Origin of the sequence: Sedimentitalea xiamensis, from assembly GCF_030164465.1 — a bacterium.
Classification (GTDB): domain Bacteria; phylum Pseudomonadota; class Alphaproteobacteria; order Rhodobacterales; family Rhodobacteraceae; genus Sedimentitalea; species Sedimentitalea xiamensis.
Genome location: NZ_JASNJE010000028.1, coordinates 1 through 57,671, shown reverse-complemented (window position 1 = coordinate 57,671; position 57,671 = coordinate 1). Strand labels below are relative to the sequence as shown.

The following is a 57,671-nucleotide window of genomic DNA, read 5'->3' as shown; positions in this document are numbered from 1 at the left end:
GGAAATCGCGTGGGTCTTGTCGCCGAAGACGGCGGGGCGGAGCGTGCGAGCATCGAATTGGATCATGACGTCACCCGGATCGCGGTTTCAGGCGACGAGGCGCTGTTGGCTTGTTGGGGAGCGGGACAAGTCAGCATCATCCGCGCCGTCGACATGGAGTGTCAGGCGCAGATTGCCTGCGAAGGCGAGGTGCTCGGACTCGAATGGTCGCCATGCCAGCGCTGGCTGGTGTCGGGCTGCGCCGACAATGCGGCGTTGCTGGTTGATGTGGCTGCGGGCACGTCCGACCGGATCGTCGATTTCCCGGCACCGGTTCTGTCCGCTCAGTTCAGCGACAAGGCCAATGCCGTCATTGCTTCCGGCGCGTTTCGTGTCGTGGGCTGGTCCTTGCCGGACCTGCCGTTCGGCGACCATTCAGGTGCGCCGATCGAGACTGGCAAGCCCGGGCTGACGATTGTCGAACGGGTAGCGGTGCATCCGAAACGCGATCTCTGCGCGGTCAGCTACGGCACCGGTCTCGTGATGCTGTGCCGCATCGGACATCCGCATGAAATGCTGGTGCGCGAAGGCACGGGCGCCGCGGTCAATGCGTTGGCCTGGTCCGATGACGGCGCGCATCTGGCGATTGGCGGGAAGGATGGCAGCTTGTCGATCGCCACCTTCCCCAAGAACATGTTCAAATAAACGACCCAGGGAGAGAGACCGATGACACAAGCGTTGTCAGCCGAGGAACAAAGCAAGGACCGGTATTTTCAGCAGCTCGCCAAAGTTGCCGAGGAGATGGTTGCAGAACACGGCAAGGATTTTGCCGCGGGGGCACTGGTTCTGGCCGCACGCTGGGTGGCCGAAAACCGGCTCGGCCAGGCCGAGAACCTGAAACACTAGTGGTGTTTGGCCGCCCTTGGCGTACTGGCGGGCGGCGCGGATAGGCTCTGAATCTGATTGACGATAATTCCGCTCAGCGGACCGGCCAGCGCGGCAAGCGGGCAGGTCGAGGATACGGTATTTGCCACAGTTTCCAGGGCGCCTTTCAGGTCGGGTTCCAGCAATTGCGCAAAGGCACAAAGCTCATGAATGCGAAAGGTTGCAAAATGCAGGCTGTCCCCATTCACCAGCACCGCACCCTGCTGACGCTGCGGCACCTGGGTGTTGAGCGCATTGCTGTGGACCGCCGCACCCAGCGTGGTCAGCACCGATTTGCGCCACTTGGCGTAATCGGTATCGGCGGAATGGTCGATGCCGACGGCATAGAGCCTTTCGGAAATCGCGCGGAAGGCGCGGCCCCCGGCAATGTGGCGGCGCCAGAAATCGCTGGCCTCCTCGGCGCTGCGGCAGGCGGCGAAGCGTTCTGCGAGCTTGCGGCGGATCAGGATCACCAGCACCATGTCCACGTCTTCGGACAGCGACCGGGCGATCTGCATCGCGGGCATCGGCAGGTCGGTCAGCGCCAGAACGCGCAAGGCCGCGAGCTGTTCGGTCAACCGCGCGGAGAGCGCCGCCAACCCGTACCATTGCGCCGGGGCCAGACCTTCTGTCTGGTGCTGGCGTCCAATGGCAGCGGCCTCGTGCAACGCCCGGATCCAGAGCACGGCCTGATCGTAGAGAAACACCAGATCGACATCGGTGCTGGCGGGCGCTGCCTCGACCCGCGGTACGGCGCGAAATCCCGGCAGGCTGCGCAGGCCGAGGCGCCAGCAGTGGTCGAAATCCAGACCGGCCGCCGACCAGAGCTGCCGCACCCGCGCCAGAAGCTGCGGCGACACGCCAGGATAGGACAGTTCCGGCGCGGCGCCGTCGAGCGGGATAATGCCACCAATGGGGGGATGCGGACTCATCTTGCTGCTGTTCAATGGCTTCTTTGCTTCAGGATAGCGCGTCGCTTGGGGTTGAAGCCAGTGTTTTGTCAGTTGTCCGGATGGAGGGTGACATCATGGTTCTAGGCACATATCTGCGTGCGAAACACAGCCAGGTGTTCCGGCTGGGACAGGTTGTAAACCTGCTGCAGATGTCTTCAGCCGAGCTTGACGAACATCTGAGCGAACAGGCGAACGACAACCCGATGCTTGTCCTGCGGCAGCGCCGGGCCGTCGGAACAAGTACCACCGATGTGTTGGAAATGACTGCGGTGGAACAGGCGACCGGCCTTTACGACCACGTTTTCCGTGAATTGACCGGCCTGATCGGACAGGGCGGGTTGATGGAAAAAGTCATCATGGCGCTGATTGGAGAGCTGGAACCTTCGGGCTGGCTGGGACGCGGTCCGGATGCGATCGCGGACTCTCTCGGCCTAAGTGTCACACTTGTAGAGACTGCCTTGCAGGTGGTTCAGAAACGTGTCGATCCGGCAGGGCTGTTCGCCCGCGGTCTGCAGGAGTGTTTGCAACTGCAACTGGAAGACCGAGACGCGATGACCGGAGAGATGGCGTTGGTGCTGGATCATCTTCAGGTGCTGGAAAGCGGTGGTCCGGCTGCGCTGGTCCGGGCGACCGGCGTGACGTATGACACGGTGCAGGAGTGTCTCGCCGTGCTGCGGCGGCTCGACCCGAAACCGGGCAGCGCCTTTGCGTCGGATCCCACCCTCACGCGCGAGCCGGATGTTCGTATAACGCTGTCGGACAATGGGTGCGAAATCGAATTCCTGTCGACGAGGCAGGACATTATCGAGATCCCACGGATTCCGCGCGGTGGCCGGTCACACGAGACCACGGAGGCGATGGCCAAGGCCCGGTCGCTGAAACATGCGTTCGAAATACGCCAGTCCGCGCTGAAACAGGTGGTGGGCGCAATCGTAAAGCGCCAGGGCGCCTATTTCCGTTTCGGAGATCGGGCCCTGGCCCCGATGACCCTGTCCGAGATTGCGCAGGAGACAGGGTTTCACCTCAGCACCGTCAGCCGGGTTCTGAACGGGCTGCTGATCGAGGGGCCGAATGGCATTGTCCTGACGCGCAACCTGTTCACCGGCACGGCCTCTGCCCAGGCGACCCAGTCCAAGCGACAGGTCCAGGCACGCATTCGGACGCTGCTGGCCAAGGAAGACCCGAAAACGCCGCTGTCCGATCGGCGGCTAACGGCTATCCTGCAATCCGAGGGGATTGCGGTGTCACGCCGCGTCGTGTCGAATTACCGGCAGGAAATCGGCATCTACGCCGCCGCAAAGCGCCGTCTGCGGGCCTGAGGCCGACGGTGCCGTCGGCAGCGGCGTAACACCGCAGAGGCGGTTCATCTGCTGCGGCTGTGGACCTGCCTGTCTCCAGCAATGCTGCAGCGCAGAATTTTCAAGTTTTTACAGAGCTTTGCGCTGACAGGCGCGGTGTTTTCGGGATGCGCGATCCGGGAGGTGTAACGCGTGCGTTTCAGCAGGTGTAACGAAGCGTAAATCCCCTGGGAGAACGGTTGTAACGATATGCGACAATCTGACCGTTTGCCTTTCGCGGCAACAAACGACGGCCAACCAACCAAAAAATAATTGCTGAAAATTTATACGTTAAATCAGCTCGTTAAGAAAATATTTCACGCCACTTCGGATGTCTCACGCATTCTGGAACCAGCCTTGCCGGAAGTTGGCCACAAGACGCAAGCGGCCAGGCAGGCCGCTCAAAGAACGAAGGACAGGGAGTGGGACTAGGAGCCGCCGAATAGCTGCGGGCATGTCCATCTTCTCAACCTTTGCCGAGAACCGGCGCCTCCAGGGGCGTCAAACCGAAACGGCAAAAGCCGCCAACCGGGCGCCGGGCGACCGGCCCCAGAGCTTTAAGGAGGCTCATGGCATGACTTTGACGCTCAATAAGATCACGTCTCAACGTGGTATCTCGGTAGGGGAGGCCACCAAGAAGATTTCTGATCTTGGATGGAATCCGTCCTACGTTCAGGAAGCCGCAACCTTCCCGACCGACTACAAGATCACCAAGGCACCGCGCGACCCGATGAAACAGGTCCTGCGCTCCTACTTCCCGATGGAAGAGGAAAAGGACAACCGGGTCTACGGCGCGCTCGACGCCGCCCTGCGCGGCGACATGTTCCGCAACGTGGAACCGCGCTGGATCGAGTGGATGAAGCTCTTCCTGGCGATCATCCCCTTCCCCGAGATCTCGGCTGCACGTTCGATGGCCATGGTGGCCCGTCTGTCGCCGGGCGAGGATCTGCGCACCGGCTTCACCATGCAGATGGTCGATGAATTCCGCCACTCCACGATTCAGATGAACCTGAAAAAGTGGTACATGGAAAACTACATCGACCCGGCCGGCTTCGACATCACCGAGGAAGCCTTCGGCAAGTGCTATGCCACCACCATCGGCCGCCAGTTCGGCGAAGGGTTCATCACCGGCGACACCATGACCGCCGCGTGCATGTACCTGACCGTGGTGGCCGAGACTGCTTTTACCAACACGCTCTTCGTGGCCATGCCCTCGGAAGCGGCGCGCAACGGCGACTATGCGCTGCCGACTGTATTCCTGTCGGTGCAGTCGGATGAAAGCCGCCACATCGGCAACGGTCACTCGCTCCTGATGGCAGCGCTGAAAGAGCCGGAGAACCACCTGCTTCTGGAACGCGATCTGCGCTATGCCTTCTGGCAGAACCACGCCATCGTCGATGCCGCCATCGGCACGTTCATCGAATACGGCACCACCAACCGCGACAAGGAAAAGGAATCCTACGCGGAGATGTGGCACCGCTGGATCTTCGAGGATTACTACCGGACCTACATGCTGCCGCTCGAAAAATACGGCGTGAAGATCCACCACGACGATGTCCAGGAAGCCTGGAAGCGGATCACCGAAAAGAACTACGTTCACAAGGTGGCACAGTTCTTCGCCGTCGGTTGGCCGGTCAATTTCTGGCGCATCGAAGCCCAGACCGACAAGGACTTCGAGTGGTTCGAGCACAAGTATCCGGGCTGGTATGCCGAATTCGGCGAGTTCTGGAAGTGGTACGCGAAGCTCAGCAAGCCGGGCGAGACCGTTATCACCTTCAACCAGGACACAGGCTATGTCTATCCGCACCGCTGCTGGTCCTGTCTCGTGCCCTGCCTCATCCGCGAGGACATGGTGGTCGACGAGATCGACGGCCAGCTGCACACCTTTGCACATGAGCTGGATCGCTGGACTGCGGTCGAGGCCTTCTCGGACGAATACCAGGGCCGGCCGACACCGGCGATGGGCAAGTTCTCGGGCAAGCGTGAATGGGAAAGCGTCTATGACGGCTGGGATCTGGCAGATGCGATCAAGGATCTGAACTTCGTCCGCGAAGACGGCGAAACCCTGACCGCTCAGCCGCACCTGCGCTTTGACAACAAGGACATGTGGAAGTTGGAGCATGTTCGCGGACACACCCTGCGCTCGCCGCTGAACATGCTGCGCGCCATGGAGCCCGCGGAACGTGAGAAGCACATCGCCGAGTACCAGGCGGGCTTCACGATCAATCCCTGCAACTGACGACACCGGCGGGGGCCGTGTCCGGCCCCCGCATCCCCGGCGCGACAACGATCCGCGCCACCCAAAGGGAGGAAGAGATGACAGACACGTACAACGTGCGATTGGAACCGGTCGGCGTGGAATTCGAGGTCGAGGACGGCGAATACATCCTCGACGCTGCGTTCCGCCAGGGCATCGCCCTGCCGCATGGCTGCAAGGAAGGCCAGTGTTCGGCCTGCAAATGCGTCCAGCTCGACGGCGAGACCGAGATGGAAAACTATTCGACCTTCGCGTTGAACGACATGGAAAAGGACGGTGGGCATATTCTGATGTGCCGGTCCCTGGCGCTCAGCGACCTTGAGATCGAGCTCTTGAACTACGATGAGGAGCTTTTGTCCAAGTCCATTCCGGTCAAGCAGTTTTCCGGAAAGATCGTCGATTTCCAGAAACTGACCCACGACATTCGCGGTGTCCAGATCGAACTGGATGCGCCGTTGAAATTCTGGGCGGGTCAATATGTCGACATCACGGTCAAAACAGAAAAAGGGGAGGAGATTACACGCTCGTTCTCCATGGCAAATCCGCCGAGCGAAACCCAAAAACTCGGCTTCATCATCAAGAAATACCCCGACGGTCGGTTCAGTAACGAACTCGACGACGGAGGCATCAAGGCCGGAGCGGAAGTCAGCATCGAAGGGCCTTACGGAATGTGCTTCCGGCGCGAAGAGCGGCGAGGACCTGTGATCCTCGTCGGCGCGGGCTCGGGCATGTCGCCGGTCTGGTCCATCCTCAACGATCAGATTTCCAGCGGCGAGGATCGCCCGATCTACTTCTACTACGGCGCCCGCACCCAGGACGACCTGTTCAAACTCGACGAGATCAGCGCCATTACCGAAGCGCATTCCAACGTCGAATTCATCCCGGTTCTCAGTCACGAGGACGAAGGCAACGGATGGGGCGGCGCGCGCGGTTTCGTGCACGAATATGTCGACACGCATCTGAAGGAACTCGGGATCGACGGCGAAGGCGACGTCTATGCCTGCGGCCCGCCGCCGATGATTGACGCGCTGACCCCGGTGCTCTTCATGCACGATTTCGATACCGACCGCATCTTCTACGACAAGTTCACGCCCACTTCCGGTTCTTCAGGCCACTGATGACCTGAACGCTAGTGACGTGAACCAAACCCAAGGGAGGCAATCATGCCAGCAACATCCAGCTCAGTAGGATCCGGTGCCGCCGGTGCCGCGGAATTCGTCGGCTCCAAGAGCCGTAAATACAACTATTTCGAACCGCGTGGCAAACGGGCGACCCATTACGAGGACGTCACCGTCGACGTTCAGCCCGATCCCGAACGCTATCTGATCCAGAACTGGATCATCGAATTCGAAGGCGGCAAGGGCGGCGGCGCCTATCAGAAGGACAACACCGCGGCGTTGTCGTCGAACTGGCACGCGTTCCGCGCACCCGACCAGGAATGGGAGCGGACCCACTACCAGCGCCAGTCGAAGATCGAGACCATGGTGCAGAACGTGATTTCGAACGCCCGCAAGGCCGGTGCGCACAAGGTGTTCGACAAGAACTGGCAGACCATTCTTCAGAAACATCTGGGCGCGTGGAAACACGCGGAATTCGGCCTCGGCACCTCGCTCATGCAGGCGCAGCGCTACGGCTATACCCAGATGATCAACAACGCGACGCTCACCAACTCGTCCTACAAGATGCGCCTGACCCAGGACATCACGCTCTACCTCGCCGAGATCGGCATGGACATCGACGGCTGGGACGACACGCTGGGCAAGAAGATGTGGCTGGAAGACCCGATCTGGCAGCCCTGCCGCGAGGCAGTCGAAACGATCATGGGGTCGGAAGACTACCTCGAACAGTATTTCGCCATCAACATCGTCTTTGAGCCGCTGGTCGGCGAACTGATCCGCTCGGGCTTCTTCATGCAGGCGGCGGCGGCCAACAATGACTTCATCACGCCGCCGGTGATTTCCGCCGCCGAAGCCGACTACGAACGTAACCTCGCGAACACCGTCGATCTGATCTACCTGCTCGCGCATGACGAAGAGCACGGTGAGCACAACCGCGCGCTCTTCAAGAGCTGGCTCGCCAAGCACGGCGACCTGGCGGAAAAGGCCGCCGCCGCGCTTCAGCCGATCTGGTCGCAGCCGCATTCCAAGCCGGTCTCGTTCGAGGATGTCAAAGCCGTGTCCAAAGAGCGCCTCGGCCGGATCGTCGGCGAGCTGGGCCTGTCGTAACTCTCTGAAAAGGAACTGAAACCATGTCTAGCACAGCGCGCAATGCGTCCAACCAGAACATCTTCAAGTCGATGAAGGATATCACCTTCGACCAGACGGTGTCGCACCAGTGCGGAGTCACCATGAACGACAGCGTAGAGGCCCGCGCCATCGCCGAGTTCATGGAGGAGAACGACCCCAAGGTTACGATCACCCACAACCCGGCGACCATCCGGATCGACGGCGAGGGCAAGCTGATCTTCAAGATGAGCGAGATCACCGAATATCTCGGCCGCGAGATGACCGCCGAGACCTTCGAGGTCAACACCTCCACCCACTATGGCCGCATGGTGCGGGTCGACGACGACACCGTGATCCTCTTCGGCGACATGAACGAAGTCATGGAATTCATCTGATCCATCCAGGACCGCTCCGGGGCCGCAGCACCCCGCTGGCCCCGGAGCCACAGACAAACACTCAGCCAACGCACGGGAGGATACTATGTACAAGACCAAGGACGGAAAAGAAATCTTCGTACTCGACGGCCATACCCATTTCTGGGACGGAAGCCCCGAGAACCAGTCGAATGTGCACGGCAAGCAGTTCATCGACTGTTTCTACGCCTACCACACCAATCTGAGCCCCGAAGAGGAACTTTGGGAAAAGTCGAAGTTCGAAAAGTATTCCGAGGACGACATCTATCGGGACCTGTTTGTCGACGGCCCCAACGACATGGCGATCATCCAGACCACCGTGCTGCGCGATTTCTACAAGAACGGCTTCGGCAACCTGGAACGCGCCAACGAGATGGCCAGGCGGCACCCCGAGCGGTTCATCGTCAATGGCTCCTTCGATCCGCGCGATGGTGAAAAGGCGCTGGAATACATCCATTTCATGAAGGAAACCTACGACATTCAGGGCGTGAAGATGTACACGGCCGAATGGAACGGCGACAGCAAGGGCTGGGCGCTGAACGACCCTGCGGCCTACAAGTGTTTTGAACTCTGCGACAAACTGGGCATCAGGAACATCCACGTTCACAAGGGTCCGACGATCATCCCGCTGTCGAAGGACGCGTTCTCCGTGGGCGACGTGGATTATGCCGCCACCGATTTTCAGAACCTGAATTGGATCGTGGAACATTGCGGGTTGCCGCGGCTCGACGATTTCTGCTGGATCGCGACACAGGAAACCAACGTCTATGCCGGGCTGGCGGTGGCGATGCCCTTCATCCATTCCCGCCCGCGTTATTTCGGCGAGGTCATGGCCGAGCTGCTGTGGTGGGTCGGCGAGGACAAGATCCTGTTCGGGTCGGACTATGCCATCTGGACCCCCCGTTGGCTGGTCGAGAAATTCATGGACTACCAGATCCCTGATGACATCTCGGCCGAACGCGGCGGCGTGCAGCTGACCGACGAGGTGAAGGAGAAGATCCTCGGTCTGAACGCGGCGAAGCTCTATGACATCGACGTGGGCGCCAAGATGGCCGAGCTCGCCGGCGCCCCGGTGCGGATCGCGGCGGAGTAGGGAGATGCTGGTTGCCAATCTCAAAGCAGAGCTGGAGACCGAAGTCTGGCAAAGTCTCGATGCCGTGACCGATCCGGAACTTGATGAGCCCGTGACCGACATGGGCTTCATCGAGCGGATCGAGGTGACGGACGCCAAGACGGTGAAGATCGAGTTTCGTCTGCCCACCTACTGGTGCTCGCCCAACTTCGCGTTCCTGATGGCCTTTGGCATTCGCCGGGAAGTGACATCGCTTCCCTGGGTGGTCGAGGCCGAGGTGCGGTTGAACGATCATTGCTTTGGCGAAAAGGTCAACGAGGGCGTGAACAGCGGGCGCGCGTATCACGACATCTTCGCGGAATACTGCGATGGGGCCAAGCTGGACGAGGTGATCGGAACCTTCCTCGCCAAGGCGTATGACCGACGGCAGGAAACCGTGCTGCTGGGCCTTCAGGCACAGGGGCAAAGGCCGGCCGGGATCGTCGCGATGACGCTGGCCGAACTGCGGGAGGTGGTTTTCACCGGCGAAGAGGAGTTGCGGCAATTGCCGCGCTACATGGACCTGCTGGCGGTACAGGGTCTTGCGACCGATCCAGACGACCTCGCTTTCCCGACATGGGAGGGCCAGGAGATCGATGCCCGTGACCTCGAGGAACATCTCGCCAAGCTGCGCAGCACCCGGATCAACATGGAGTTCAACGGCGCATTGTGCCGGGGACTCGCCAAAACGCGCTACAAGGAGGTCGAGATCGGACCGGAAGGACCGATGCTGATCGACTTCATCGCAGGACGTGTGCCGCCTCGGGAAAAGGCTGTCGCGACCGGATAAGTAGCTGAAAAACTGAAACATGAAAGGAAGGCGCCCAGGTATCAGCTTGCGGCGAAGGAGGAAGATATGGCTAAACTCATGGTACACGGCAAGACCGCCCGCAACTGTCTGGCCCGCGGGGTCGCGCGGTTGGCGGCGGCGGTGGAACCGACCCTCGGGCCCAAGGGGCTGAATGCGATGGTGGACCGCCCGGTGGGCACGCCGCTGGTCACCCGCGACGGAGTCAGCATCGCGTCCGAAATCGAGTTGAACGACCGTTTCGAAAACATGGGCGCGCAGGTGGTGCGCGAGGTCTCGATGCAGACCAACGACGTGGCTGGCGACGGCACAACCACCGCTATCGTGCTGGCCAACGCGCTTATCCAGCGCGGCGTGGACCTGACCGACAACGGGGTCAAGCCAGTGGATCTTTGCAAGGGGATCGACCTGGCGGTGGCGCGGGTGGTCGACGCGATCGATGCCTCCTCACTCGATTGCGACGACCACCCGGAATACCTCGAAGCCGTGGCGCGGGTCTCATCGACCGACCCCAAACTGGGTGAACTGGTGGCCGAAGCCTATCGCCGCGTCGGCCGCGAAGGAGTGATTTCCGCCGATTTCGGGGTGACCATCGAAACCACGATGGACGTGGTCGAGGGCATGTCTTTTGAACGCGGTTACATTTCACACCACATGGTTACCGACCGCGAGCATATGGAAGCGGTATTGCGCAATCCGCTGATCCTGATGACCGACCAGAAGATCCTGAAACCCGAGACGCTGGACAACGCCATTTCGCTGGCCGATGCCGAGAACCGCCCGCTCTTGATCATCGCGGAAGAGATCGCGCCGGAGGTGGTGGTCAAGTTGCTGGAGAACGGAGGCGCGGGGAAATACCTGATCGTGCATCCGCCGGAATACGGGCACTGGCGCACCGCGATGATGGACGATCTGGCGATCCTGACCGGTGGCGAGGTGCTGGCCCGCGACTTGGGCAAGAAGATCGAGAACGTCACTCTGGCCCAGCTGGGAGGGGCGGAATTGGTTCGCTCGCACGCTTCGGGGACCTCGGTGCTGCGCGGCGAAGGTGATCCCGACGCGATCACCGCCCGCCGGAACCAGGTGCAGCGCCAACATGACATGGCCCCGCCGAACATCGAGAAGGACAAGCTGCGCGAACGCCTGTCGAAACTCACCGGGGGCAGCGCGATCATCTATGCCGGGGGTTTCACCCCGGTTGAGCAGAAGCGCACGATCCAGCTGATCGAGGATGCGCTCTGTGCGGTCAAGGCCGCGGCCGAAGACGGCGTGGTCGCCGGTGGCGGCACGGCGCTGGCGCAGATTTCCGACTGTCTCGATACGCTCGACGCCTTGGGCGACGTGGCCAAGGGGATCCAGCTGGTGCGGTCAATCCTGACCGAACCCGTTCGCCGCATCGCCCGCAATGCCGGGGCCGACGTGGCCGCCGTGGCGCAGGCCGTGGCCGAGGGCACGGCGGGTTACGGCTACAACGCCGCCACCGGCACTTTCGGCGACATGTTCGAAGCAGGCATCATCGATCCCGCCCGCGTGCCTGCCAGCGCGCTGGTCAACGCGGCCTCTGTCGCGACACTGATACTGACCACGGAAACGCTGGTGGGCGATCTCGAAGAGGGCGAGGCCGACCCGACCGAAGGCCCGGCCCGCGGCGGCGGCGCCGAACTTCTGGGCCGCGCCTGAGCGCTGTTTCACACCTGAGGGGCCGGATGGTTCCGACCTCTCCCGAGTAAAGGACAAAGATCATGAAAGCAGCGAGACTCTACGAATACGACCCCGACATGAATGTCGAGTTGAAGATCGAGGATGTTGCCGCGCCCACGATCGCGGCGCCGGACGAGGTGATCGTCAAGGTCGGCGCGGCGGGGCTCTGCCGTACCGACCTGCATATCATCGAAGGTGTCTGGAAGGACATCATGGATACCGAGGGCAACCTGCTGCCTTACGTGATGGGTCATGAAAATGCCGGCTGGGTCGAGGATGTGGGCAGCAATGTCACCTCGGTCAAGCCGGGCGACGCGGTGATCTGTCACCCGTTCAACGCCTGCGGTATCTGCCTGGAATGCCGCTACGGCCATGACATGTATTGCGACCACGGCAAGTTTCCCGGCCTCGGGCTGGACGGCGGATTTGCCGAGTATTTCAAGACCAACGAACGCTCGGTCATCAAGCTGAACACAGGCATCACGCCGCTCAGCGTCGCGCCGATGGCCGATGCCGGGATCACCGCCTACCGCGCCGCCAAGAAGGCCGCCAAACTGCTCAATCCCGGTGGTTATGTCCTGCTTCTGGGTATCGGCGGTCTCGGCCATATCGCGCTCCAGGTGCTCAAGCACACCTGCGGCGCGCGGGTCATCGCGGTCGACCGGGAACCGGCGGCGCAGGTTCTGGCCAGGGAATTGGGTGCCGACATCGTGCTCGACGGCGGCCCAAACCTGATCGACGAGGTCAAGGACCTGACCGGCGGCGGGGTACATGTCGCCATCGACTTCGTCGGCGAGCACGGCACCGAGAACACCTGCTGGAAGCTGCTCCGCCAGGGCGGTGAGCTGATCATGGTAGGCTATGGCGGCACGGTCGAGGTGCCGACTTTGGAACTGGTCGCCAACGAGATCAAGATCGGCGGCAGCCTGGTGGGTGATTTCGTCGAACTGGTCGAGCTGATGGAGATGAACGCCGACGGCAAGGTCAAGATGCATCAGACCGAGTACAAGCTGGCCAACATCAACGAGGCGATCTCCGACTTCAAGGATCGCAAGTTCACCGGGCGTGGCGTGATCGTTCCCTGACACGCTGTCCGGCTCCCCGAGGCGCGCCGCCCGCGCGCCTCGCCCCGCGGGCTTTCGTCCTTCCCGTGAGCCCGCGGGGTCCCTTTCCACCTGCAATTCCGAGGATACTATGGCCAAAGCCATCCATTCCATGATCCGCGTGCTGGACGAAGAGCGCTCGGTCGATTTCTACCGAAAGGCCTTTGGCCTGACCGTGGCGGACCGCTTCGATTTCGACGGGTTCACGCTGGTCTATCTGTCCAATGACGAAGCGACCTTCGAACTCGAACTGACGATCAACAAAGGCCAGACAGAGCCTTACGACCTGGGCAACGGTTATGGCCATCTCGCGGTCTGCGTGTCGGACGTGGCGGCGGAACATGCCCGGTTCGAGGCCGAGGGACTCAATCCCCGCAAGCTCATAGATTTCAAGCGCGAGGGCGCAACGCTCGCCCGCTTCTTCTTCGTTCAGGACCCCGACGGTTACGAAATCGAGGTCATGCAACGGGCCGGCCGCTACCGGTAATTTCCGCAGTTCAAGGAGAACCCCAATGTCACTACGCAAGCAAGGCATGACCCGCCGCCAGCTTCTGTCGCAAAGCGCCCTGATCGGCGCCGGTTTCGCCATCGGTTCCGGTTTCGTCGCTGGCCAGGCGCAGGCCAATTGGGCGCTGGAAGTCGAGCACCTGAAGCCAGAGACCATGGCAACGCTGATCCAGATGGCGCGAGACATTTATCCGCACGACCAGGTCGGCGACCAATTCTATGCCACGGCGGTCAAGGGCCATGACAGCGCCGAGGCAGCGCCCGGCATCGAGGACGGCGTGGCCGCCTTGAACGCCGCGGCCAAGAACCTGGGCTATGGCCGTTACCTTGACATCGGCTGGGAACGCGACCGTGTCGATCTGTTGCGGAGCCTCGAGGACAGCGCGTTCTTCCAGCAGATCCGGGGCGGACTTGTGACCGGTCTCTACAATCAGAAGGCGGTCTGGCCGATTTTTGGATACGAGGGCGAGAGCTTCTCCGAAGGCGGCTACATCGATCGCGGTTTCGACGACATCAACTGGCTTTGAGGGGTTTGAGCAATGACTGCACCGTTTGAATTGAGTGACGACAGCGTCGTCGTCGTGATCGGAACCGGCGCCGGGGGCGGCGTCCTTGCCAACGAACTGGCCCAGAAGGGCGTGAGCGTCGTCGCACTGGAAGCCGGCGGGCGGTATCTGCCCGAAGATTACATCAACGACGAATGGGATAGCTTTGGCCAGCTTGCCTGGACTGATCCGCGCACCACCAGCGGCGACTGGCGGGTGTCGAAGGATTTCTCCGGCCTGCCCGCCTGGATCGTCAAGGCCGTGGGTGGGACGACGACCCACTGGGCCGGAGCCTCGTTGCGCTTTCAGGACCACGAGTGGAAGGCGCGTACCACCTATGGCGACACCGCGGGGGCGAACCTGCTCGACTGGCCGATCGACCCGCGCGAGATGGACGACTACTACACCCGCGCCGAGAACAAGCTGGGCGTGACGCGCACGGGCGGCCGGGCTGGGCTACCGGGCAACAACAACTTCAAGGTCTTCGAAAAGGGCGCGCGGGCGCTTGGCTATGAAGAGGTTCATACCGGCCGTATGGCGATCAACTCGGCCGATTACGACGGGCGTCCTGCCTGTCAACAGACCGGCTTCTGTTTCCAGGGCTGCAAGTGGGGCGCCAAGTGGTCCACCGCCTATACCGACATTCCAAACGGTGAGGCGACCGGCAATCTGGAAGTGCGCGAGCGTTGCCACGTGATGCGCATCGAGCATAACCAGCAGGGCAAGGTTACCGGAGTTGTCTATGTCGATGCAGAGGGCAACCAGCAGGAACAAAAGGCACGAGTCGTCTGTGTCGCGGGCAATTCCATCGAAAGCCCGCGGCTGCTTCTGAACTCCGCTTCCTCCATGTTCCCGGACGGGCTGGCCAACTCTTCGGGCCAGGTCGGTCGCAACTACATGCGGCATGTGACCGGCTCGGTCTACGCGGTCTTTGATCAGCCGGTACGCATGTGGCGTGGAACGACCATGGCGGGGATCATCCAGGACGAGGCGATCAACGACCCCTCGCGCGGATTCGTCGGCGGCTACGAGCTGGAGACGCTGGCACTGGGCCTGCCTTTCATGGCGGCTTTCCTCGACCCCGGCGCATGGGGGCGGGAATTCACGACCGCGCTTGATCATTACGAGAACATGGCGGGCATGTGGATCGTGGGCGAGGACATGCCGCAGGAAACGAACCGCATCACCCTGAACTCCGACGTCACGGACCAGCACGGTTTGCCGGTCGCCAATGTGCATTTCAGCGATCACCCCAACGATATCGCCATGCGCGACCATGCCTACAGGCAGGGCATCGCGGTCTACGAGGCGGTGGGCGCGACGCGGGTGTTCCCGACTCCCCCTTACCCGTCGACGCACAACCTCGGCACCAACCGGATGTCGTCCGATCCGCGCGACGGGGTCGTGAATGCCCATGGCCAAAGCCACGACATCGCAAACCTGTTTGTCTCGGATGGCAGCCAGTTCACCACCGGCGCGGCGGAAAACCCGACACTGACCATCGTGGCACTGGCGATCCGGCAGGCGGAATTTATCGCGGCGGAACTCGGTCGTCAGAACATCTGATGCCGGGCCCTGCCCAACAAACTACGAATTTTCCGAACGAGGGAGACGAAGAATGGACGGAAACGACATGCCGCATGCGGGGGGTTGCCCCGTCATGCACGGCACGACCAACAAGGCGGGGCGTAGCAACCGCGACTGGTGGCCGAACCAGTTGAATCTGGCGGTGCTGCACCAGCATCAGCCGGCGTCGAACCCGATGCCCGAAGGCTTCGACTATGCCGAAGCCTTCAAGGCGCTGAACCTGGATGAGGTCAAGGCCGACCTGACCGCGCTGATGACCGACAGCAAGGACTGGTGGCCTGCGGATTATGGCCATTACGGTCCGTTCTTCATCCGTATGGCCTGGCACAGCGCGGGCACCTACCGTACCGCGGACGGACGCGGCGGTGCCTCGACCGGGACGCAACGGTTCGCGCCGCTGAACTCCTGGCCGGACAACGGCAACCTCGACAAGGCCCGCCGCCTGCTCTGGCCGATCAAGGAAAAATACGGCAACGCGCTGTCCTGGGCCGACCTGATGATCCTGGCGGGCAATGTCGCCATCGAAAGCATGGGCGGCAAAACCTTCGGCTTCGCCGGCGGGCGCGAGGACGTTTGGGCTCCGGAAGAGGACATATATTGGGGCGGAGAGGCCGAATGGCTGGCCACCTCTGACAGTGCGGGCAGCCGCTATTCCGGTGTGCGGGACCTGGAAAACCCGCTGGCCGCCGTGCAGATGGGGCTTATCTACGTTAACCCCGAAGGTCCGGACGGCAACCCCGATCCCGTCGCTTCGGGCCGCGACATTCGCGAAACATTCGGCCGGATGGCGATGAACGACGAGGAAACCGTCGCGCTGGTCGCGGGTGGCCATACCTTCGGCAAAGGACATGGGGCAGGAGACCCGGCGCTTGTGGGGGCCGAACCCGAGGCCTGCCCGTTGCAGGACATGGGCTTTGGCTGGAAGAATGCGCACAAGTCGGGAAAGGGCGTGGACACCACGACCTCCGGCATCGAGGGGCCGTGGACGGCGAACCCAACGCAGTGGGACACGGGTTATTTCGACGTGCTCTTCGGCTATGACTGGGAACTGACGAAAAGTCCTGCAGGCGCCCAGATCTGGCATGCCAAAGGGCTGTCTCAAAAGGACCACGCGCCACAGGTGGACGGGTCGGCCGATACCGTGCCCTTGATGATGACCACCGCCGACATGGCGATGCGAATGGATCCGATCTATGGCCCGATCTCCAGGCGGTTCCACGAGAATCCAGAGGATTTCGTCGAGGCGTTCGCCCGCGCCTGGTTCAAGCTGACCCACCGCGATATGGGGCCGAAGGCGCGCTACCTCGGCAAGGAAGTGCCCGCCGAGGACCTGATCTGGCAAGATCCGATCCCTACGGTCGATCATCGGTTGATCGACGATGAAGATATCGCTGCGCTTAAGGTTGAGATCCTTGGCTCGGGCCTGTCGGTCGCCGATCTGGTCTGGATCGCCTGGGCCTCGGCCTCCAGCTTCCGCGGATCGGACAAACGTGGTGGCGCCAATGGTGCGCGTATCCGCCTCGCTCCGCAAAAGGACTGGAAAGCAAACGATCCACGGCGCTTGTCCCGTATTCTGGATGTTCTGACCGAGATCACCAATGGCTTCAACGGCGGTGCCACGGGCGGCAAGAAGGTCTCGCTGGCCGATGTGATCGTGTTGGGGGGCAGTGCCGCCGTCGAGCAGGCCGCAAAGGATGGCGGCCATGACGTCGCCGTGCCTTTCACGCCGGGTCGTACCGATGCGAGCGAAGCCCAGACCGACGCCGGGTCGTTCGACCCGATGGAACCCGTCGCCGACGGATTTCGGAATTACGAGAAGGGGGCCTATTCGGTGCCCGCCGAGGCGCTCCTGGTCGACAAGGCCCAGCTTCTGGGCCTTTCCGCGCCCGAGATGACGGTTTTGGTCGGTGGCCTGCGGAGCATCGGGGCCACACATGAAGGCGCCGACACCGGGGTGTTGACCCAGGCTCCGGGCAAGCTCGGAACCGATTTCTTCGTCAATATCCTCGACATGGACATCGAATGGCAGCCGGTCGACGGCACCGAGCGACTGTTCGAAGGCCGTGACCGTACCGGCGGGGCGAAAAAATGGACGGCCTCGCGGGTCGACCTCGTGTTCGGATCCAACTCGCAGCTTCGGGCGCTGTCCGAGGTCTATGCCAGCCGGGGTAACGAAGCGCTCTTCGTCAGCGACTTTGTAGCGGCCTGGACCAAGGTGATGAATGCCGACCGATTCGATCTGAACTGACGGCAAAAGGCGAAGAGCCAGGCGACACCCCTGTTCGGGACGCGCGACATGGCACCGGGGGGCCGGACATCCGGCCCCCATGACGGCAAGACGAACCCCGCATTTCATCTCAGGCGCGGGACAGATGAAGTCTGTCCCCGCTTTCGGACGGGATATCCAAAAAAACATGAACTTTTGGCGCATATTTACCGAATTGGTTTGGTACCCGGCGCGCCTTTCTGCTAAATATTCAAACGGGAGGAGAACAGGTGGTGGATATATTTTCGAAGCGCGAAGGACCGCGTCTCGAAGACGTCAAGGCTAGGCGTCTCTTGTCCGAAAACGCCGGGACGATCCGGAAACTTGCGGATCAGATCAGCAATGGCGGGTTCAGCAAGATGCAGGCCGATCAGGCACGGCGCAGGGAAGCGCCCAGGCCGGACGGGCTGATCATGCACGACATGAAGGCGCGGGTCACCAACGATGTGCCGGAACCCTATGTGAAGGTCAGTCTGAACAATCGGGTCGTGCTGGTCGACAAATCGAGCGGGCGCCAGTTGCAGATGCTGGGCGAGATCCGCGGCAACTTCCTGTCGAAACGATTTGCGTTGGCGACCGGCGACAACGGCTTCATATCGCCGGTTGACGATGACATGCAGACGGTTATCGGTCATCTGGACGGGGCCGAGATCACCGGCGATTTCACCGAAAGCCAGTTGGCCGCGACGCTGGAAGCCCTGCTTTTGCCACACGACGACTAACCCATGCGTCGCGCTCTTTTCCCGTAACGATTGGAAGGATACGAAACAGGGCCGGGCTCCGGCCCGTCATTGAATGCGAAACGCAAGAGGGGCTTAGGTTGCCTGATAACTCCAGCTATTCGGATGACGACACCCGGGACGCGTGGGAACGCTTCGTTTCCTCGCCGAAGGACGTTGACAAGGGGCCGGCCAAGGTTCGGGAAGAAATCTTCGACTCCTGGCGACGCAGCATGGATTCGGGCGTCGATGCGAGCAGGCAATCCGCCAACAAGGTCTACGATGAGAACGAGTTCTTCCTGCGCCGCGAGCGGAACGCCGCCCTGCGCCGCGCCGCCTCGGCCGCGTTCAAGCGTCTCGAACCGCACCTGAAGGAAGCCAAGACCATCCTGATCCTGGCCGACGATCAGGGTGTGATCATCGATGCCATAGGCGATCGCCGTGTGCTGGACGAGGGGCAGGAAATCCATCTCGAACTTGGCGGAGACTGGAGCGAAAAGGCAATTGGCACCAATGGCATAGGCACCGCGCTCAAGACCGGAAGGCCGGCTTATGTCCACGCGTCGGAGCATTTTGTCGAAGGTGTTCAGGCCTGGACCTGCGCTGGCGCCCCGATCCTTGATCCCTTTACCCAGGCGGTGATCGGGGTGGTCGATCTGTCGGGGCCACCGCAGATCTTCCGCCAGCACAATGTCGCGCTTGTGATGGCCGCCGCGCGCGAGATCGAGATTGCGCTGGCCGAGCAGAAACAGGTGGAGCGCACGCAACTTCTCGAAGCCTTCCTGATGTCGGATTACGGCCGCGCCCACGACGGTGTCGTGCTGGTGGATCAGACGGGCCGCGTACTGTTTCGCCGCGGTCTGGCCGACGATCTGCTGCGCAGGGCCAAGGAACTGACCGTTGGGCACAAGCTCTTGCCCAAGCTGGAAGGATTGTCCGATCAGGACATTCCCAAGCTGCTTCCTCTCAGTGTCGAGGCCAAGGGCGTTGAACGACTGAAGCTGGAAGGGGTGGATCGCGGCGCCGCGCTGTTCCTGAGGGACAAGAGCACGTTGCAGCGCAAGGCCGGCGAAACCTGCAAGATCAAGCCACGCGCCAATGTGGCCGAAGGGCAGAGCCAGATCGTGGGATCTTCGCCCAAGATGGTCGATGCCATCGGCCTGGCGGAACGCGCGGCGCAGGCCAATGTATCGGTGTTGATCCACGGCGAAACCGGTGTCGGCAAGGAGCTCTTTGCCCGCCTGATCCACAGCCGCCTGCCAAACGACAAGGCACCCTATGTGCCCGTCAACTGCGCTGCCATTTCCGGCGATCTGATCGGGGCGGAGCTTTTCGGCTATTCCGAGGGCGCCTTTACCGGTGCGGTGCGCGGCGGTCGCGCAGGCAAGTTCGAGCAGGCCAACCACGGAGTCCTCTGCCTGGACGAGATCGGGGACATGCCCATCGAATTGCAGCCATACCTCTTGCGGGCGCTGGAACAGCGGGCGATCTATCGCATGGGTGAAAACGTGCGCCGCTCCGTTGATGTGCGCCTCGTCGCGATGACCAATCGCGACCTGCGGCAAGAGATCGAGAAGGGCCATTTTCGGCGCGACCTGTTCTATCGTATTGGGGTGATGACCATTGAAGTGCCGCCTTTGCGGGACCGGGGCAACGATATCGTCGAGTTGCTGGAACATTTCTCGCAACACTACGCCGAGGAGTCCGGCCGCCCGCCAATGACATTTTCAGACAAGGCGATCGAATCGCTCTTGCGCTATCAATGGCCGGGCAATGTCCGCGAATTGCGCAACGTCGTCCAACGCTTCTGCCTGATCAAGACCGACAGCTTCGTGACCGAGCGCGACTTGCCACCGGAAATCCTCGAAGAATTTGACAATGAGGATGCGGACGCGCTGGAACATATCCTCGGAGGAAATTCTGGCGACCTGGAAAGCATCGAGGCCAGCGCGATCCGTCGTGCCATCATTGCCGAGGACGGCAACCTGACCAAGGTGGCCCAGGTTCTCGGGATTTCGCGCCCCACGCTCTACCGCAAGATGAAGCGCTATCACATCCGCAAGTTCTGATATCGTCGGTTACAGAGTCAGAAAAGGTGCGTGCGCCGGTCCGGCGCAGGTGAGCCTTGAGCTTCGAGAGTGCCATTTCGATGGGATCGAGGTCCGGGCCGCAGGACGGCGGCCGGGAAATCGACATGATTGCCGGAGATCGGATCGTCATGGTCGAGCGTTTCCATGGCCGCGATGAAGCCCTCGCGGGTCAGATCCGGCCAGAACGATTGACTCCTTCAACCGATCCGATGTCATCTTAGGACAGGCTCCAAGCTTCGACAGAAGACCGTTCCAACTCGTCATTCCCCCAGCAAAGCCGGAAACAGCCTCCGGCCTTCGAACTTTCCGGCCAATGGCCGGTTCGGTCGTGATACGTTCTTCGAGGCGTCCATATATGCAGGTTCGGGCCTGTTGGGCCAAATCGCCAGGCCGCTCGTCGGCCGCGACCGGATCCTGTGTCCGCTCTGCCGCTGGTGATTCGTTCGCGCGGCGCCAAAAAATCAGGCAATATAGATAATATAAAAGCCATCAAAAACAAAATGATGTAATCTTTTTAATTTTTTATTTGTGATTCACTGCCATCGGGCACACGATCCGTGCAGCACAGTTCAGGAGAATCTCCATGCAAACCCGGATCCGCATCGGCTTGCTCACTCCCTCATCGAATACGATCATGGAACCTCGTGTCGCCGAACTGCTTGCAGGGCTTCCCGAAGTGACGGCTCATTTCGGCCGCTTCCGGGTCGTCCGGATCGCAATGAGCGACGAAGCCCTCGGGCAGTTCACCTTCGAACCGCAGCTCGCAGCGGCCGAACTGCTTGCGGATGCCAAATGCGATGTCATCGCCTGGGGCGGCACCTCGGGTGGCTGGCTGGGTGCGGAGAACGACCACGCCTTGTGCCGGGCGATCACCGACCGGACCGGGGTTCCGGCGACCACCTCGACGCTGGCGACACTCGATGCCTTCCGCGCCCTGGGCATTACGCGATACGGGCTGGCGACTCCCTATCTTGAGGAGGTGCAGAGCGCGATTGTCGCGAATTTCGCGGGCCTCGGCTTCGACTGCGTGCAGGAGCGCCATCTCGAGGACCCCGGCAATTTCACTTTCGCGCAGTACGACGAGACCACCATCGGCAAGCTGATCCGGGATGTCGCCGAGAGGGCGCCGGAGGCCATCGCCGTCTTCTGCACGAATTTCGATGGCCCGCGCGTCGCACCGGTCGTCGAACGAGAAACCGGAATCCCGGTGCTCGACAGTATCTCGGTCACGCTCTGGCACGCCCTTCGGCGCGTCGGTTTCGATACCGCGCCCCTGTCCGAATGGGGTCGGATCTTCGATTGCACCCTCCCCGAGGACGCCATGCACCGCCAAGCGACGGCCTCGGCCTGACGCAAGTATCTCGACATACAAACCCAACCTGGAGGAAATAATGAAAACCCTGACCACACTCGCGGCATCGGCGCTGATCGCCGCGACATCCATGGCAAGCGCCGAGGGCCTCGAATTCAAGGCGCTCGGACAGCCCGTGGCGACCGGCCTGATTCAGAAGAACGTCGAACAGCCATTCTTCGAGAATTTCGCCGAACGCACCGGGATCAATGCGTCGGTGGATTACAAGCCGCTCGATGTGACCGGTATCAAGGACACCGAACAGCTGCGGATCCTGAAGGCCGGCCTGTTCGACATCGTCTCGCTCCGGATGAGCCAGATCTCGCGCGACGATCCGACGATCCTCGGTCTAGACCTCGTCGGGCTGAACCCCGACTACGACACCGGGCGCAAGACCATCGCGGCCTTCGCAGACAAGGTGGACGCGCAGCTGCAGGCGAAGTTCAACACCAAGCTTCTCGGCGTCTGGCCGTTCGGTCCCCAGGTCCTTTTCTGTGAACCCGAAATCGGTCAGCTGGCCGATCTCAAAGGCAAGAAGGTCCGCGTCTACGACCAGAACCTCGCCAATTTCGTTTCCTCCGTCGGTGGCACGCCGGTTCCGATCGGCTTCCCCGATGTGCACCAGTCGCTGGCGCGCGGCGTGGTCGACTGCGCGATCACCGGGCCGAGTTCGGCAAACTCGGCCGGCTGGCCGGAAGTCACCAACTACATGCTGCCGGTGGCCTTTCAGCTCGCGCTCAACGGCTATGGAATGAACCTTGATGCCTGGAACAAGCTGACGCCGGAAGATCAGGCCAAGCTGGAAGCCGGGTTCGATCAGCTCGTCGAAGAAATCTGGACCTATTCCGAAGAGCTGTTCGATGACGCGGTTCGGTGCAACGTCGGTGCGGATCCCTGCGAGACGGTCAAGAAATACGATCTGACTCTGGTTCCGGTCACGGATGCCGACAAGGCAATCATCGGGAATGCCGTCAATGAAATCTCCTTCCCGACCTGGGCCGAGGTTTGCGACAAGCAGAACCCGACCTGCTCGGAAGATTGGAAAGCGGCGATCGGCGCCGTGATGAGCCAATGACCAGCCGGATCGACGACGAGGCCCTCGGGGCCTCGTCGATGCCCGCCATCATCCGCCACCGCCTCGGAGGGTTTTCCTTGGAAACGTTCGCCGCATTCGCTGCCCGGTTGTTCGGTATCGCCCTCGTGGCTCTGTCGCTCTTCGTCTCGGTCGAAACGGTGGTGCGGAAGCTCTTCAACTTCTCCTTCGAAGGCGCCGATGAACTCGGTGGCTACGTGCTCGCCGTCGGGTCGAGTCTGGCTTTCGTCGTCGCGCTGGTGGATCGCGCACATATCCGGATCGATATCCTGCACAGCCGGTTTCCGAAGCGATATCAGGCCATCATGGACTGGTTGTCGATCGTTTCCGTCGCGGTTCTCGGGCTGTTCATCCTCTATGTCGGGCGGATCGTGATCGTCGATACGATGGCGTACGGGTCCACAGCGCCGACCCCTTGGGCCACGCCGCTGATCTGGCCACAGGCCGCCTGGTACGGCGCGCTTTGCCTGTTCGCGCTCACGGCAATCTACCTCGCGATCCGCGCCACGGTGCATGTCATCAATGGCCGTCTCGACCAGGTCAGCGCCGAATTCCATCCAAAGGGCGCCATCGAGGAACTCGAAGAAGAAATGAGCGATCTGAAGCGCCGATAGGCGGCGCTTCGGCCAACTGCAAAAACGGGGCGCCGGACGCTCCGGATCAAGGGAGGAAGTCATGGGTGTTGGATCGGTTTTCATAGGTTTCTTCGGGATGATGGGGCTTCTCCTCATGAGCTTCCCGATTGCCGTCATCATGGTGATTCTGGGCGTGGTCGGCGGCGTGATGCTGTTCGGCTGGCCGCTGCTGAACTCGATGGGTCCTGTCATCTGGGGCGTGCAGAACGAGAACATCCTGACCGCAATTCCGCTTTTCATCCTGCTCGGCGAATTGCTTCTCAGAAGCGGAATCGCCGACCGGATGTATGGCGCCCTCGCCCTCTGGCTCAATCGGCTTCCGGGCGGGCTGCTGCACACCAATATCGGCTGCTGCTCGCTCTTCGCCGCGACGTCCGGCTCCTCGGTCGCGACGGCCGCCACGGTCGGCACGGTCGCGCTTCCCAACCTCAAGGCCCGCGGCTACGGAGCCCGTCAGGCCCTCGGTTCACTGGCGGCCGGCGGCACCCTCGGCATCCTGATCCCGCCCTCCGTCAACCTGCTGATCTACGGCTCGCTCGCCAACGAGTCGATCGGCCAGCTCTTCATCGCGGGGATCATTCCGGGCCTGCTGCTGACCCTTCTCTTCATGGTCTATATCGCCGCAGAATCCTTCGTCATTCCGGTCTCGGAAGAAACCGGCGAGGAACTCAAGATCCCGCTGTCCGAAAAGATCGCCGGACTGAAACACATGGTGCCGCCGGCGATCATCTTCGCGGTCGTCATGGGATCGATCTATTTCGGCATCGCGACGCCGACGGAATCGGCGGCGCTCGGCGTGATCACGGCCCTGGCATTCGCCGCTCGGGAAGGCAAGCTCAGCCTCGACTTCTTTGACAACTGCTTCCGGCAGACCGCGAAGACGACGGGCATGATCCTGCTGATCATCACCGCCGCCTTCATGCTGAACGTGACGCTCGCGCTGGGCGGGATCGCCCAGACGATGACCGAATGGGTGGCCTCGTTCGGGCTGTCGCCCGCGATGCTTCTGATGGTGCTCATCGTGTTCTATCTGTTCCTCGGCATGTTCATGGACGTGCTGTCGATGCAGGTTCTGACCATCCCGGTGGCGCTGCCCATCGTCACGGCCGTCGGCATCGATCCGATCTGGTTCGGCATCTTCATCGTGCTGATGTGCGAACTGGGCATGATCACGCCGCCGGTCGGGATGAACCTCTACGTGGTGCAGGGTGTGCGCACCGATGGCGGCCCGTTCCGCGACGTGGTCATGGGCGCGATCCCCTATGCGCTGATCATGGTGCTGTTCACGATCCTCCTGATCTTCGTGCCCGAGATCGTGACCTGGCTCCCCGAAACCATGAGCGGAGGCTGACGCCATGGCGAACGATCTCTGGCAGCGCGGGGCGGCCGAACTTTCGGCTGCCTATCGCACCGGCGAAACCGATCCGATCGAGGTCGTTTCCGAACTGGCCGGCCGCATCGACAGGCTCAACCCCGTGCTCAACGCCTATGTCGCGCTTGCGCCCGACCTTCAGGCGCAGGCCGAGGCGTCCTTCGGGCGCTACCGCGACAACGCGCCCCTGTCGCCGCTTGACGGGGTGCCGGTCGCGGTGAAGGACAACCTGCATGTCGCCGGCCTGCCGACCGCCTGGGGCGGTTCCACCTTCACCGGCATTTCCAAAGAGGACGAACTGCCGGTGGCAAGGCTGCGCGCCGCGGGCGCGATCCTCGTCGGAAAAACCAACACGCCCGAATTCGCCGTCGAGGGATATACCGCCAACGCCCGGTTCGGCGTGACGCGAAACCCGTGGGACCCCGCGCTCACGCCGGGCGGCTCCTCCGGCGGAACCGTCTCGGCGGTGGCTGCGGGTCTGGCGACGCTCGGCATCGGAACCGATGGCGGCGGTTCGACCCGGCGGCCCGCCGGGCATACCGGCCTCTATGGGCTGAAGCCGACCATCGGCCGGATCGCGCGCTCCGGCGGCCTGCCGCAGGTGCTGATGGATTTCGAGGTGATCGGGCCCTTTGCCCGCAATATCCGCGATCTCCGGCTTCTCTACGGCGCGCTGGCCGGCCCGGATCGGCGCGACCCCGCCTCCCGGTCCCTGCCGTTGTCCGCGCGCCCGGATGCGCCGCTTCGGATCCTCTCCGTCCCACGGCTCGGTTCGCATCCCTGCGATCCCGCCATCCTGTCGGCGACGCGGCGCCTCGCGCGGCGTCTCGCCGAGGCCGGACACCTTGTCGAGGAGGCCGATCTTCCCATCGATCTGAGCGAAATCGACGCTTTCTGGGGCGCGTTCGGACAGATCGGACTGGCCCATCTGCGCGACACCGTTCCTGCAATGCACCGCAATGCCGGGGCGCTCTATCTTGGCATGGCCGACACAGGTGCCGGGATTCCCGCGTCAGCGCTCTTTGGCGCCATCGGCGCGGTGCAGCGGCTGCGCGCCGCGACATCCTGCCTGTTCGCGGATTGGGACGTCATCCTGATGCCGACGGCCGCCGCACAACCCTGGCCTGCGGGTCAGAGCCATCCGGAAGAGATCGACGGCCAGACCGTGGGTCCGCGCGGACACGCGATCTATACCGGGTGGGTCAATGCCTCGGGGCATCCGGCCCTCGCGGTTCCGGCCGGGTTCGACGGTGCCGGGCTGCCCATCGGGTGCCAGCTGATCGGCGACCTTGGCGCCGAGAATCTTCTGATGGATGTGGCGGGCGCTCTTTCGGCGGGGGCCGAAAGCTGGCGATGGCCTGACCTGGCGCTGCGCTCAGGCGACGCCGTTCAGGCGAAGTGATACCGCGCCGAGCCCGTCGATCCGGCCCCGGATGTCGATCCCGGCGCGCAGGTAGGGCAGACCGTTCAGTGAGCCGGTGATGACGATCTGACCCGGCTGAAGCCCGCCGCAGTGCTCACCCAGCATGTCTTCCAGAACCAGGAAATTCTCAAAGGCGTCTCCGCCCGGCACCGCCGCCGTCCCGTCCAGGATCCGGTCGTCGCCGAGGTCGAGGCTCGCCGATACGGATCCCAACGACAGAGCGGTCCAGTCGGCGACCGGTGCTCCGACAACCAGGCCGCCATTGATCTGGTTGTCGGCGAGCTTCAGGACAGGTGTCGCGTCCATCGGCAGCCGGGTGCGGACGATCTCGATGACCGCAACCGCGGACAGGCATTCGGCTATCGCGTCCCGGCGGTTCGGCGACGTTCGGTCCGGGAGGGGGCGATCGATCCGGAAGCCGACCTCCAGTTCGATGCCGATTTCCTCGTCCCGCGGCACGTCGATCACTGCCGGCGCGGTCATTATGTCCTTGCTGAAGATCGGCGCCATGATCCGCGGGGCATCCGGCTTGTTCGCGACCTTGAAACCGCCGACCGGACCCGTGGCGCGTGCAACTTCCGACTGTATCCTGTAGGCTTCCTCCACCGTCAGATCGATCTGGCGGACAATCTCGCTTGCGACCGGATGACCGGTGCGCCGGGCCTCCAGCAGGGCCGGAGTCAGAATGGATACGCTGTCAGTCGCCGATGAAATTTCCATTTCAGGTTTTTCTTTCAGTAAGATAAGAATAAGTTAATTATATATCCTGACCGTGGCGCGACAAGCCCAATCACCGGGCGGGGACAGGCGCAGAGAGGATTTCGCGATGAAAACACGAAGGACGGATCATCCGCGGCGGCGCGTCGACCGTCGGGGCAAGGTCGCCATCAGCAGGGTGCCGCTTCACGAACAGGTGGCCGATGAAATCAGGCACATGATCGTGTCCGGCGAATTGCCGCCGGGGGAGAAGATCCGGGTCTCCGAACTTGCCGAAGACCTCGACGTGTCGCTGACGCCATTGCGGGAAGCCCTCAAGATCCTCGACAAGGACGGGCTCGTCGAATTGATGACGAACCGCGGCGCGCGGGTCTCCGAGATATCGGTCGAAGGTACGCGCAGCCTTTTCGAGGTGAACTCGCGGATCGAGGCGCTTGCCGCCGAGCTCGCGGCGAGCCGGATCACCGAGCGGGAAATGCAAACGCTCGAAGAACTGCATGCCCGCATGCGCGACCGGCACGAGGCCGGCGACCTTCCGGACTATTTCGACCTGAACCGACAGATACACGATCTTGTCGTCGAGGCCGCCAAGAACCCGGAACTCGCACGCATCAGGACCGGCCTCGCCTTTCATGTCGAACGCGCCCGGTTCCTTTCCGTTGCGTCCGAGGGGCATCGCGGGAAGTCGATGCAGGATCACGAGCGACTGATGGCCGCGCTTCGCCTGCGCGACGCGGCTGCGGCCCATGACGTCTGGCGCGAGCATCTGGAGCGGGCCGGCAACGAGACCTGCCGGCTCGTGGGCCTCTGGAAAAAGGAAGCGGAGACGACAGCCGCGGAGTAAGGAAAAGGCCGGGCACAAGGCCCGGCCAAGGTCTGCGGTGAGACAGGACCGTTCCTAGGCGGCGCGGTGCACCAGCTGTTCGTCCGGTCTGGCCGTGAGGTAATCGATCGCGGCCTGCACCCCACCCCTGTTGTGCGGAATCCCGGCACGGGACAGACCGATTTCAATTCCCGACAACGCGCCGAGCAGCGTGAGGTCGTTGAAATCCCCAAGGTGGCCGATCCGGAAAACACGGTCCTGAAGCCGCCCCAGACCGTTGCCCAGCGACATGTTCAGCTCGGTATGGATGATCCGGCGCAGGCCGTCGGCCGAGTGACCTTCCGGCACCATCACGGCCGTCAGAACGGGTGAGACATGCTCGGGGACGCGGCACAGGACCTCCAGCCCCCATGTCTCGACCGCCAGCCGCGTTGCCGCGCCGTGACGCTTGTGGCGCGCATAGACGGCTTCCAGGCCTTCCTCGTGCAACATGTCGAGCGCTTCCACGAGGCCGTAGAGCATGTTGGTCGCCGGCGTATAGGGAAAATAGCCGGTCTTGTTCGCGGCAATCATCTCGCCCCAGTCCCAGAACGATTTCGGCAGGCGGGCCTCTTCGGATGCCGCCTTGGCCTTCTCGCTGACCGCGTTGAACGACAGGCCCGGGGGCAGCATCAGCCCCTTCTGGGACCCTCCGACCGTGACGTCGACGCCCCAGTCGTCGTGCCGGTATTCAACCGATCCAAGGGACGAAATCGTATCGACCATGAGCAGGGCCGGGTGCCCGGCGGCGGTGATCGCCGCACGCACGGCCGCGATGTCCGACGTGCAGCCGGTCGAGGTTTCGTTGTGAACCACGCAGACGGCCTTGATCTCGTGGGCGGTGTCGGCGCGCAGACGTGCCTCGATGCCGGCGACATCCGCAGCCTGCCGCCAATCCGTCTCGATAATCTCCGGTTCGAGACCGAGCCGCTTCGCGAGTCGCTGCCACAGCCAGGCGAACTGCCCGGTTTCGCACATCAGGACCCGGTCGCCGGGCGACAACGTGTTCACCAGGGCGGCCTCCCAGGCTCCGGTTCCGGAGGCCGGATAGATGATGACGTCGCCGGTGGTGCCGAAGATGGTCTTCATTCCTTCGAGGGTCCGCAATCCGAGCTCGCCGAATTCCGGGCTCCGGTGATCCATCGTCTGAAAGTCGATGGCGCGCAGGACTCGGTCCGGAACGGTGCTCGGTCCGGGGATCTGCAGAAAGTGACGGCCAGGTTTGCGCATGATCGGGGTCTCCAGAATCATTAAGGTGTGATAGATGCAGGCTAGGCCGAGTCTAATAAAAAATCAAATTAATTATATCATACTGATTATATTAGTAAATATTACATTTTGTGACTTGATGAATCCGGCGACCGACCGCAGGGTGGTTCGCCGCTGCCGAATGAGATGCGCCCCCCGGCGGCCCGCGAGCATACAAAGCCGGATCCGGCACGTCGCATGGAAGGAACCGCCCGCGGCGACCGACCCTTCCGCTGGCAGGCGAAAGGTATCACCGTGGTCGTTCCGCCGAAGGCCCCGACCGCAGGCCGCCGCCGAAATCATCGGCCATGACCGAACCGTCGAAACTCGTCCGGCCCGCGTCCTGGTGGACGGGGCTTGCGATGGCCGAGAGGGTTTCACCGGCGTGATCGAGCGATCCGGACCAGATGTAGCGGTCATCATCCCGCCACCCAAGACCGCCGCTTCGGGTCCCGGGGGCAGCGAGACGCTCCGATAGATCGCATCGTCAAAGATGGGCGGATGGCCTGGCAATCCGACGCCGGGTGCAGCACCCGGACCCTGATCGAAACCGGGATCGGGTGCTACAAGATCATCATCGGATCCGGGCCGAAATCAAGAGGCCCCGGTCGCGCGGTCTTCGAACGTGTGGCGCAGAATCCGCGGGAAAGGGCTCTCGCGGTTCACGAATGGCCCATGCGACAGGGCGGGACAGGATCATTTCTGCCCGCGTATCTTCCGCGGTTCGAAGGGATCCCGCTGGGCCGCAACCGGCAGATGATCCACAATGATGCCCTGATCTCCGAATTCGCCTTTCATCCTGTCGTACAGGGTCCGGGTAGAGTATCCATAGGGCGCGCATATGCCGTCATCGGCGGCATAGACGATACGCGATATGCCCGCCTGGATCATCGCGGCCATGCACATCGCGCAGGGTTTGCCGCTGGCGAACATCGTGCTGTGCGGATGCGTGGTCGACTCCAGCCTGCGACCGGCCGCGCGCAGGGCCTGAATTTCGGCATGCGCGGTCACGTCATGCAGGATATGGACCTCGTTCATGCCCTCGGCGATCATCCGGCCATCCCGGACCAGAACCGCGCCGAATGGATCGTTTCCCGCATCGGCCGCGCGCAGGGCCAGGGCGATTGCACGCATCATATGATCTTCGTCTGTCACCGGGTTCCCTCCGTTTGGGGAAATCGTCATTGCGGCGTCCCCCGGTCACGGCTGCGACCGGGGGTCATTGTCACTTCAGCGTCTCGGGCAGCCATGTCACGATCTGAGGAAAGACCGTGATCAGCGCAACCAGGGACAGGATGCTGATGAAAAACGGAAGCACGCCCATGATCACATCGGTGATCTGTCCTCGGTTCCTGACGCCCTGCACGATATAGAGGTTCATCCCGACCGGCGGGGTCAGCAATGCCAGTTCGCACATGATGACGATGAAGACGCCGAACCAGACCGGATCGAAGCCGACCGCGACCACGACGGGAAACAGAACCGGGATCGTCGTGATCATCATCGCCAGCGCATCGAGGAAGCACCCGAGGACGAGATAGAGAAGCACCAGGCACAGGACGAACACGGTGGGCGACACGTCCATCGAGGAAATGACGCTTGCAACCTGATCGGGAATGCCAAGCACACCCATCGCGAAGTTCAGGAAATAGGCGCCCATCAGCACGAACAGAATGATCGCGGTGATCCGTATCGTGGTCAGGAGGCTGTCATTGAGCATCGCAAAGGTCAGCTTGCGGTAATAGGCGGCCAACATCAGCGATGCCACGACGCCGACGGCCGCGGCCTCTGTCGGGGTCGCCCAGCCGCCATAGATGCTGCCGATGATCAGGGCGAAGATGACGACCGGCCCGATCAGGTCGATCAACCGCTTCCAGCGACCGGACAGATCGGGTTCGGACCCGCTTCCGTCGCCGGCGATGGACGGCCAGATCGTCGCCGCCACGGCAATGACGATCACGAAGAAGCTGGCAAGCAGAAGGCCCGGAATGATGCCCGCGATGAACAGCGCGCCGATAGAGGTATCCGTGATCGCGCCATAGATGATCAGGTTGATTGACGGCGGAATGAGAATGCCCAGCGTCGCGCCGCTGGCGATCGATCCCGCCACCCACCGTTCGCTATAACCGTGTGCGCGGAACGTGGGAAATGCCACTGTGCTGATGGTTGCCGCCGTTGCGACGGAGCTTCCCGAAATGGCGGAGAACATGGTGGAAGACGCGATGTTGGAGTGCAGCAGGCGCCCCGGCAGCCACTGCACCCAGTCGGTCAGCGCACGATACATCCGTTCTGCTATCCGCGAATTGACGAGAATCTCCCCCATGAGGATGTAAAGCGGGATTGCGGTCAGAACGAAGCTGTTCATCTGCCCCCACATCAGGTTGCCCATGGAGTTGAGCAACGCCGGCCCGAAGCCGTAAAGCACCCCCGCGAGGGCCGTGAGCGCCATGACCGTTCCGACATGCAGGCCGAGCAGAAGCAGCCCGAGCACACACAGGAAGCCGATCACGATAATTCCGATACTGATCATTGTTTCACACCTTGCGTCATGCCCCCGAATCCGGCGGCCTCCAGTTCCTGCTGCTCCTGGCTCTTGGCTTTCATCTGCGCCTCGACACCTGCGAAATCGCGGCGGGCGAACATTGCCAGGCACCGGGCGAAGATCACGATCGTCAGAAGCAGGAAAAGGCTCAGGCCGACGATCCAGAGCCCCTGAGGGATCCAGAGCGGTGTCTGTAGCGGCGTGGTCGAGATCGAGCCGAAACTGATCGACTGACGCAGGGATCGCAGCCCATACCAGAACATGCCCCCCGCCACGATCATGAGGACAGCGGCCGCAAGCATATGCAATACCGCCCGCCCCGCCAGGGGCAGTTTCGACAACAGAAGGTCGATCCGGGTATGCGCACAGGTCAGCGTCGCATATCCGAACCCGACCGCCCCCGAGATCGCCAGGGCATAGCCGCCCAGCTCATCAATACCCTGGAAGGAATGGTTGAAAACCTTTCTGGCAACGATCTCGATCGAGGTGGCGATGGCCTGCACAAGCAGGACATACCCTGCACCGAGCGCGAGCCATCTCATGATACGTTCTTCGGGTCGCATCGGACCGCTGTGGTGACTGGACACGGGGCAGGGCCTTTCCTTGCTGTTTATGTTTCCGAACCTGTCAGGGGGCGGAAGCCGTGAAGCCGCGCGCCGCACCTACGGTATCGTTCCAGATCTTCGTGCAGCCGGGATAGGTTGCTTCGCAGCGGCTGATCCAGTCGGGCAGCACCACGGTAGTAGCTGCATCGCTGACGGCGGTGCGGTCATCGTCCGAAATCTCCACAAGAGTCATGTCGAACGGCGTGCCTTCCGCGCAGCTTTCCTGGCCGGTATTGCATGCAACGGCGTCGTCGTTGATCTCGCTCGCCAGGACCCACTGCTGATCCTCAAGCTTCGCATAAGCGTCGGAAATTGTCGTCCGTTCTTCCTCGGTCAGGCTTTCCCACCAGCCGAGATTGGCGAAGATGCCCTGCACCGACCCGGAAACCGACAGCGGCAACTGATGGGTCGTGACTTCGGGCCAGGCGCCCGAATTCCCCGATGTCGGCGATGTCACGCCGCAATCCGTGACCCCACGCTGAAGCGCGGGGTAAACCTCGCCGAAGTTCAGGGTGACGGGTGTGGCGCCGAAGGATTCAAGCAATGCCGACATCGAGGGCGTGAAGCTGCGGATTTTCAGTCCTGCGAGATCCTCGATCGTCCCGATTTCCGCGTTGCAGTAGAAGATCTGCGGACCGAAGGGCCAAAGCGCGAGCACGGTGGCACCGAAGCGTTCACGCAACCGCGCGTCGAACACATCGCGATAGGCGTCCACGGCGGTTCGAAGGCTCTCCATATCCGGTGAGACGCCGATCAGGTCGAGCCCTTCGAAGAAGGCATCGTCGCGCGCCGCGGTGCCGATCTGGACCGAGGTGATGTTGAATGCATTGTCCGAAACGAGACGGAGCCCGTCGGCCGTGCTCAATCCAAGGCCCTCATAGCTGTTATACTGAACCTTGAACCCGTTTTCATTCAGCGTGGCGATGGCCGCGGCCTCGTTCGGATACTGCTTTGCGGTGGGCAGTATCTGGGTCAGCACACGGGCCGGCGTGTCGGCCACGGCAGCCGATGCGGCCACCACACAAAATGTCGCGGCGATCGTGAGAGTCTTCATGGTTTGTATCCCTGTGTTCTTGAGTTGGTTGTGATTGCATGCATAATACAAATTAGATTCCATTCTTTTATCACTAATATCGTGAAGGTCTTTATGAAAACAATTGATGATCACGGTGCAACATACCGTCTTGATGGGAAGACGAAGAAGAAGGAGGAGGGAAAACGATGACCTCAAGCGTGACGATACCCCGTGCCGCCCTGCACACGCAGGTGGCTGATGCCCTGCGCGATCAGATCGTGCGCGGGAAAATTGCTTCGGGCATGAGACTTAACGAGATCGAGCTGTGCAAGCTCATGGGAATCTCCCGCACACCGTTGCGTGAAGCGATAAAGATCCTCGAGGCGGAAAGCCTGATCGAGATCAGGCCGCACAGGGGCGCCTCGGTGGCCGAAATCAAGACCGAAACACTCAACGAAATTTTCCAGGTTCTTGCGCCCTTGGAACAGCTGGCGCTGGAACTGGCGATGGCTCGCATGAGCGACGAGGAATATAAGCTCGTCCAGGCCACGCATGACAGGATGATGGTCTGTTATCATGCGCAGGACCGCGAAGGATGCTTCCTGAACGATATCGCATTTCACAACCAGATCGTCAGCTTCGCGGGAAATGAAGTGCTTCAGGCAATCCACACGAATCTCATGAACCGCTCCCAGCGGGGAAGGTATTTTGCGCCCAGGTTTTCACAGGTGAAGCTGGACGAGGCGATGGCCGCCCATGAAGAACTGATTTCAGCAATCATGGATCGCAACATTCCGTCTGCTTCACGGATCATGCACGATCATGTCGTTCGAACTGGCGCCTTCGTGCTCGACTCGATTCAATCCATGCACGCGGATCATACGAGAAGAAGCGGAGACGCTTCGGAAGATCCGAACGACTGAGCCTGGAACCACTTTGGAAGGTCTTTACCTCCGGGCGCGTTGTGGCGGCTGTTTCACATGGTCCATCGAGAGGTTTCCGTTGGAAAAGCCGGCCATGAATATAGGTAGTAAGCGCCACCTTGTCGCCTGGGCCATTCGCGAACCGCGAAAGCCCCGGTAATCCCCCATTCCCGAGGCTCTGCGCCAGCCATTCCGGCGCACCCCCCGAACCGAGAATGCCGCGGGAGAAGCCGCCAGCCCAGTCAGATGGCGCCCCGATCATCCGGTCCAAACGATCCGCAATCCGCATCCCCGGACGTCTACGCTCTCTGGTGAAAGCGGCTTCGGCTTGACATCCGTGTCCCGATTGCCGGTCAATGCGTGCATGGAGAATAAGGACCTGGATTCATTTGTTGAGCGGTTGCGCGACGCGCTTGCATCGCTGCGGCCCGCCGAACGGCGGTTGGCGGAGTTTCTGCTCAACTTTCCCGGCGATCTGGCCAGTTACCAGGCGTCCGAACTGGGACAGCTCGCCAAGGTTTCCAACGCGACGGTTACGAGAACGATCCGGAAACTTGGCTACGCGAGCTTCGACGAGGCCCGCCGTCACGTGCGGGCGGAAAGGCAATCGGGTGCCGCGCTTTTCCAGATTTCGTCGCATGCCGACCAGTCCGGGGACCAGGTGGGGATTCATTTCGAACAGGCGATCCACAACATCGGCGAGACCGGAAAGCTCATCGCGGTCAGCGAGATTGACGACCTGGCGAGAGCGATTCTTTCTGCCGGGCAAGTGGCATTCATAGGCTTTCGCGCCAACAGGGGGCTTGCGACCTATGCCAGGTTCCAGGTGGGACAGATCATCAGGCATGCCGTCGATCTGCCGTCACCGGGTCTTACACTGGCCGAACCGCTGTCCGCGCTTCAAATGGGTGACGTGGTTGTGTATTTCGCTCTGCCACGCCGTGTCGCCGACACGCAGACGATTATCGAACAAGTGGGCAAGTGCGGCGCGAGCCTTGCCTATGTCTCTGATGATGCGGTCGACAGAAGGACGGATGTGACCTGGCATTTCCGTTGCAGCACTTTTGCCCCTGGGCCGATTTACAACCACGCTTCGGTGATGGCGCTGATCCATGTCCTGGTCACGCGGGTCGTCGAATTGTCGGGCGAGGAAGGCCGACGCCGCCTGGCGAAGATCGAGGCTCTGCACCGCGTACTCGGCGAACTGGAAAATTGATCCCGATTTTTCAATAGTCTGCGGCGCTATCCGTGCGAGCGGTCGCTGCCGTCGCGCCGGAGCATCGCCCGGCGAGCGGGTCGGGGTTCGTGGCGGGCGAACCGGATTGGGGCGGCCGATTCCGGCAGTCCGGCGGCGGGCATCCGGGCTTGAAAATGAAATTACCATTGCGCAATTTTTAGAAAATGTGTTTTCATAACCGCGAGTCAAAAGCCACTCACGGTTGATTCGCAAAAACGACCATCCAGCAGGAGGAAGAAATGAAACAAGCACTGGTGAGCAAGGTCGCCGTTCTGTGCAGGCCCCTCGCAAAACCGGCGGCGATCACGATCTTGTCGCTGGGCCTGGGTATTGCGGCCCATGCTGAAGGCACGTTGCGGATTGCCATGACGGCATCGGATGTTCCCTTGCCAAACGGGCAGACGGACCAGGGCGCGGAAGGTATGCGGTTCCTGGGGTACCAGGTCTTCGAGGCGCTGGTTGCCTATGATCTGTCGACCGCGGAAAAGCCGGTTACGCTGGCTCCCGGCCTGGCGACAGAATGGTCGACCGACCCGGACGACCGCAGGAAATGGACATTCAAGCTGCGCGACGGGGTGACCTTTCACGACGGCTCCGTTTTTGATGCGAATGCGGTGATCTGGAATCTCGACAAGATCCTGAATCCGGAAGCCGCACAATACGACGAACGGCAATCGGCCCAGGGGCGAGGCCGGGTTCCGACCATCGAAAGCTACCGTGCGGTCGATGACAGCACCGTGGAAATCGTGACGACGATTCCGGATGCGCTTTTCCCGTATCAGATCGCCTGGATCGTGATGTCGTCGCCCGCCGCATATGACGCGGCAGGCAGCTGGGATGAATTCCTCAAGGCGCCCGCGGGCACCGGGCCCTTCAAGGTGGACAGCTACACACCGAGAGAGTCCGCGGTGATGGTGCGCAGCGACGCCTACTGGAACGCCGATCGCATGCCCGAGGTCGACAAGCTGGTGATCCTGCCGGTTCCCGATGCCTCGGCCCGCGTTGCCGCGCTTCGGTCGGGCCAGGTCGACTGGATCGAGTCGCCCCCCGCCGATGCAATCGCCAGCCTGCGTGCCGCCGGTTTCAACATCTCGTCCAACGTCTATCCGCATGTCTGGCCGTGGCATTTCTCGATGCTCGAAGGCTCGCCCTGGGCGGACATTCGTGTGCGCAAGGCCGCGAACCTCGCCATCGACCGCGAAGGCATCAAGGTCTTGCTGGATGGCCTGATGCTGCCCGCCGAAGGCATGGTTCCACCCACGAGCGATTGGTTCGGCACCCCGGAATTCGAGGTGAAATACGACCCCGACGCGGCGCGCGCGTTCATGGCGGAAGCCGGTTACTCTTCTGATAATCCGTTGAATGTGAAGGCGATTATCTCGCCCGGCGGTTCCGGTCAGATGCAACCTATGCTGATGAACGAACTGATCCAGCAAAATCTTGCTGCCATCGGAATCAACGTTGAATTCGATGTGCGCGACTGGAACGCCCTTCTGGCAAACTGGCGTGCGGGTGCTACGGACGCAACGACCAATGGCGCCCATTCGACGAACAGCTCCTATTTCAGCCAGGATCCGTTCACGGCGCTGATGCGGCATATCGACAGCCGGCTGGTTGCGCCCAAGGGAACCAACTGGGGGCATTATGAAAGTGCCGAAGCCGACGGGTTGATCGACCAGATCCGCTCGGAGTTCGACGCCGCAAAGCAGTTGGAAGCGATTCAGCAGCTTCACAAGCATTACGTCGACAATGCGCTGTTTCTCTTCGTTGCGCATGACGTGGGACCGCGTGCAATGGCACCCAATGTCCAGGGATTCGTCCAGGCTCAGAACTGGTTTCAGGATCTGACATCGGTCACAGTCAAGTAAGCAACGTTTGGCCGGGCGCATGATTGTTCTCCCCCAAGTGTGCCCGGCCACCCAGACTTGATCCCGGAGTTGTCCAATAATGTTGCAGTACATCGTAAAACGACTGATTTATGCTGTCCCCGTGGCCTTGGCGGTAAGTGTCATCTGTTTTTCCCTGGTCCAAATCGCCCCGGGCGATCCGCTGGCCGTCGTACTGCCCGCCGATGCAAGCCAGGAGATCATCGACCAGACCAAGGCCCGCTACGGGCTCGACAAGCCGCTGGTCACCCAGTACTTTCTTTGGCTCGGCAACGCATTGACAGGCGATTTCGGCATCTCGATCGCCACCGGCCGGTCGGTATCGGCCGAGATCGCGTCCGCTATCGGGTATTCGCTGGGACTGGCGATCTTCGCGACGCTCATTGCGCTTGTGGTCGGGCTGACATTCGGGCTCGTGGCCGGATACAACATCGGCAAGCCCATCGACAAGATCGCCTCGGCAGTCGCCATTTCGGGCGTTTCGGTCCCCAGCTACTGGCTGGGGGTGGTGCTTGTGGTCATCTTCTCGGTCCATCTCGGCTGGCTGCCCGCCATGGGGGCGGGGATCAACGAGGATGCGGGGCTCTCTGAAAGGCTGTCCTTCATGGTGCTGCCTTCGATTGCCCTGGCCGCCATGCCTGCCGGGATCGTGACGCGGTCGGTGCGGGCGCTTGTGGCTGACGTTCTGACCAAGGAATTCGTGAACGCGTTGCGGGCCAAGGGCCTGAGCGAGTTTCAGATCTTCATTCATGTCACCCGCAACGCCGCGCCCACGGCGCTGACCGTCATCGGGGTGCAACTCGGCTACCTGATGGCCGGCTCCATCCTGGTTGAAACGGTGTTTTCCTGGCCCGGAACGGGCCTGCTGCTGAACAACGCGATCCTGACCCGCGATATCCCGGTGCTGCAAGGAACCACGCTGGTTCTGGCATTGGTGTTCGTTCTGCTGAACCTGGTTGTCGATATCACGCAACCCCTGCTCGACCCGAGGATCAAACGGACATGACCATGATTTCCGAAACCCAGAACAAGGTCCAGCCAGAGGCGCAGGTGCATGTCTCGCGCGGGTATTGGCAGACGGTCTGGCGCAACCTGCGCCGGGATCCGGTGGCGGCCGTCTGCATGATCGTGCTGGCGCTCATCTTTGCCGGAGCCATCTTTGCCCCGCTGCTGACGCGCTACGATCCGGCCGTGGGCAGTATCGTCAGCCGCCTGAAGCCGGTCGGTACCGAAGGCCATATTCTCGGCACTGACGAACAGGGCCGCGACATGCTCACGCGCCTGCTCTACGGCGGCCGCATGTCGCTTCTGATGGGAACGGTGCCAGTGCTTCTGGCGTTGGTCATCGGCGGCTCCCTAGGCACGATCGCGGGCTATTTCGGCGGTCGTCTCAACACCGTCATCATGCGGGCGGCGGATGTTCTCTTTGCCTTTCCGTCCGTCCTTCTTGCCGTGGCAATCGCGGGTGCGCTCGGGGCCGGTGTCGGCAACGCGCTGGTCGCACTGACGATCGTTCTGATTCCGCCGCTGCTGCGCGTGACCGAAAGTGCTGCGACACAGGTGCGCGCGCTCGATTACGTCGAGGCGGCGCAGGCCAGCGGCGCGGGCAGCCTGACGATCATCCGGGTGCATGTCCTGGGCAACATGCTGGGACCGGTCCTGGTCTATTCCACGAGCCTGCTTTCGGTAGCGATCATCATGGCCGCGGGGCTTTCCTTCATCGGACTTGGTGCCAAGCCGCCCACTGCGGAATGGGGTCTGATGCTGAACACGCTGCGCACGGCGATCTATTCGCAGCCGCTGGTGACGATCCTGCCGGGTCTCTTCATCTTCCTGGTCTCTCTTTCCTTCAACCTGCTGTCGGACGGGCTGCGCAGCGCAATGGATGTATCATGAACGATATGACTGCAAACACCGCGACCCCTGGCGGGACACCCAAACTTTCCGTCAGGGAACTGAGCAAGCGGTTCCACGTGTCCGGCGGGGGCCTCATGGGGGGTGAGGCACGGTATGTCCACGCCGTTTCAGACGTCAACTTCAACCTCGACAAAGGCACGACAATCGGGATCGTCGGGGAAAGCGGCTGCGGCAAATCCACGACAGCTCGGCTGATCATGCATCTGATCAATCCCGACTCCGGGAAGATCTCGCTTGACGGCGACCCGGTCGGCGCCGATCCGGCCAGTCTCAAGAAATTCCGCCGGGACGTTCAGATGGTGTTCCAGGACAGTTCGGCATCGCTCAACCCGCGTCTGACCATCGAACAGTCGATCATGTTCGGGGCCACGATACACGGGACGCCGAAGGCTGAGGCGCGCAAGCGCAGCCACTACCTCTTGAACCGGGTGGGGCTGGACCCGGCCCGTTTCGCGGGCCGGTATCCGCACGAACTGTCCGGTGGCCAGCGGCAACGGGTCAACATTGCCCGCGCGCTCGCGGTGCAGCCCAAGGTCGTCATCTTCGACGAGGCGGTCTCGGCCCTGGACAAATCGGTCGAGGCGCAGGTTCTCAACCTGCTCAACGAATTGCGTGAAGAATTCGAACTCAGCTACATCTTCATTTCTCACGACCTGCATGTCGTACGCTATATTTCCGACACGGTGATGGTGATGTACCTTGGCCAGGTTGTGGAATACGGGCCCGTCGAAGATGTCTACAACACACCGCAGCACCCCTACACCAAGGCGCTGCTGTCCTCGATGCTCAGCGTCGATCCGGACGACCGAACCGACGCCGCGCCGATTCAGGGCGACCCGCCCAGTCCGCTGGACTTGCCTTCCGGGTGTTGCTTTTCGCCCAGATGTTCGCATGTCGCGGATATCTGCCGCTCTCTCTCGCCCAGAATTACCGGCACCAGAACCAGGCAGGTGGCCTGTCATCTCGTCGATCCCGCAGCGGGACATCCGGAGTGCGCAACATGAATACCCCAGTTTTGAACGTCCGGGATCTCGTCGTCGAATTCAAAACCGAAGACGGGGCGGTGACAGCGGTCAACAAGGTCGGAATTCAGCTTGGTCAGGGCGAGGTTCTGGGGCTGATCGGTGAATCCGGATCGGGAAAGAGCGTGACCCTGCGCGCGCTGCTTCGGCTCTTGCCGGAACGCAAGTCAAGCATTTCCGGCATTGTCGAGGTGGACGGCAGGAATGTTCTTGAGATGTCGGACAAGGAGCTGCGCGCCTATCGTGGCGGCGAAACCTCGATGATTTTCCAGGAGCCGGCAACCGCCTTCGACCCTGTCTACACGGTGGGTTTCCAGATATCGGAATCGATCCGCAATCACCTGGGCGCGTCAAGGGCCGAAGCCCGCGCGCGGGCGCTGGAACTGCTGAAACTGGTCGGTATCCCGTCGCCCGAGACCCGGCTCGACAATTATCCGCACGAGATGTCGGGCGGCATGCGCCAGCGGGCGATGATCGCCCTCGCGCTGGCGTCTTCGCCGAAACTGCTGCTGGCGGATGAACCGACGACCGCGCTGGATGCCACCGTGCAAATCCAGGTCATTCTGCTCCTGCGGGAACTTCAACGAGACCTGCGCATGGGGGTGATCTTCGTCACCCATGACATCGGCGTGGCGGCGGAAATTTCGGACCAGGTGGCCGTCATGTACGCCGGGCGCATCGTCGAGAACGGCAAGGCGCGGGACGTTCTGAAAACGCCGCATCATCCTTATACCGAGGGCCTGCTGTCTTCGACGGTGCATGGCGCAAAGAAGGGCGAAACTATCGACGCCATTCCCGGCATGCCGCCCAATCTTGCCGACATGCCGCCCGGGTGCGCTTTCGCGCCCCGATGCCGCTATGCCACCGAAATCTGCCACCAGGAAAAACCGGAACTTGAAACCGGTGCGAACGGGCGGCGGGTGGCCTGTTTTCACGCACTCGAGGTCGCCTGATGGCAAGGCGGATCAAGCTGGCGTTGCTCAATCCCAATACCAATGCCGAGACGACCGGGATTATGGCGAAAATCGCGCGAGGCGCCCTGCCGCCGGAGTTCACCGTTTCCGGTCACACGATGGAGCACGGGCCCAAGGTGGTCTCCAACGAAACGGAACTTGCCGCCGCCGCCGAGCAGGTCGTCGAAAGCGCCCGGGTGCTGGAGAAGGACGGCGCCGACGCGATCCTGGTGTCGGGATTCGGCGACCCGGGGGTCAGCGCGCTCAAGGCGGAACTGTCGATTCCGGTCACTGGTATCGCGGAGGCGGGGATGATCTCGGCCGCAAAGAGGGGTCGGAAGTTTTCGATCATCACGACAACGGAACAGTTGAAGGCATCTATCACCCGGCTTGTCGGCCACTACGGCTACACGGATCAGTTTGCCTCGATCAGGATTACCGCCGGTGACATGCGCTCAACCATGGCGAACCTGCAACTTCTCGAGAGCGCATTGATGGCTGCCGCGCGTCTGTGTCTTGAACAGGATGGTGCCGAGGTTCTCCTGATCGGCGGCGGCCCGCTCGCTCCTGCTGCCCGCGAACTGGCCGACAAACTGAGCTATCCGATTGTCGAACCGGTCCGCGCCGGAGCGCTTCTTGCGGGCTTTCGCGCGAAGGAATGGGTTGGCAGAGTCAAGGCGAACCAAGTCTAGGTGGTCAGTTTCGGCGCGCGGTGGATCGGGTCCGGGATGAAACCACCTAGTCGCATGGGCCATTCGCGAACCGCGAGAGCCCCTTTCCCGCGGATTCTACGCGACGCGTTCAAAGACCGCAGGGCCGAAGGCGGTCGTGCGGTTGAGGGATTTGGTGGCGATCTCGTTTTCGATGATTTGGCGGCCGGGATCTCTTGATTGCGGCCCAGCTCCGATGACGGTCTTGTAGCGCCCGATCCGGGCTTCGATCAGGGTCCGTTCGATTAATGGTCGGCGAACTCGTCGTGGGCGGTTGACCGATACGCGGTCGCGAACCGATCGCCCACCATTGCCTCCGGCGGTGCTATGGTTCGCAGGCCGTGGAAGGCTTCACTGTGCCGGAATGGGACTGTTGCTGTTCCAGATGTCCCGGGCAATCTTCCAGCCATTTCCGTCGCCCTGGCGGTAAATGGTAATGTACTTGCCGTTGTCGACCATTGCCGGCCCGCCCGCGACCGGGTTCAGACTGATCGCGTAGCCGCCCCGCTCGAACGCCCAGTCCCCGACGATCCGAACCTCTTCGACATCGAGTTCGAACTGCACCTTGAAGGCGCTCAGGAGGCCGACGAACCATTGCCTGATCCGCTCCTTGCCGACATTTTCAGGGGCATTGGGCGGCATCTGCACACCGTCACCGGCGAATTGGGCCGTCCAGGCCTCCGCATCGCCGGTGTTCAGGGCTCCTACGTGGTTATCGCGCACTAGGTCGATCAATCGAAGCTCGGCGGCATCTCCGTATCGTTCGGTCATCTCGGTCTCCTTCCATGCGACTCGGTGTGTCTTATATTTCGTGATATAATTATTCCATGAAATATATATTTCGTCAATATGGAAGTCGATCAGCGGCGACGGGAGGCGCCGCCGTCAGCTGATCCCCGCATCGGCAAGGGCTTCGGATGCCCTGCGCAGGATCGCAATGTGGAACGCAGCCGACTCCTCAGGTGACAGCCCGCCGTCACGAAGCAGCTTCCACACACAGATACCGCTCAGCGCCATGAGTGCCGCAATCAGTGCATCGTCCGGCCGGTCGGGTTCCATTGCCGTGCGCAGGAGCGCCTTGCGGCTGTCGTCGAGCATCGTCAGGAACTGGTCCAGAGCTTCGACCCTCGTGCGGTCCTGTTCGGCAATCTCGATGCGTGTCCGCCCGCGGGCGTAGAATGCGTGAAGTTCCCGCACCAACTTGCTCAACCGTTCATCCGTGGTCGCGAGGCCCGCAAACAGCGCGGGCGCATCCTCCGGCCGCGGCGGCGCCATTTCGGCCGCCACGTGCTGTCCGCACGCCATCACCAGCGTATTGGTGTCCGGAAAATGCCTGAGGACCGTCGCGGCACCGACCCCGGCGCGGGCGGCGATGTCGTTGAGCGTGGTCGGAACGATCCCCTTTTCATCGTGCAGGGCGACGGCCGCCTGGATGATTCTCTCCCGGGTCTCCTCCTGAGCGGCGGCCCTCTTTTTCATAGTGTATTGTCTTTGCACCATTCTACTTTCTTTACGGAATTTATATTTCGTGTATTGGAAAATTCACGAAATTTACTATCTACCAATGTAGGGTGCCGCGGACCAACCGACCACAAGGAGATGGAAATGAAACGGTTCCGTCGCGAATTTTTGTGACGATTGGTCACAAGCCATTGGCTGGGCTGATATTTCCCGCGAGCGCAGCAAACCGCTCAAAGGCCGTCTGGCCACCTGCGGGAAGCTGATCTTTGCGGATCATGTAGGCTGTCTCGATCCCGGCCAGGGTGCCTGGGCATTTGCGAACGACTTGAAGCCCATCGTCGGCCGGGTCGGCTTCTTGATGAAGCGATGGTCTTGCTCGATGATGTTGTCGAGGTATTTCACCCGCAGCGCGTCGATCAGCCAGAACCGGCCGGTCAGGATTAACGTGATGTCGTTGTTGTTTAGCCCGGCCCCGTTCGCGCCGCTCCTGTCGATCACGGCCTTGTCCGGCCAGCGGTTGGTTCCGATCGTTTTGGCGAAGAACGTGGTCGCCACAGCCTCGCTGCGGTTATCTGACAGCATGAACTCAAGCGTTTGCCCATGACAGATACCACCACTGTCCTCCAACCTTGATACAGGTCTCATCCACGCGCCAGAAGTGACCAACTGCCGCCTTCCGGTTCTGCGCTTCGGCGGCAATCAGTAGAGCATATTTCACCACCCAGCGGTTCGGCGTCGCATGATCGATATCCCCGCTGCGCTTGCCAGGAATTTCTTCCAGATTCCGGTAAGAAGCGGCGTAACGGCGTAACGGCGTAGAAGAACACGGATTTCGGGTAGTGTGCGAAGCCGGCGACGGATCCTCTTGCGAACCTTTGCCATCGCCCGCGAAAGGCCGCTAATCCCGGTTGGTGTGTTCCGGCGGAGCGCCGATAGATCGACCGTCGCGCGGGCGCAGGGGGCCGGATGTGGACGATCCACAGGTGACACCGGGGGAACAAAGCGGCGGTGCGGCTTGCATGGCACGCCCCGGGAAGAGTAGAGAACGGTAAGCGCCCTATTCCGGGTGGTCTGGCGCAGGCTGGATCCAGATCAGGAGTTCGACCCATGAGAAAGCCTTTTGGCGACTTTCCGCTGAAGATGCTTTGTGCCGCAGTGCTGGGCCTTGGCCTTCCGACCGCGTTGATGTCGCAGGGCGCGCCCGGACCGACCCCGGTGACGGTCGTGACCCTGAAGGCGCAGGATGTAACGCTGACCGCCACATTGCCGGGCCGGATCGTGGCATCCGGCGTCGCCGAGGTCCGTCCGCAGGTGTCCGGCATCCTGACCGACCGGATGTTTGACGAAGGCGCGAGCGTGTCCCAGGGCGACACGATGTATCAGATCGACCCGGCGGTATACGAGGCGCATGTCGCCCAGGCCGACGCCGCAGTGGCCCAGGCGCAGGCGAGCGTGAGCGCGACGGAAAAGGAAACGGAACGGGTTCAGGAACTGCTGACACGCAGTGTCGCCAGCCAGCAGGCGCTTGACGATGCGATCGCCGCTCGGGATTCGGCCCGCGCCGCGCTGCTGGTGGCAAAGGCGCAATTGCAGGCGGCGGAGATCGACCTGGAACGGACCACCATTCGCGCCCCGATTTCCGGTGAGGTCGGCCTGTCCCAGGCGACGCGCGGCGCTTTGGTCACGGCCGGACAGGCGGAACCATTGACCGTGATCCGCCAGCTCGACCCCGTCTACCTGGACGTGACCGCGTCGGCGGCGCAGATCATCCGCTGGCGCCGGGGTCAGATATCCGCCGAACTGGGCAGCTCCGACCCGACGGTGACAATGACCCTCGCCGACGGGCTGGGGTATGACTTCACGGGCAAGCTGACCGCTGCCGAACCGCATGTGGACGAAAAGACCGGCGTCGCCGTGTTGCGGATGCAGTTTCCGAACCCCGACCTGATCCTGTTGCCGGGCATGTATGCCCAGGTCGACATGCCCACCGGGATCGCCAAGGATGTTTTCTTGGTCCCGCAGGAAGGCGTCAGCCGCGACCGCCGGGGTCAGGCCGTCGCGCTTTTTGTCGGTGAGAACGACGTGGTCGAAAAACGAATCCTGACGGTTCTGGGAGACCGCGACAATGCGTGGATCGTTTCCGATGGAGTCAGGGATGGGGACCGCCTGATCGTCGCGGGGTTGCAGAAGATCGCGGAAGGCGCGACCGTCGCGCCCAGCGAACGAGCCTCGGAACCGCAGGCCAGCGCCTCCGCCGACCAGGGTACGGCGCCCGCGCCGGCAGCACAGGACTGACTGGCGCATGGCACGCTTTTTCATCGACCGGCCCGTCTTTGCCTGGGTGATCTCGATCATGCTGATCGGGCTGGGGCTCCTGTCCATTCGGTCTCTGCCGGTGGCCCAGTATCCCGAGATCGCGCCACCGACGATCACGGTATCGGCCGTCTATCCGGGCGCATCGGCGCAGACCATCGCGAACACCGTCACCCAGATCATCGAGCAACAGATGACCGGACTGGACGGGCTGCGGTATATCACCTCGTCGTCGACCGCCGCCGGAACCTCGCAGATCACCTTGACATTTGAAACCGGAACCGACCCGGACATCGCGCAGGTCCAGGTGCAGAACAAGCTGAGCGGAGCGACGCCCCTGCTGCCGGAAACGGTCCAGAGACAGGGTGTCAGCGTCGCCAAGTCGGCTTCCGGTTTCCTGATGGTCGTCGCGTTGATATCGACCGACGGCGCGATGGATCAGGTCGATCTCTCCGACTACCTGGTGTCCAACATCGTCGACGAACTCAGCCGCATCGAAGGTGTCGGGGGCGTGCAGGTCTTCGGTGCGCAATATGCGATGCGCATCTGGCTCAACCCGTCCAAACTCGCGGCCTTCCAGTTGACTCCCTCGGACGTGGTCGCCGCGGTCAGCGCCGAAAACGCTCAGGTTTCGGCAGGGTCCTTCGGTGCGCTGCCGGCACCCGAGGGCCAGCAGTTGAACGCAACGATCACCGCCCAGTCGCTGCTGACCACGCCCGAAGATTTCGAACACATCGTGCTGCGCGCCGAGACGGACGGCGGGCTGGTTCTGCTCAAGGATGTGGCGCGGGTCGAGATCGGCGCCGAAAGCTATGATTCCATCGCCAGGTTCGATCGCCAGCCTTCGGCCGGGATGGCGATCCAGCTGGCCCCCGGCGCCAACGCCCTGGACACGGCGGAACGGGTCAAGGCGCGGATCGAGGAATTTGCCGCCTTCTTTCCCGAAGGCGTGGAATACGTCATTCCCTATGACACCACGCCCTTCGTCGAAATCTCGATCGAAGAGGTGATCAAGACCCTGTTCGAGGCAATCGGTCTGGTGTTCCTGGTGATGTTCCTGTTCCTGCAGAACCTGCGGGCGACACTGATCCCGACCCTGGCCGTCCCCGTGGTCCTGATGGGAACCTTCGGAATTCTCGCGGCGCTCGGGTATTCGATCAACACCCTGACGATGCTCGCGATGGTGCTGGCGATCGGATTGCTGGTGGACGATGCGATCGTCGTTGTGGAAAACGTCGAACGCATCATGGAGGAAGAGGGCCTCGACCCGGTCGAAGCCACCCGGAAATCCATGGACCAGATCACCGGCGCCCTGATCGGGATCGCGCTGGTGCTGTCGGCGGTGTTCGTGCCGATGGCGTTCTTCGGCGGTTCGACCGGCGTGATATACCGGCAATTCGCCGTGACCATCGTGTCGGCGATGGGCCTGTCGGTGGTGGTGGCCCTGACGCTCACGCCGGCTCTTTGCGCGACGATGCTTCGGCGATCCGATGTCGACCACAAGACGCGCGGCCTCTTCGGGTGGTTCAATGCCGGGTTTGACCGGCTTCTGGGCGGTTACGCGGGATCGGTCGGCTGGATCATCCGGCGGCCTTTGCGCATGGGCCTGATCTACCTTCTGATCGGTGGCATGATGGCGGGCCTGTTCATGCGCACGCCCACCGGGTTTCTTCCGGACGAGGACCAGGGCATTCTGTTCACCCTGATCCAGGGTCCGACCGGAGCTACCGCCGAACGCACGTTGGACGTCGTGCGGCAGGTGGAGGACTATTTTCTCGAAACCGAACAGGAAAACGTCGAGTCCATGTTCGGCGTCGTCGGATTCAGCTTTGCCGGTCAGGGTCAGAACATGGGGATCGCCTTTGTCCAGTTGAAGGACTGGAAGGAACGGACCCGTGCGGATCAAAGCGTGCAGGCGATTGCCGGACGGGCCTTTGGCCGGTTCAGCCAGATCCAGGATGCGATGGTGTTTCCGATCGTGCCTCCTCCGGTCATCGAACTGGGCAATGTCAGCGGCTTTGACTTTTTCCTTCAGGCCCGCAATGCGCAGACCCACGAAGAACTGCTGGCTGCCCGGAACCAGCTTCTGGGCATGGCCGCGCAAAGCCCGATAATCGGGTCCGCGCGGCCCAACGGGCTGGAAGATGCGGCGCAGTTCAATCTGGACATCGATTGGCGCGCTGCCGGTTCCATGGGCCTGAGCGCGACCGATGTCGGCAATCTTCTGTCCGTCGCCTGGGCCGGGCGCTATGTGAACGACTTTCTCAACCAGGGTCAGATCAAGCGGGTCTATGTCCAGGGCGATGCCGAATACCGGTCCTCGCCCGAAGACCTGGAACAGTGGCGGATGCGCAACAACAGCGGTGGGCTGGTGCCGTTCTCGAACTTCACGAAAGCGCAGTGGCAGCTCGGCCCGCAGGGGCTCAGCCGATACAACGGCGTTCCGGCGATGCAGATTCAGGGCACCCCGGCCCCGTCCGCCACGACCGGCGAGGCGATGGCCGAGATGGAGCGGCTGGCCGACCAGCTTCCGGCAGGGTTCAGCCTGAGCTGGACCGGCCTGTCGCTTGAGGAACGGGAATCGGGCAATCAGGCGCCGATGCTCTATGCCCTGTCGCTGATGGCGGTGTTCCTGTGCCTTGCGGCGCTTTACGAAAGCTGGGCGATTCCCTTCGCGGTCATGCTCGCCATGCCGATTGGGGTGTTCGGCGCGCTGGTCGGGGCCTGGATCGGCGGGTTCGAGAACGGTGTGTTCTTTCAGGTCGCGCTGCTGACGGTGATCGGACTGACCGGCAAGAACGCGATCCTGATTGTCGAATTCGCCCGAGACAGGGTCGAAGCCGGCGAGGAACTCTATGCGGCGGTCAAGGACGCCGCCCGGCAGCGGTTCCGGCCGATCTTGATGACATCCATGGCGTTTTCACTGGGTGTCCTGCCTCTGGTCCTGTCGAGCGGCGCGGGTTCGGGCGGGCGCACCGCCATCGGGTCCGGGGTCCTGGGCGGCACGATTTCCGCCACGGTGCTGGGGGTGCTGTTCGTGCCGCTGTTCTTCGTGGTGATCCGCAAGTTGACCCGCAAGGGCTGAAGCGGTCCCGACGGTGCGGGCGGTCCGATTTGCGGACAATCCCGCTGCCGGCCGACCGCCGCGGCGCAATGATGCGGCCGGAGAGCCGTCACATCGTCAATACCGGGGTCAATGCGAGTTGAACCGGGAACACCCTTTCGGCGTCAGTTTCCCAAGCCTTCCGTGCTTGCAAAGAACATCGCCTGACTTATGGCCGAACGCACCTGGTCTTCGGTATAGGGCTTGGCGATCAGGAAAGCAGGTTCCGGGCGTTCGCCAGTCAGCAGCCGTTCCGGGAAAGCGGTGATGAAGATCACCGGCCTGTCGCCGTGATCGCGCAGAATGGTGTTCACGGCATCAATTCCCGAAGACTTGTCCGCCAATTGAATGTCGGCCAGGACAAGATCGGGAAGATGTTTCGCTGCCAGGCTTTCGGCGCCATCTCGGGTGCGGGCTACGCCGGTGACGTTGTGTCCCATCCGTTCGACGATCATGGAGATATCCATCGCGATAATCGCCTCGTCCTCGATGATGAGCACATCGCCACGCAGTCCGCTGGACATTTCCCGGCGCGCGATTTCCACCATTTCGGCAGCCTCAAGCGCGGAAAGATCCATGATCTGGCCGATCTCCTCGTTGCTGAAGCCTTCTATGGTGTTGAGCAGCAGCGCCTCTCGGGTGTTTCTTGTAAGGCCGTCCAGTCGTGTCTGGGTCCGCGCTTCGAGCGTTCCTTCTTCCGGGCGTTCCACAGGCGAGCCGGAAGTTGCCCATATGATGTTGAAAGTCCGAAACAGCGCGACCTTGGGGGAAAGACCCGCGCGCATGATGTCCCGGTCCGCCAGGATCGCTTCGAGCGTGGCGGCAGCGTAGCGGTCGCCGGTGTCCTGCCGGCCAGTCAGGGCCCGCGCGTAACGGCGCAGGTAAGGCAACTCGTTGCCTATGACTGCCGCGAGATCCCGGCCGGTCGTTTCACTCATGGCGTCCTCTCTACGAGAATTGGCGTTCATGGAACCAAACGCTCCCAAAAGGCGTTTGGTTTCATGGGTGGGCGAGAATATGATGCCTGCACGGAAAACAAATCACAGCGTCAAGACGAGCACAATGGCTGAGAATCGTAGAACCGCGGCTTTGGATGAACAGGTGGCAAGAAACCTCCGACGTATCTACCAGGAAACCGCGGATGAGCCAGTTCCCGGCCGGCTGCTCGAACTGCTGGAGAAATTGCGCGCTCAGGATCAGGAAGAGACCAGCGACAATTCGAACAGGCAGGACGGGAGCGCCGAGTGACCGAACATTCCGATCCCCGGAACGAGCTGGTTGATCACCTGCCCGCGATGCGCGCCTTTGCCATGAGCCTGTCCAGAAATGCGGCGACGGCGGATGATCTGGTTCAGGATGCGATCGTCAAGGCCTGGAGCAACCTGGACAAGTTCGAGCCCGGCACAAACCTGCGCGCCTGGCTGTTCACCATTCTGCGCAACACCTATTATTCCCAGTTCCGCAAGCGCCGACACGAGGTCGAAGACCCCGAGGGCGCGCACGCCGCAACCTTGTCGGAACAGCCGCGTCATGACGGGCGTCTGGCGGTCCGGGACTTCCGTTCCGCCTTCCGGGAACTGACCGACGAACAGCGCGAGGCGTTGGTTCTGGTCGGCGTGGAGGGGTTTTCCTACCAGGAAGCCGCCGAGATGTGCGGTTGTGCCGTCGGCACGGTCAAAAGCCGTATCAACCGGGCGCGCAAGCGGCTTGCGGAACTGATGGACCTGGAAGAAGACGGCGTTCTGGGCATCACCGATGCGACGACGGCAGAGGTCCATTCCGCTACCAGGGCGATATGACAAGCCGCCGGAAAGACGCCCGCTTGCCACCGCTGATCATTTCGGGCCTGACCCTGCGACTGGTCTTCGTGCTGAGCCTTGCGGTCCTGCCGCTCGGTCTGGTTTCCGTATATCAGTACCGGCATATCCTGCGCGAGAGCCAGGCACTGTCCGAAGCCAGTCTGATGGACCGGACACGCCAGGCCGGGGCAAGAGCGCGCGCCCTGATCGAGCGCAGTTCCGGTGTTGCCGAGGCGCTGGCGGAGGTGATCTCGACACTGCGAAAAGGGCACGGCAATTGCGACGATCCCCTGAGGCTTCTGGTTGAATCGAATGCCGAGTTTTCCTTTGCGGGATACATCGATGCGGAGGGCGCCCTGCTGTGCGCCTCGGACGGATCGCGGGACAGGATTGCCGACACGGACTTATTCAGGCAACTGAACCTGTCCGGTGGCAGGGACTTGCACACCGGGCCCAACCCGGCGGCGGACGGAACGACCGTGTTCAGCATCACGGTTCCGGTGGTGCATGGCGAAGGGCACGGTTTCATCCTGATCGCGATACCAGTCGAGGAGGCCAACGAACTGCTCGCTGTGCCCGGACAGGACGTGGATCTCGTGCTGTTCGAGCCCGGCGGAAACATCCTTGCGACGGAACAGTTCTCGGAAACCCGTCGCAATGTGTTGCCGGCCGGGCGTCCGCTGGCCGATCTGGCGATGCCTGTGGGCTATACATTCCGGGGCAAGAACCACTACGGAGCATCGCGCGATTTCGCGGTGGTTCCGATTCTGGAGGGCCGCGTTTATGTCCTTGGAAGCTGGCCGACGGTGGACAACAGCTATGCGGCGTTGGCCTGGCGCAACCTCGGGCCATATTTTCCTGCGCTGATCTGGTTGATCTCCGTTGCCGTCGCGGCCGTCGGGCTGCATCGGATGGTGATCCGCCATATCAACCGGCTGCGCCAGTGGATGCGGCTTTATTCGGACCACAGGATAGATTTCGAGAACGCGCGGCTGGACCGGGCGCCGGAAGAACTGGAAGCCTTTGCCGACACCTTCCGCAGAATGACCCGCCGGATCGCCGAACAGGAGCGTTTGCGCGAGGAAGATCTGGCGGAAAAGACGATGCTGCTGCGCGAGGTCCATCACCGGGTGAAGAACAATCTCCAGGTCATTTCGAGCATCATGAACATGCAGGCCCGAAGCGCACGGCACGCCGAAACCAAGCGTGTGATCGGTCAGTTGCAGGACCGGGTGATGGCGCTGGCCTCGATCCACCGCCAGCTTTACCTGTCAAACAAACTGTCGGCGATTCGGGCGGACGAATTGCTGAAGGACATCGTGAGCAACCTGGTGGCGATCGGGAATGTCGATGGCCGGGGGAACCAGGTGATGGTGTCGACCCATTTTGATCCGGTGGTGATCGTTCCCGAGCAATCGATGCCGCTGTCACTGCTTTTGACCGAGGCCGTGACAAACGCGGTGAAATACTGCGATGCACCCGAGGGCGAAGATTGCTGGATCGACGTGGCGCTGCATTCGCATGAAGACGGGCGGATTTTCATGAGCGTGGTCAATTCCTGTGCGAACAAGGAAGAAGACACTTTGGAATCAGGCGAAACCGGCTTGGGCATCAGCCTGATCGAGACCTTTGCCACCCAGCTCGACGCAACGCTGGAGCACGGCCGGAAGGACGATCGCTATGAGCTCCACGTGACCTTCCTGCTGGCGCAGGTCGGAGACGACCCCGGCGCATGAAGGCTCCCGGCCATTCGGGAGGCGTCACCGCAGACACCGGCGGCGATGGTCCTTCCGGGGCCCATTGCGGCCTTTGGCGATTTTCCGCCGAAGTCCGGCCCGGTTGGCCGCGCAACGGAACGAAACCGGGCTTCATGCGTTCTCTCTTCGCACCCCATGACGGGGGGCGTGAGTGAGGAGAACGAACAATGGCACATCTGATCAGAAATTCCGTTCTGGCCGCAGGTATTGCGACTGCCGTGGTGGCGGAGACAGAAGTTTCCAAGATCGACGTCGAGGCCGATCTGTCGGCGATCGAGACATACGAAGCCGCGGGAGCCTGGAAGAGCCTTGAAGTCGATCTCGAAACCGCCATCGCGGAAAGATTGGTGACACGGATCGCCGATGAGGATGCCGATGCCGCCGAAATCGAGGTGGATATCGACGAGGTCGCCCTGGCGAACAATTTCGAGGCGGCGCTTGGAATCGGTTCCTGGTCGATCGTCGGCGACGTGGACATCGACATGCCGGATCCGAGCAAGGACGAGAATTACACGCTGACCGTCACCACGGATCAGCTGGACGCCTACTACCCCGAAGGCACGAATACCTCGACCCTGACCGTTGAGAGCGATGCATTCTATACGGCCGTGATTTCCGCCTTTGCCGACAATGTCGCATCGAAGCTGAATTAGACAGGCACCCGTTCAGGGACTTGCCACGCGCGAAGCCGCAGTTTGATCCAGGAGAAAGGATGAAGGACATGAAACTCAAATCGCTATTGCCCGCGCTCGGGCTTCTCGGCGGCCTTGCCGCTTGCGGAGACACCACGGGGGAACAGGTTTTGTACGGCGCCGGGGCCGGTGCCGCCGGCTCGGCCCTTCTGAACGGCAATATCGTCACCGGCGCTGCGGTTGGCGCGGCCGGGAACCTGATCTATTGCAATGAAAATCCGGGCAAGTGCTGACCGGCTGGAACGTGACCAGCCAAGTCGGATCGAGAACGCGGTCGGGAAAATTCCGGAACGGACGGGCCGAGCGCCCTTTTTCATAACAAGCAAAAAGGGGTCGCGTCGGCCGATTTCGACCGGATGCGCACTGCCTTTCGTCAATCTGGCCCGAAGCCCGGCAAAGGCTCCGGGCCAGATCAAACGCCGCAGCGCGGTGTTTTCTGTTCATCCGACTATTTTCGGCCCGCCGCGAAACCGAGCAGAAAGCCGAGTCCGATGGCCAGACCAACAGCCATCGCAGGTTGTTCGCGAACCGCGCCGGAGGCCTGATTGCCAACCTCCTGCGCCTTCGGGGAATCGCGCGCGCTTTCCAGGGCGGACAGAAGAAAATTCTCGCCGCATGGAACCATCTTCGCGTTGCTCGCGTTGATCGTGCAGGCAACCAAATGCGAAAGGAATGAAACATGCTGTACTGGGCATTGACGTTTTTCATCATCGCCATCATCGCAGGCGTTCTGGGGTTTGGTGGCATTGCCTCGGCATCCGCCGGAATTGCGCAGATTATCTTCATAATCTTCCTGGTGTTGTTCATGGTCGCGCTCGTGGCGCGGGCGGCGCGGCGCTGAACAAGCTGCCGTCCAACGCGCACCGGCGCGTTTTCCGAGACGCCGATAAAGGCCGAAACGCTTCGCGCGTATCCGTCCCGGACACTGTCGAGCGTGCGCGCGAAGCTCTGTCAGACAGGATCGCCGAGATCACGGGCGCCGGCCTGATCGAAAACCGGAAACGACCCCGGTGCATGCTTCTCAAGACAAGAGAGGTCACAGAAAATGCCTGCAACATCCAGACCCCAGCAGAAAGCGGCCGGCGCCGCACTGTCCGCGAAGCGCGGCGAAACGAAGAAATCCGACTTGGTCGGCGCATCCAAAGATATGTACGAGACCATGACCGAAAGGGAGCTGGAAGACCTCGCTTCCACAGATCGGCAAGGCCTTCCCGACAAGAAAGGCTGACGGTCCTGTCGTCCGCGCCGCTTGCCTTTCGGCGCCGGAGGGAACCATTCGCGCGGCCGCGCGTTTTGCCATCGTGGTCCATGACAAGAAAAGGAGCATTCCGATGTTTGCCCCCCTTCGTACCCTGATGATCGCGCTTTGGGCGGCTTGTCTCGCGGGTGGAGCGGTGATCCTGTTTCTCAGTCTCGGTTGGGTGAGCTGGCCGTCCTTCGTCGCGGCGGGCGCCCTGGGTCTCCTGATCGGTGTCCCCGCCGGACTGTGGAGCGCCCGCGCCATCAAGCGGGAAGATCCGAACTGGCCCCCAAGACGGCGTCGCCCCCAACGCAGGCAGCGGTCCTGAGCGACACGGATGTTGCGCGAATGCGCGTCGTCCAATGGTCAGGCAAACTCTGCGTGGCGCTTCCGAACCGAAATGATTTCAAAAGGAGAATTCGGATGCACGGAATCATCTATCTCGTTGGTCTCGTGGTCGTCGTCCTGGCGATCCTGTCCTTCCTGGGGCTTGGATGACCCCGGCGATTAATCCGATCAACGGCAAAAGGCTGACCGATCGAGCCGAAGCGCCGAGCGGCGCGTCGAAGCCATGGTCACGACGTACGGCGCTGGTTCCCGGATCGGACATGTCCGGGCAACCGCAGCGGAATTTCGCCGAGGTTCCGGCGACCTGCGAATTTCGGCGGGAACTCCTGCGCGTTGGTGCGCGTTGACCGAATACTGAAACCATCAACGAAAGGAATTCGCAATGAATTGGGACCAGATCGAAGGCAACTGGAAGCAGATCAAGGGCAAGGCCCAGAGCAAATGGGGCGACCTGACCGATGACGATCTGGATCGCGTGGAAGGCCGACGCGAAGAGATCGTCGGGCTGCTGCAAGAGAAATACGGCAAGGCGCGGGAGGAGGCCGAACGGCAAGTCGACGATTGGTCGCGCGCGCTCTGACGCCGGCGCGGGCGGATTGGCGGCAATCGTCACACAGGTTCGCCGACGTGATTGCATGGAAAGGGCAAGGGGGTCATCCGCCCTTGCCCTTGTGGATTCCGGCCGTTGAGAATTTTGCGGAACCAATGGCGGACAGCGGCTTCAAGACCAAACCGTCGCGCGGAGCCCGTGGCGCTTGCGTCTACCGCTTAGTTCGAGGTGCTACCGGAAAACATGGCCGACCGGGGCTATGGCGAAGAATACTTCGTGGTGCCGGTGCTGGTCGCCCGGCGGATGGCTCGCCGTGTTAGGTCTCTCCCGACGTTCGAACAGCAAGGCCAAGCCAGAAACCGCCAAGCTGACCGACGGGTGTCGCCTCTGGCCGGACGATCCAGGAAGCGGGAGTTCAGGGGCACAATGACGGTCAGGAGTGATCCGACTCTGGGCGGTTGCCTGGGCAGATTTTCCTGAGGGGCGGCTGCCACGGCACAGAGTATATCTTGCCAGGAAGTTATGGTGCCCAGGAGACGTTGCAAACCCTTTGCATCCGCCAAACTTTATTGTTTGATATCAGTATTTTATTCGGATTGAATGAATGCAATGTTGCGGGATCTGTTGCGGGATTTTGGCAGCCAATCGCTTGTGGCTCAATCCGGGGCAGTTTTGATTTACAAGAGGACTTGAGGCAACCACATGCTTGTCAAGTTGCCTTGAGGCTCACAGGGGGGCGAAAATGATTGACAAAGCTCTTTGAGTAGCGCAAGGGATACTCATCAATGCTTCTGAATCACATGCCGCTCGATTCGAGACACAAAGCGAGAAGTAGTATGCGCTTGCCGTTGAACCACTACAGTTTTGATAAGAACGTCGATTATCACTATGATCAGTTTCCGCCTACTTCTTTGGACTATGAGCGGCTTTTCGTTCCGATGGGAGATGCGCGAGCCGCTTTAGCTAGATACGACCAAACACTCTTGGGGCTTCACAACAGTGAATTTCTTGTCAGCCCGCTGCGCAGCCAAGAAGCCGTTGTCTCGTCTCGTATGGAGGGAACGATATCAACGATTGACGAGGTGTTGCGATATGAAGCGGATTCTGACGACGATGTTGGTCCGACAGATGTGCGACCAACAACCTTGGAAGTTGCGCTCTACGCCGCTGCGCTGAAAAGGTCACAGAGAAGTGTCGAGGATGGATATCCCATAAGCGAACATTTAATACGCTCCGCGCATAAGACCTTGCTAGGGTTCGGACGCGGTGCAACAAAAAACCCGGGAGAGTACAAGTCGGAGCAAAACTACGTCGGTGACGATGCAAGGCGGGAGGTTTACTTTACACCAATTTCGCCGGAACAGTTGCCTCCATCCATGGAGAATTTGGTCGCATTCATCAATGGAAACACGCTACCGCACCTGCTCGGTGTCGCAATATCTCATGTGGAGTTTGAAGCGCTACATCCGTTCAATGATGGGAACGGTAGAATCGGGCGGATGCTGATTACACTCTCGCTTTGGAACAAGGGTCTCATCAGCAAGCCACATTTCTATATCAGCGCATTCTTTGAAGAGCGAAAAGCAGAGTATATAGAGCGCATGCGCCAAGTCTCAGCATCGGGAGATTGGACCGGTTGGTGTGAATTTTTTCTTGAAGCCATTGCAGAACAGGCAGAAAGGAACTTGACAACGGCAAAGTCCATCACCGACCTTTACGAAGAAATGAAACCGGTGTTTAGAGAAACTCTAAATTCCCAATGGTCTACCTTTGCACAAGACTTCATCTTCAAGAATCCCGTGTTCCGAAACAATCGCTTCACAACACGCGGCGGCATTCCGAAGCCCACTGCTGTTCGCCTATCTCGCGCTCTAGTGGACGCAGGTCTTCTCATTGAGATCGAGGCAGCGTCAGGCCGTCGGGCAGCACTCTATGCTTTCGAACCTCTCATTCGCCTAATCCGTACGTAAAGCCCTGTATCCAGATGCGTTTGCAACCTGGGGCAAACCTCACAATGTTGCGGGAATCGGTGCGGGAAATCGTAGCGAAATCCAACCCAGGTAAAAAAGTGCATCTAAATCAATGACTTATGGGTAAGCGTGGTGCCCAGGAGAGGCGGAAAACCAAACCAACCCCTGTAAAAACACAATAGATCACAATGTGTTAGCCGATCGGAGAATTGCGATGTGTCCCAAGCGGTGACCTGAATGTGTCCTAAGGTCGGGTCAACGTCAAGAAGAGCTTCGTCATTTGTCAATCGGCATTGAACTTTGACCCCTTATCGGCGTCCAATATTGACCCCCTTTTGCTGAGCAGGCCCGGCGCTGCGTAGCCCTCACATAGCGCAGCGGCGGCGGGCCTGCGGGGTTTCG

53 protein-coding genes and 2 pseudogenes (1 of these 55 running past the window's edge) are annotated in these 57,671 nt (G+C 61.5%); 43 read left to right on the top strand and 12 right to left on the bottom strand.

What is annotated here, in order from left to right; translation table 11 throughout:
- Nucleotides 1-684: the 3' portion of a WD40 repeat domain-containing protein gene (locus tag QO034_RS18150; protein ID WP_284486949.1), read on the top strand. 453 nt of this gene lie to the left of the window's left edge; the window shows 684 of its 1,137 coding nt (coding positions 454-1,137); its start codon lies beyond the left edge, outside the window; its stop codon occupies nt 682-684.
- Between the two features lie 21 nt (nt 685-705).
- The gene (locus QO034_RS18145; protein WP_284486948.1) at nt 706-885 is read left to right on the top strand and encodes a hypothetical protein; all 180 of its coding nucleotides are present in this window, start codon (nt 706-708) and stop codon (nt 883-885) included.
- Here the strand turns inward: QO034_RS18145 and QO034_RS18140 are convergent.
- Nucleotides 882-1,835: a hypothetical protein gene (locus QO034_RS18140; RefSeq protein WP_284486947.1), complete on the bottom strand. Its 954-nt coding sequence runs from the start codon at nt 1,833-1,835 to the stop codon at nt 882-884. The two genes, QO034_RS18145 and QO034_RS18140, sit on opposite strands and share 4 nt — an antisense overlap.
- A gap of 95 nt (nt 1,836-1,930) precedes the next feature.
- On the opposite strand from QO034_RS18140, the gene QO034_RS18135 reads away from it, so the two are divergent.
- The 15 genes from QO034_RS18135 (at nt 1,931) to QO034_RS18065 (ending at nt 20,504) form a co-directional block, all read left to right on the top strand.
- Complete coding sequence (locus QO034_RS18135; protein ID WP_284486946.1) at nt 1,931-3,175, top strand: RNA polymerase factor sigma-54; 1,245 nt, start codon at nt 1,931-1,933, stop codon at nt 3,173-3,175.
- A gap of 592 nt (nt 3,176-3,767) precedes the next feature.
- A complete protein-coding gene (locus QO034_RS18130) occupies nt 3,768-5,432 on the top strand; it encodes an aromatic/alkene/methane monooxygenase hydroxylase/oxygenase subunit alpha (RefSeq protein WP_284486945.1) in 1,665 nt (554 codons plus the stop codon).
- Nucleotides 5,433-5,509: 77 nt separating this feature from the next.
- Nucleotides 5,510-6,568 carry an NADH:ubiquinone reductase (Na(+)-transporting) subunit F gene (locus QO034_RS18125; protein ID WP_284486944.1) on the top strand — a complete coding sequence of 353 codons (1,059 nt, stop codon included), beginning with the start codon at nt 5,510-5,512 and terminating at the stop codon, nt 6,566-6,568.
- Between the two features lie 45 nt (nt 6,569-6,613).
- Entirely contained in the window at nt 6,614-7,675 is a 1,062-nt protein-coding gene (locus tag QO034_RS18120; RefSeq protein ID WP_284486943.1) for an aromatic/alkene monooxygenase hydroxylase subunit beta, read from the top strand.
- A gap of 23 nt (nt 7,676-7,698) precedes the next feature.
- Entirely contained in the window at nt 7,699-8,070 is a 372-nt protein-coding gene (locus QO034_RS18115; RefSeq protein WP_284486942.1) for an MmoB/DmpM family protein, read from the top strand.
- A gap of 85 nt (nt 8,071-8,155) precedes the next feature.
- Nucleotides 8,156-9,181, top strand: a complete 1,026-nt coding sequence (locus tag QO034_RS18110; RefSeq protein ID WP_284486941.1) for an amidohydrolase family protein — start codon at nt 8,156-8,158, stop codon at nt 9,179-9,181.
- Nucleotides 9,182-9,185: 4 nt separating this feature from the next.
- Nucleotides 9,186-9,989, top strand: coding sequence for a metal-sulfur cluster assembly factor (locus tag QO034_RS18105; protein ID WP_284486940.1), 804 nt, complete (start codon nt 9,186-9,188; stop codon nt 9,987-9,989).
- A 66-nt stretch (nt 9,990-10,055) separates the two neighbouring features.
- A complete protein-coding gene (gene groEL, locus QO034_RS18100; RefSeq protein WP_284486939.1) occupies nt 10,056-11,687 on the top strand; it encodes a molecular chaperone GroEL in 1,632 nt (543 codons plus the stop codon).
- Nucleotides 11,688-11,749: 62 nt separating this feature from the next.
- Nucleotides 11,750-12,793, top strand: coding sequence for an NAD(P)-dependent alcohol dehydrogenase (locus QO034_RS18095; RefSeq protein WP_284486938.1), 1,044 nt, complete (start codon nt 11,750-11,752; stop codon nt 12,791-12,793).
- Nucleotides 12,794-12,902: 109 nt separating this feature from the next.
- Complete coding sequence (locus QO034_RS18090) at nt 12,903-13,298, top strand: VOC family protein (RefSeq protein ID WP_284486937.1); 396 nt, start codon at nt 12,903-12,905, stop codon at nt 13,296-13,298.
- A gap of 25 nt (nt 13,299-13,323) precedes the next feature.
- Entirely contained in the window at nt 13,324-13,845 is a 522-nt protein-coding gene (locus QO034_RS18085) for a twin-arginine translocation signal domain-containing protein (RefSeq protein ID WP_284486936.1), read from the top strand.
- Between the two features lie 12 nt (nt 13,846-13,857).
- The gene (locus tag QO034_RS18080; protein ID WP_284486935.1) at nt 13,858-15,429 is read left to right on the top strand and encodes a GMC family oxidoreductase; all 1,572 of its coding nucleotides are present in this window, start codon (nt 13,858-13,860) and stop codon (nt 15,427-15,429) included.
- A gap of 52 nt (nt 15,430-15,481) precedes the next feature.
- The gene (gene katG, locus QO034_RS18075; protein ID WP_284486934.1) at nt 15,482-17,698 is read left to right on the top strand and encodes a catalase/peroxidase HPI; all 2,217 of its coding nucleotides are present in this window, start codon (nt 15,482-15,484) and stop codon (nt 17,696-17,698) included.
- Nucleotides 17,699-17,949: 251 nt separating this feature from the next.
- The gene (locus QO034_RS18070) at nt 17,950-18,438 is read left to right on the top strand and encodes a hypothetical protein (protein ID WP_284486933.1); all 489 of its coding nucleotides are present in this window, start codon (nt 17,950-17,952) and stop codon (nt 18,436-18,438) included.
- 98 nt (nt 18,439-18,536) lie between these two features.
- The gene (locus tag QO034_RS18065) at nt 18,537-20,504 is read left to right on the top strand and encodes a sigma-54-dependent Fis family transcriptional regulator (RefSeq protein ID WP_284486932.1); all 1,968 of its coding nucleotides are present in this window, start codon (nt 18,537-18,539) and stop codon (nt 20,502-20,504) included.
- On the opposite strand, the pseudogene QO034_RS23385 reads toward QO034_RS18065, so the two are convergent.
- Nucleotides 20,401-20,613, bottom strand: a pseudogene (locus QO034_RS23385) (hypothetical protein); the annotation flags it as partial. The gene QO034_RS18065 and the pseudogene QO034_RS23385 sit on opposite strands and share 104 nt — an antisense overlap.
- A gap of 495 nt (nt 20,614-21,108) precedes the next feature.
- Here QO034_RS23385 and QO034_RS18055 point away from each other — a divergent pair.
- From QO034_RS18055 to QO034_RS18035, 5 genes are all read left to right on the top strand, one after another.
- Nucleotides 21,109-21,876, top strand: coding sequence for a maleate cis-trans isomerase family protein (locus QO034_RS18055; protein WP_284486931.1), 768 nt, complete (start codon nt 21,109-21,111; stop codon nt 21,874-21,876).
- A 40-nt stretch (nt 21,877-21,916) separates the two neighbouring features.
- On the top strand, nt 21,917-22,951 hold the full coding sequence (locus QO034_RS18050; RefSeq protein WP_284486930.1) for a TRAP transporter substrate-binding protein: 1,035 nt from the start codon (nt 21,917-21,919) through the stop codon (nt 22,949-22,951).
- On the top strand, nt 22,948-23,583 hold the full coding sequence (locus QO034_RS18045; protein ID WP_284486929.1) for a TRAP transporter small permease subunit: 636 nt from the start codon (nt 22,948-22,950) through the stop codon (nt 23,581-23,583). The genes QO034_RS18050 and QO034_RS18045 overlap by 4 nt, the downstream gene beginning before the upstream one ends.
- Nucleotides 23,584-23,644: 61 nt before the next feature.
- Nucleotides 23,645-24,955 carry a TRAP transporter large permease gene (locus QO034_RS18040; protein WP_284486928.1) on the top strand — a complete coding sequence of 437 codons (1,311 nt, stop codon included), beginning with the start codon at nt 23,645-23,647 and terminating at the stop codon, nt 24,953-24,955.
- 4 nt (nt 24,956-24,959) lie between these two features.
- Nucleotides 24,960-26,378, top strand: coding sequence for an amidase (locus tag QO034_RS18035; RefSeq protein WP_284486927.1), 1,419 nt, complete (start codon nt 24,960-24,962; stop codon nt 26,376-26,378).
- Here QO034_RS18035 and QO034_RS18030 read toward each other — a convergent pair.
- Nucleotides 26,352-27,119: a 2-keto-4-pentenoate hydratase gene (locus tag QO034_RS18030; protein ID WP_284486926.1), complete on the bottom strand. Its 768-nt coding sequence runs from the start codon at nt 27,117-27,119 to the stop codon at nt 26,352-26,354. The genes QO034_RS18035 and QO034_RS18030 overlap by 27 nt on opposite strands.
- Nucleotides 27,120-27,225: 106 nt before the next feature.
- Here QO034_RS18030 and QO034_RS18025 point away from each other — a divergent pair, with 106 nt between their 5' ends.
- Nucleotides 27,226-27,960 carry a GntR family transcriptional regulator gene (locus QO034_RS18025; RefSeq protein ID WP_284486925.1) on the top strand — a complete coding sequence of 245 codons (735 nt, stop codon included), beginning with the start codon at nt 27,226-27,228 and terminating at the stop codon, nt 27,958-27,960.
- Between the two features lie 54 nt (nt 27,961-28,014).
- Here the strand turns inward: QO034_RS18025 and QO034_RS18020 are convergent, their stop codons facing one another.
- The 5 genes from QO034_RS18020 to QO034_RS18000 form a co-directional block, all read right to left on the bottom strand.
- The gene (locus QO034_RS18020) at nt 28,015-29,208 is read right to left on the bottom strand and encodes a pyridoxal-phosphate-dependent aminotransferase family protein (RefSeq protein ID WP_284486924.1); all 1,194 of its coding nucleotides are present in this window, start codon (nt 29,206-29,208) and stop codon (nt 28,015-28,017) included.
- 714 nt (nt 29,209-29,922) lie between these two features.
- On the bottom strand, nt 29,923-30,381 hold the full coding sequence (locus QO034_RS18015; RefSeq protein ID WP_284486923.1) for a nucleoside deaminase: 459 nt from the start codon (nt 30,379-30,381) through the stop codon (nt 29,923-29,925).
- Nucleotides 30,382-30,451: 70 nt separating this feature from the next.
- Nucleotides 30,452-31,756, bottom strand: a complete 1,305-nt coding sequence (locus QO034_RS18010) for a TRAP transporter large permease (protein WP_284486922.1) — start codon at nt 31,754-31,756, stop codon at nt 30,452-30,454.
- Nucleotides 31,753-32,310, bottom strand: coding sequence for a TRAP transporter small permease subunit (locus QO034_RS18005; protein ID WP_284486921.1), 558 nt, complete (start codon nt 32,308-32,310; stop codon nt 31,753-31,755). Before QO034_RS18005 ends, QO034_RS18010 begins: the two co-directional genes overlap by 4 nt.
- A gap of 85 nt (nt 32,311-32,395) precedes the next feature.
- Nucleotides 32,396-33,427, bottom strand: a complete 1,032-nt coding sequence (locus QO034_RS18000) for a TRAP transporter substrate-binding protein (protein ID WP_284486920.1) — start codon at nt 33,425-33,427, stop codon at nt 32,396-32,398.
- Between the two features lie 167 nt (nt 33,428-33,594).
- Here QO034_RS18000 and QO034_RS17995 point away from each other — a divergent pair, with 167 nt between their 5' ends.
- The 8 genes from QO034_RS17995 (at nt 33,595) to QO034_RS17960 (ending at nt 42,018) form a co-directional block, all read left to right on the top strand.
- Nucleotides 33,595-34,311, top strand: a complete 717-nt coding sequence (locus QO034_RS17995; protein ID WP_284486919.1) for a GntR family transcriptional regulator — start codon at nt 33,595-33,597, stop codon at nt 34,309-34,311.
- A 346-nt stretch (nt 34,312-34,657) separates the two neighbouring features.
- Nucleotides 34,658-35,527, top strand: a complete 870-nt coding sequence (locus QO034_RS17990; protein WP_284486918.1) for a MurR/RpiR family transcriptional regulator — start codon at nt 34,658-34,660, stop codon at nt 35,525-35,527.
- A 260-nt stretch (nt 35,528-35,787) separates the two neighbouring features.
- Nucleotides 35,788-37,416 (top strand): ABC transporter substrate-binding protein, encoded by a 1,629-nt coding sequence (locus QO034_RS17985; RefSeq protein ID WP_284486917.1) that lies wholly within the window; start codon nt 35,788-35,790, stop codon nt 37,414-37,416.
- A gap of 79 nt (nt 37,417-37,495) precedes the next feature.
- Nucleotides 37,496-38,440 carry an ABC transporter permease gene (locus tag QO034_RS17980; protein ID WP_284486916.1) on the top strand — a complete coding sequence of 315 codons (945 nt, stop codon included), beginning with the start codon at nt 37,496-37,498 and terminating at the stop codon, nt 38,438-38,440.
- The gene (locus QO034_RS17975; RefSeq protein WP_321170025.1) at nt 38,437-39,330 is read left to right on the top strand and encodes an ABC transporter permease; all 894 of its coding nucleotides are present in this window, start codon (nt 38,437-38,439) and stop codon (nt 39,328-39,330) included. The genes QO034_RS17980 and QO034_RS17975 overlap by 4 nt, the downstream gene beginning before the upstream one ends.
- Nucleotides 39,327-40,355: an ABC transporter ATP-binding protein gene (locus tag QO034_RS17970; protein WP_284486915.1), complete on the top strand. Its 1,029-nt coding sequence runs from the start codon at nt 39,327-39,329 to the stop codon at nt 40,353-40,355. Before QO034_RS17975 ends, QO034_RS17970 begins: the two co-directional genes overlap by 4 nt.
- Nucleotides 40,352-41,326 (top strand): ABC transporter ATP-binding protein, encoded by a 975-nt coding sequence (locus QO034_RS17965; RefSeq protein WP_284486914.1) that lies wholly within the window; start codon nt 40,352-40,354, stop codon nt 41,324-41,326. The genes QO034_RS17970 and QO034_RS17965 overlap by 4 nt, the downstream gene beginning before the upstream one ends.
- Nucleotides 41,326-42,018 carry an aspartate/glutamate racemase family protein gene (locus tag QO034_RS17960; protein WP_284486913.1) on the top strand — a complete coding sequence of 231 codons (693 nt, stop codon included), beginning with the start codon at nt 41,326-41,328 and terminating at the stop codon, nt 42,016-42,018. The genes QO034_RS17965 and QO034_RS17960 overlap by 1 nt, the downstream gene beginning before the upstream one ends.
- Nucleotides 42,019-42,387: 369 nt before the next feature.
- Here QO034_RS17960 and QO034_RS17955 read toward each other — a convergent pair whose 3' ends face one another.
- From QO034_RS17955 to QO034_RS17945, 3 genes and pseudogenes are all read right to left on the bottom strand, one after another.
- Complete coding sequence (locus QO034_RS17955; RefSeq protein WP_284486912.1) at nt 42,388-42,807, bottom strand: YybH family protein; 420 nt, start codon at nt 42,805-42,807, stop codon at nt 42,388-42,390.
- Nucleotides 42,808-42,921: 114 nt separating this feature from the next.
- Nucleotides 42,922-43,515 (bottom strand): TetR/AcrR family transcriptional regulator, encoded by a 594-nt coding sequence (locus QO034_RS17950; RefSeq protein WP_284486911.1) that lies wholly within the window; start codon nt 43,513-43,515, stop codon nt 42,922-42,924.
- A 163-nt stretch (nt 43,516-43,678) separates the two neighbouring features.
- A pseudogene (locus QO034_RS17945) lies at nt 43,679-44,324 on the bottom strand (IS6 family transposase).
- A gap of 280 nt (nt 44,325-44,604) precedes the next feature.
- Here QO034_RS17945 and QO034_RS17940 point away from each other — a divergent pair.
- Both QO034_RS17940 and QO034_RS17935 read left to right on the top strand, forming a co-directional pair.
- Complete coding sequence (locus QO034_RS17940) at nt 44,605-45,792, top strand: efflux RND transporter periplasmic adaptor subunit (RefSeq protein WP_407696783.1); 1,188 nt, start codon at nt 44,605-44,607, stop codon at nt 45,790-45,792.
- A 7-nt stretch (nt 45,793-45,799) separates the two neighbouring features.
- Nucleotides 45,800-48,895 (top strand): efflux RND transporter permease subunit, encoded by a 3,096-nt coding sequence (locus QO034_RS17935; protein ID WP_284486910.1) that lies wholly within the window; start codon nt 45,800-45,802, stop codon nt 48,893-48,895.
- Nucleotides 48,896-49,038: 143 nt separating this feature from the next.
- Here the strand turns inward: QO034_RS17935 and QO034_RS17930 are convergent, their stop codons facing one another.
- A complete protein-coding gene (locus tag QO034_RS17930) occupies nt 49,039-49,851 on the bottom strand; it encodes a response regulator (protein WP_284486909.1) in 813 nt (270 codons plus the stop codon).
- Between the two features lie 163 nt (nt 49,852-50,014).
- On the opposite strand from QO034_RS17930, the gene QO034_RS17925 reads away from it, so the two are divergent.
- From QO034_RS17925 to QO034_RS17880, 10 genes are all read left to right on the top strand, one after another.
- Nucleotides 50,015-50,161: a NepR family anti-sigma factor gene (locus QO034_RS17925; RefSeq protein ID WP_284486908.1), complete on the top strand. Its 147-nt coding sequence runs from the start codon at nt 50,015-50,017 to the stop codon at nt 50,159-50,161.
- The gene (locus tag QO034_RS17920; RefSeq protein ID WP_284486907.1) at nt 50,158-50,712 is read left to right on the top strand and encodes an RNA polymerase sigma factor; all 555 of its coding nucleotides are present in this window, start codon (nt 50,158-50,160) and stop codon (nt 50,710-50,712) included. The genes QO034_RS17925 and QO034_RS17920 overlap by 4 nt, the downstream gene beginning before the upstream one ends.
- Nucleotides 50,713-50,735: 23 nt before the next feature.
- Complete coding sequence (locus QO034_RS17915; RefSeq protein ID WP_284486906.1) at nt 50,736-52,448, top strand: sensor histidine kinase; 1,713 nt, start codon at nt 50,736-50,738, stop codon at nt 52,446-52,448.
- Between the two features lie 188 nt (nt 52,449-52,636).
- Nucleotides 52,637-53,122: a hypothetical protein gene (locus QO034_RS17910; protein ID WP_284486905.1), complete on the top strand. Its 486-nt coding sequence runs from the start codon at nt 52,637-52,639 to the stop codon at nt 53,120-53,122.
- A 68-nt stretch (nt 53,123-53,190) separates the two neighbouring features.
- A complete protein-coding gene (locus tag QO034_RS17905) occupies nt 53,191-53,394 on the top strand; it encodes a hypothetical protein (RefSeq protein WP_284486904.1) in 204 nt (67 codons plus the stop codon).
- Between the two features lie 446 nt (nt 53,395-53,840).
- Nucleotides 53,841-54,002 carry a DUF1328 domain-containing protein gene (locus QO034_RS17900; RefSeq protein WP_284486903.1) on the top strand — a complete coding sequence of 54 codons (162 nt, stop codon included), beginning with the start codon at nt 53,841-53,843 and terminating at the stop codon, nt 54,000-54,002.
- A gap of 204 nt (nt 54,003-54,206) precedes the next feature.
- On the top strand, nt 54,207-54,389 hold the full coding sequence (locus QO034_RS17895; protein WP_284486902.1) for a DUF3008 family protein: 183 nt from the start codon (nt 54,207-54,209) through the stop codon (nt 54,387-54,389).
- Nucleotides 54,390-54,492: 103 nt separating this feature from the next.
- Nucleotides 54,493-54,729 (top strand): hypothetical protein, encoded by a 237-nt coding sequence (locus QO034_RS17890; RefSeq protein ID WP_284486901.1) that lies wholly within the window; start codon nt 54,493-54,495, stop codon nt 54,727-54,729.
- A gap of 402 nt (nt 54,730-55,131) precedes the next feature.
- A complete protein-coding gene (locus QO034_RS17885; RefSeq protein ID WP_284486900.1) occupies nt 55,132-55,329 on the top strand; it encodes a CsbD family protein in 198 nt (65 codons plus the stop codon).
- Between the two features lie 755 nt (nt 55,330-56,084).
- Complete coding sequence (locus QO034_RS17880; protein ID WP_284486899.1) at nt 56,085-57,269, top strand: Fic family protein; 1,185 nt, start codon at nt 56,085-56,087, stop codon at nt 57,267-57,269.
- Nucleotides 57,270-57,671: the final 402 nt, after the last annotated feature.

Excerpts from the sequence above, each read along its gene's own strand:
- QO034_RS18145 (WP_284486948.1), top strand. The coding sequence starts at position 706 with ATGACACAAGCGTTGTCAGCCGAGGAACAAAGCAAGGACCGGTATTTT.
- QO034_RS18140 (WP_284486947.1), bottom strand. The coding sequence starts at position 1,835 with ATGAGTCCGCATCCCCCCATTGGTGGCATTATCCCGCTCGACGGCGCC.
- QO034_RS18135 (WP_284486946.1), top strand. The coding sequence starts at position 1,931 with ATGGTTCTAGGCACATATCTGCGTGCGAAACACAGCCAGGTGTTCCGG.
- QO034_RS18130 (WP_284486945.1), top strand. The coding sequence starts at position 3,768 with ATGACTTTGACGCTCAATAAGATCACGTCTCAACGTGGTATCTCGGTA.
- QO034_RS18125 (WP_284486944.1), top strand. The coding sequence starts at position 5,510 with ATGACAGACACGTACAACGTGCGATTGGAACCGGTCGGCGTGGAATTC.
- QO034_RS18120 (WP_284486943.1), top strand. The coding sequence starts at position 6,614 with ATGCCAGCAACATCCAGCTCAGTAGGATCCGGTGCCGCCGGTGCCGCG.
- QO034_RS18115 (WP_284486942.1), top strand. The coding sequence starts at position 7,699 with ATGTCTAGCACAGCGCGCAATGCGTCCAACCAGAACATCTTCAAGTCG.
- QO034_RS18110 (WP_284486941.1), top strand. The coding sequence starts at position 8,156 with ATGTACAAGACCAAGGACGGAAAAGAAATCTTCGTACTCGACGGCCAT.
- QO034_RS18105 (WP_284486940.1), top strand. The coding sequence starts at position 9,186 with ATGCTGGTTGCCAATCTCAAAGCAGAGCTGGAGACCGAAGTCTGGCAA.
- groEL (WP_284486939.1), top strand. The coding sequence starts at position 10,056 with ATGGCTAAACTCATGGTACACGGCAAGACCGCCCGCAACTGTCTGGCC.
- QO034_RS18095 (WP_284486938.1), top strand. The coding sequence starts at position 11,750 with ATGAAAGCAGCGAGACTCTACGAATACGACCCCGACATGAATGTCGAG.
- QO034_RS18090 (WP_284486937.1), top strand. The coding sequence starts at position 12,903 with ATGGCCAAAGCCATCCATTCCATGATCCGCGTGCTGGACGAAGAGCGC.
- QO034_RS18085 (WP_284486936.1), top strand. The coding sequence starts at position 13,324 with ATGTCACTACGCAAGCAAGGCATGACCCGCCGCCAGCTTCTGTCGCAA.
- QO034_RS18080 (WP_284486935.1), top strand. The coding sequence starts at position 13,858 with ATGACTGCACCGTTTGAATTGAGTGACGACAGCGTCGTCGTCGTGATC.
- katG (WP_284486934.1), top strand. The coding sequence starts at position 15,482 with ATGGACGGAAACGACATGCCGCATGCGGGGGGTTGCCCCGTCATGCAC.
- QO034_RS18055 (WP_284486931.1), top strand. The coding sequence starts at position 21,109 with ATGCAAACCCGGATCCGCATCGGCTTGCTCACTCCCTCATCGAATACG.
- QO034_RS18050 (WP_284486930.1), top strand. The coding sequence starts at position 21,917 with ATGAAAACCCTGACCACACTCGCGGCATCGGCGCTGATCGCCGCGACA.
- QO034_RS18045 (WP_284486929.1), top strand. The coding sequence starts at position 22,948 with ATGACCAGCCGGATCGACGACGAGGCCCTCGGGGCCTCGTCGATGCCC.
- QO034_RS18040 (WP_284486928.1), top strand. The coding sequence starts at position 23,645 with ATGGGTGTTGGATCGGTTTTCATAGGTTTCTTCGGGATGATGGGGCTT.
- QO034_RS18035 (WP_284486927.1), top strand. The coding sequence starts at position 24,960 with ATGGCGAACGATCTCTGGCAGCGCGGGGCGGCCGAACTTTCGGCTGCC.
- QO034_RS18030 (WP_284486926.1), bottom strand. The coding sequence starts at position 27,119 with ATGGAAATTTCATCGGCGACTGACAGCGTATCCATTCTGACTCCGGCC.
- QO034_RS18025 (WP_284486925.1), top strand. The coding sequence starts at position 27,226 with ATGAAAACACGAAGGACGGATCATCCGCGGCGGCGCGTCGACCGTCGG.
- QO034_RS18020 (WP_284486924.1), bottom strand. The coding sequence starts at position 29,208 with ATGCGCAAACCTGGCCGTCACTTTCTGCAGATCCCCGGACCGAGCACC.
- QO034_RS18010 (WP_284486922.1), bottom strand. The coding sequence starts at position 31,756 with ATGATCAGTATCGGAATTATCGTGATCGGCTTCCTGTGTGTGCTCGGG.
- QO034_RS18005 (WP_284486921.1), bottom strand. The coding sequence starts at position 32,310 with ATGAGATGGCTCGCGCTCGGTGCAGGGTATGTCCTGCTTGTGCAGGCC.
- QO034_RS18000 (WP_284486920.1), bottom strand. The coding sequence starts at position 33,427 with ATGAAGACTCTCACGATCGCCGCGACATTTTGTGTGGTGGCCGCATCG.
- QO034_RS17995 (WP_284486919.1), top strand. The coding sequence starts at position 33,595 with ATGACCTCAAGCGTGACGATACCCCGTGCCGCCCTGCACACGCAGGTG.
- QO034_RS17985 (WP_284486917.1), top strand. The coding sequence starts at position 35,788 with ATGAAACAAGCACTGGTGAGCAAGGTCGCCGTTCTGTGCAGGCCCCTC.
- QO034_RS17980 (WP_284486916.1), top strand. The coding sequence starts at position 37,496 with ATGTTGCAGTACATCGTAAAACGACTGATTTATGCTGTCCCCGTGGCC.
- QO034_RS17975 (WP_321170025.1), top strand. The coding sequence starts at position 38,437 with ATGACCATGATTTCCGAAACCCAGAACAAGGTCCAGCCAGAGGCGCAG.
- QO034_RS17970 (WP_284486915.1), top strand. The coding sequence starts at position 39,327 with ATGAACGATATGACTGCAAACACCGCGACCCCTGGCGGGACACCCAAA.
- QO034_RS17965 (WP_284486914.1), top strand. The coding sequence starts at position 40,352 with ATGAATACCCCAGTTTTGAACGTCCGGGATCTCGTCGTCGAATTCAAA.
- QO034_RS17960 (WP_284486913.1), top strand. The coding sequence starts at position 41,326 with ATGGCAAGGCGGATCAAGCTGGCGTTGCTCAATCCCAATACCAATGCC.
- QO034_RS17955 (WP_284486912.1), bottom strand. The coding sequence starts at position 42,807 with ATGACCGAACGATACGGAGATGCCGCCGAGCTTCGATTGATCGACCTA.
- QO034_RS17950 (WP_284486911.1), bottom strand. The coding sequence starts at position 43,515 with ATGAAAAAGAGGGCCGCCGCTCAGGAGGAGACCCGGGAGAGAATCATC.
- QO034_RS17940 (WP_407696783.1), top strand. The coding sequence starts at position 44,605 with ATGAGAAAGCCTTTTGGCGACTTTCCGCTGAAGATGCTTTGTGCCGCA.
- QO034_RS17935 (WP_284486910.1), top strand. The coding sequence starts at position 45,800 with ATGGCACGCTTTTTCATCGACCGGCCCGTCTTTGCCTGGGTGATCTCG.
- QO034_RS17930 (WP_284486909.1), bottom strand. The coding sequence starts at position 49,851 with ATGAGTGAAACGACCGGCCGGGATCTCGCGGCAGTCATAGGCAACGAG.
- QO034_RS17910 (WP_284486905.1), top strand. The coding sequence starts at position 52,637 with ATGGCACATCTGATCAGAAATTCCGTTCTGGCCGCAGGTATTGCGACT.
- QO034_RS17905 (WP_284486904.1), top strand. The coding sequence starts at position 53,191 with ATGAAACTCAAATCGCTATTGCCCGCGCTCGGGCTTCTCGGCGGCCTT.
- QO034_RS17900 (WP_284486903.1), top strand. The coding sequence starts at position 53,841 with ATGCTGTACTGGGCATTGACGTTTTTCATCATCGCCATCATCGCAGGC.
- QO034_RS17895 (WP_284486902.1), top strand. The coding sequence starts at position 54,207 with ATGCCTGCAACATCCAGACCCCAGCAGAAAGCGGCCGGCGCCGCACTG.
- QO034_RS17890 (WP_284486901.1), top strand. The coding sequence starts at position 54,493 with ATGTTTGCCCCCCTTCGTACCCTGATGATCGCGCTTTGGGCGGCTTGT.
- QO034_RS17885 (WP_284486900.1), top strand. The coding sequence starts at position 55,132 with ATGAATTGGGACCAGATCGAAGGCAACTGGAAGCAGATCAAGGGCAAG.
- QO034_RS17880 (WP_284486899.1), top strand. The coding sequence starts at position 56,085 with ATGCTTCTGAATCACATGCCGCTCGATTCGAGACACAAAGCGAGAAGT.